The organism is Anaeromicrobium sp. (assembly GCF_025210435.1).
Taxonomy (GTDB): domain Bacteria; phylum Bacillota; class Clostridia; order Peptostreptococcales; family Thermotaleaceae; genus Anaeromicrobium.
In genome coordinates, this window is the sequence record NZ_JAOART010000045.1 from 57,672 (window position 1) to 101,869 (window position 44,198).

At 31.5% G+C, this 44,198-nt stretch carries 28 protein-coding genes (1 of these 28 only partly in view); 23 read left to right on the forward strand and 5 right to left on the reverse strand.

The genetic code is table 11. The features are described from left to right. Positions 1 to 636, reverse strand: partial view of a UDP-N-acetylmuramate dehydrogenase gene (murB, locus tag N4A57_RS05585; RefSeq protein ID WP_293656677.1) — the 5' portion only. The gene continues 282 nt to the left of window position 1, outside the view; 636 of the gene's 918 nt are visible here — the first part of the coding sequence; the start codon lies at positions 634 to 636; the stop codon falls past the left edge of the window. A 67-nt stretch (positions 637 to 703) separates the two neighbouring features. Beyond that, a complete protein-coding gene (locus tag N4A57_RS05590) occupies positions 704 to 2,053 on the reverse strand; it encodes an ABC transporter substrate-binding protein (RefSeq protein WP_293656678.1) in 1,350 nt (449 codons plus the stop codon). 491 nt (positions 2,054 to 2,544) lie between these two features. Between N4A57_RS05590 and spoIIR the strand changes: the two genes are divergently transcribed. The 13 genes from spoIIR (at position 2,545) to N4A57_RS05655 (ending at position 18,404) form a co-directional block, all read left to right on the forward strand. Beyond that, complete coding sequence (spoIIR, locus tag N4A57_RS05595) at positions 2,545 to 3,201, forward strand: stage II sporulation protein R (RefSeq protein ID WP_293656680.1); 657 nt, start codon at positions 2,545 to 2,547, stop codon at positions 3,199 to 3,201. A gap of 350 nt (positions 3,202 to 3,551) precedes the next feature. Then, on the forward strand, positions 3,552 to 4,265 hold the full coding sequence (gene sleB / locus N4A57_RS05600; RefSeq protein WP_330671458.1) for a spore cortex-lytic enzyme: 714 nt from the start codon (positions 3,552 to 3,554) through the stop codon (positions 4,263 to 4,265). A gap of 13 nt (positions 4,266 to 4,278) precedes the next feature. Then, a complete protein-coding gene (gene ypeB, locus N4A57_RS05605) occupies positions 4,279 to 5,607 on the forward strand; it encodes a germination protein YpeB (protein ID WP_293656681.1) in 1,329 nt (442 codons plus the stop codon). A 401-nt stretch (positions 5,608 to 6,008) separates the two neighbouring features. Next, the gene (locus N4A57_RS05610) at positions 6,009 to 7,094 is read left to right on the forward strand and encodes a D-alanine--D-alanine ligase family protein (RefSeq protein ID WP_293656683.1); all 1,086 of its coding nucleotides are present in this window, start codon (positions 6,009 to 6,011) and stop codon (positions 7,092 to 7,094) included. A 32-nt stretch (positions 7,095 to 7,126) separates the two neighbouring features. After that, positions 7,127 to 7,543, forward strand: coding sequence for a DUF1934 domain-containing protein (locus tag N4A57_RS05615; RefSeq protein ID WP_293656684.1), 417 nt, complete (start codon positions 7,127 to 7,129; stop codon positions 7,541 to 7,543). Positions 7,544 to 7,700: 157 nt separating this feature from the next. Then, entirely contained in the window at positions 7,701 to 9,116 is a 1,416-nt protein-coding gene (locus tag N4A57_RS05620) for a sigma-54 interaction domain-containing protein (RefSeq protein WP_293656686.1), read from the forward strand. 337 nt (positions 9,117 to 9,453) lie between these two features. Further along, positions 9,454 to 10,491 (forward strand): zinc-binding dehydrogenase, encoded by a 1,038-nt coding sequence (locus tag N4A57_RS05625; protein ID WP_293656688.1) that lies wholly within the window; start codon positions 9,454 to 9,456, stop codon positions 10,489 to 10,491. Positions 10,492 to 10,533: 42 nt separating this feature from the next. Next, on the forward strand, positions 10,534 to 11,784 hold the full coding sequence (gene ablA / locus N4A57_RS05630) for a lysine 2,3-aminomutase (RefSeq protein ID WP_293656689.1): 1,251 nt from the start codon (positions 10,534 to 10,536) through the stop codon (positions 11,782 to 11,784). Positions 11,785 to 11,919: 135 nt separating this feature from the next. Next, complete coding sequence (locus N4A57_RS05635; protein WP_293656691.1) at positions 11,920 to 12,954, forward strand: hypothetical protein; 1,035 nt, start codon at positions 11,920 to 11,922, stop codon at positions 12,952 to 12,954. Between the two features lies 1 nt (position 12,955). Then, complete coding sequence (locus N4A57_RS05640; RefSeq protein ID WP_293656693.1) at positions 12,956 to 14,581, forward strand: MutS-related protein; 1,626 nt, start codon at positions 12,956 to 12,958, stop codon at positions 14,579 to 14,581. Positions 14,582 to 14,756: 175 nt separating this feature from the next. Then, positions 14,757 to 16,313: a lysine 5,6-aminomutase subunit alpha gene (locus tag N4A57_RS05645; RefSeq protein WP_293656694.1), complete on the forward strand. Its 1,557-nt coding sequence runs from the start codon at positions 14,757 to 14,759 to the stop codon at positions 16,311 to 16,313. Then, positions 16,313 to 17,071 (forward strand): OAM dimerization domain-containing protein, encoded by a 759-nt coding sequence (locus N4A57_RS05650; protein ID WP_293656696.1) that lies wholly within the window; start codon positions 16,313 to 16,315, stop codon positions 17,069 to 17,071. Before N4A57_RS05645 ends, N4A57_RS05650 begins: the two co-directional genes overlap by 1 nt. A gap of 253 nt (positions 17,072 to 17,324) precedes the next feature. Next, entirely contained in the window at positions 17,325 to 18,404 is a 1,080-nt protein-coding gene (locus tag N4A57_RS05655) for an S-layer homology domain-containing protein (protein WP_293656698.1), read from the forward strand. A gap of 51 nt (positions 18,405 to 18,455) precedes the next feature. On the opposite strand, the gene N4A57_RS05660 is transcribed toward N4A57_RS05655, so the two are convergent. Then, complete coding sequence (locus N4A57_RS05660; RefSeq protein ID WP_293656700.1) at positions 18,456 to 19,529, reverse strand: stalk domain-containing protein; 1,074 nt, start codon at positions 19,527 to 19,529, stop codon at positions 18,456 to 18,458. 226 nt (positions 19,530 to 19,755) lie between these two features. On the opposite strand from N4A57_RS05660, the gene N4A57_RS05665 reads away from it, so the two are divergent. The 8 genes from N4A57_RS05665 (at position 19,756) to hcp (ending at position 38,297) form a co-directional block, all read left to right on the forward strand. Next, a complete protein-coding gene (locus N4A57_RS05665; protein WP_293656702.1) occupies positions 19,756 to 22,692 on the forward strand; it encodes an Ig-like domain-containing protein in 2,937 nt (978 codons plus the stop codon). Positions 22,693 to 22,707: 15 nt separating this feature from the next. Further along, positions 22,708 to 28,947 (forward strand): IPT/TIG domain-containing protein, encoded by a 6,240-nt coding sequence (locus N4A57_RS05670; protein ID WP_293656703.1) that lies wholly within the window; start codon positions 22,708 to 22,710, stop codon positions 28,945 to 28,947. A gap of 2 nt (positions 28,948 to 28,949) precedes the next feature. Beyond that, complete coding sequence (locus N4A57_RS05675) at positions 28,950 to 30,617, forward strand: hypothetical protein (RefSeq protein WP_293656704.1); 1,668 nt, start codon at positions 28,950 to 28,952, stop codon at positions 30,615 to 30,617. An 18-nt stretch (positions 30,618 to 30,635) separates the two neighbouring features. Further along, the gene (locus N4A57_RS05680; RefSeq protein WP_293656705.1) at positions 30,636 to 32,135 is read left to right on the forward strand and encodes an S-layer homology domain-containing protein; all 1,500 of its coding nucleotides are present in this window, start codon (positions 30,636 to 30,638) and stop codon (positions 32,133 to 32,135) included. A 183-nt stretch (positions 32,136 to 32,318) separates the two neighbouring features. Beyond that, positions 32,319 to 33,917 (forward strand): CTP synthase, encoded by a 1,599-nt coding sequence (locus N4A57_RS05685; protein WP_330671459.1) that lies wholly within the window; start codon positions 32,319 to 32,321, stop codon positions 33,915 to 33,917. A gap of 200 nt (positions 33,918 to 34,117) precedes the next feature. Next, positions 34,118 to 35,443, forward strand: a complete 1,326-nt coding sequence (locus tag N4A57_RS05690; protein WP_293656707.1) for a glycosyltransferase family 39 protein — start codon at positions 34,118 to 34,120, stop codon at positions 35,441 to 35,443. 358 nt (positions 35,444 to 35,801) lie between these two features. Beyond that, on the forward strand, positions 35,802 to 36,563 hold the full coding sequence (locus tag N4A57_RS05695; RefSeq protein ID WP_293656709.1) for an NRDE family protein: 762 nt from the start codon (positions 35,802 to 35,804) through the stop codon (positions 36,561 to 36,563). Between the two features lie 84 nt (positions 36,564 to 36,647). Next, the gene (hcp, locus tag N4A57_RS05700) at positions 36,648 to 38,297 is read left to right on the forward strand and encodes a hydroxylamine reductase (protein ID WP_293656711.1); all 1,650 of its coding nucleotides are present in this window, start codon (positions 36,648 to 36,650) and stop codon (positions 38,295 to 38,297) included. A 62-nt stretch (positions 38,298 to 38,359) separates the two neighbouring features. Here hcp and N4A57_RS05705 read toward each other — a convergent pair whose 3' ends face one another. Further along, positions 38,360 to 40,432 (reverse strand): methyl-accepting chemotaxis protein, encoded by a 2,073-nt coding sequence (locus tag N4A57_RS05705; protein WP_293656713.1) that lies wholly within the window; start codon positions 40,430 to 40,432, stop codon positions 38,360 to 38,362. 218 nt (positions 40,433 to 40,650) lie between these two features. Beyond that, on the reverse strand, positions 40,651 to 42,339 hold the full coding sequence (locus N4A57_RS05710; protein ID WP_293656715.1) for an ABC1 kinase family protein: 1,689 nt from the start codon (positions 42,337 to 42,339) through the stop codon (positions 40,651 to 40,653). Positions 42,340 to 42,584: 245 nt separating this feature from the next. On the opposite strand from N4A57_RS05710, the gene tnpA reads away from it, so the two are divergent. Continuing rightward, positions 42,585 to 42,983 (forward strand): IS200/IS605 family transposase, encoded by a 399-nt coding sequence (gene tnpA / locus N4A57_RS05715; RefSeq protein ID WP_442863856.1) that lies wholly within the window; start codon positions 42,585 to 42,587, stop codon positions 42,981 to 42,983. 10 nt (positions 42,984 to 42,993) lie between these two features. Beyond that, on the forward strand, positions 42,994 to 44,082 hold the full coding sequence (gene tnpB, locus N4A57_RS05720; RefSeq protein WP_293656737.1) for an IS200/IS605 family element RNA-guided endonuclease TnpB: 1,089 nt from the start codon (positions 42,994 to 42,996) through the stop codon (positions 44,080 to 44,082). Positions 44,083 to 44,198: the final 116 nt, after the last annotated feature.

The following is a 44,198-nucleotide window of genomic DNA, read 5'->3' on the forward strand; positions in this document are numbered from 1 at the left end:
TTTAGTCAATTCTTTTATTATATTTTTTATTTCTTCATAATTACCCTTTTCTAACTTTATATCCACCTCTAAGACTATATAACCTTCCCTTTGTACATTACTGTTTCTATATTCAAATCCTAGTTCCTCATTATTTAAATAAACCACATTGCCAAACTTATCTATAACAGAAGCCCCTGTTACCACGTCCTTCATTTCACCACCATAGGCCCCTGCATTCATAGTAACTGCACCACCTAATGTTCCTGGTATGCCGCTGGCAAATTCAAAGGTTTTAAGGGAATTTTTAAGGGCCAAATTGGCAAGGTTAGATAAAAGTACTCCCGCCTGGGCAGTTATCTTTTCATCTTCCACATCTACCTTATTAAAATTACCTCCAATTTTTATGATAGCACCTCTTATGCCCTTATCTGCTACTAATAAATTACTACCATTTCCTATAATATAGTATTTCACTTCCTCTTCATTAAAAACTTTTAGAGCATGTTTTACTTCTCCTACAGATTTGGGTAAAATCATAAGATCTACAGGCCCACCTATTTTAAATGAAGTATGTTTTGACATAATTTCATTTTCTCTTATATTGTCCTTATCTATTCCTTCTATTAATCTATCATATATTCCTTTTATATGCACTAAATCTCAACTCCTAAACCTTCACTATTCTAAATAAAGTATAACATTAAAAGGTATTAAATGAAAATCATTCTTTCTTAATGGTTTTATAAGTATTTATTTTATTTTTAGCATGATCTAATCCTTTTTTTATGTTCTTATTCTTAATAAGCATCTGCCTTAATTGACTATAAAAATACTCTTGAGTCATATTCCAATTTGGATTAGATATATTTTTAGTATATTTCAAATTTTTTTCTACAAAATCCATTTTATCATTTCCCATATATATTTCCTCTATATTTTTCTTCACTGGAAATACTCCCACTTCATTTAAGGCCCTTTGGTATTCATCCCTAGATAAAAATTTTAAAAATTTCACACACATCTTCAATTTTTCCTCATCCTCTTGCTTAAAAATCCCATAGGCTGAAGTTACCTTAGCTGCTGATATGGGATTTTGCCTCTTACCTATAGGATAATTTCCAACTTGAAATTCAAATCCTTCTCCCGATTCATAGGCTTTATTTAAAGTATTTATGGCCCAGGTTCCAGCAGGATATACTCCAATTTTTTTGTCCTTATAAAAACTTTTCCAAGCTTGTATTTCTGAACTTTCCCCAAAATCACCTGGTACTACCTTGTGTTTATTTTTTAGATCTACTATTTTTTTTACCCCACTTATGGCTTTACTATCATTAAATACATATTCTCCCTTACTATTAAAAACTTCTCCTCCATCTGATAAAAGTATTCCCCAAAGACTATAATCATTTACACCCATATAAGCATTAAACCCATAATAATCCATTTTCCCATCACCATCTTCATCCACTGTGAGTTTTTTAAGAGTTTCTATAAATTCATCATAGGTCCAATTTCCTTCCTTAGGAATTTCAATTCCCCGTTCATTAAACATTTCCACATTCAACAAAAGATTATAAGTACTCATAGTATAAGGAAATCCCCAAATTTTCCCCTTATATTTTACTGCCCTTAGGGCATCTGTTTTATACATTCCGATCTCATCTTTGGTCATAAATTCATCTATATTTTGGAGTAACCCCTTAGATATGATTCTCACATCTGTAGCCACAGGCCCTATATCTGGATAAGTTTTCGTATCAACAGCCGTATCTAACAACATATGGCCCGTCTTTCTTGATAAGGGTTTAAATTCTATATATACGCCAGGATTTTCTTTCTCAAATCTCTTTATCTTATTCAATATCCAACCATAGTTACTTCCCGTTTGAATATTAGTTTTAGGATAATCCCAAAAGCTTATTACTCCTTTAAATAAATACTCTTCCTTCTTTATAGTATTATTTTTTATTTCTTCTTTCACATATATAAAATAAAAGGGGCCAATTATTATGAATAATATAAGTATGAAAATTAAAAGGGATACAAAATTGCTCCTACCTTTACTACTCACGCCTACCACCTCCTACTTATATCTATTAAAAAGTTCTTATGCATATTCTCTTAATTTCTAAGTTAGTATATTTATAAAAAAACTATTGCAAACATATGCCTGTATAGATTTCTGGTGTATAAACTTGCTTTATGCGGGCCTATTTCAGGAAAATATATTGAAAATCTTTTCCACCCAAGTCCTTGTCACAAGCGAAAGTTTGAATCTTCGTATATAGGTTCATGTGTCATGTTGGAGTAGCATAGGATGTTGTGACGTTCCAGGGTTCCAAAGATTTTCAATATATTTTCCCTTATAGGCAAGTTATTGTATAGAGAAAGCTTAGTGTTACGAAATCTATAGAGATAGGTCTGAGTTGAGGAAGCTATATACCTGGGAATTGAGAATGGACAAAAATAACAAGGAAAAAAATATATAATATAGTTTAAAAATCCCCCAACTTGCTAATACTGAAAATAAGAAAAAATATTAGTAATGGGGGAATTATTATTATGAATAAAAAATTTATGGGTATCATTTTATTTTGTGGAATAATATTATTTACTACGTTCATGTCTCTAGGTAAAGTTTACGAAAATCAAAGGGCTTATAAAAATGAATTAATAAGATTTCATGTTATAGCCAATAGTGATTCACCAAAGGATCAAGCTTTAAAATTAAAAGTAAGGGATGAAGTTATAAAAAAATTAAATCCTAAATTTGAAAAATCAAAGAGTCTAGATGAAAGCAGAGATATAATAAAGAAAAATATAGATATTATAGAAGAAGTAGCAGGAGAGGTAATCGCATCAAATGGATATAATTATGAGGTTAAGGCTAGTTTAGGAGAAGTTAATTTTCCAACTAAAAACTATGGAAGCATTACCCTACCAGCTGGAGAGTATGAAGCCCTAAGAGTAGTTATAGGAGATGGAGATGGGGCCAATTGGTGGTGTGTATTGTTCCCGCCCCTATGTTTCATAGATATGGAAAATGGACTTACAGATGAAAGAACTAAAGAAGAAATGAAAAGTGTTTTAACTAAGGAAGAGTTTAATATGATATACACTAAGAAAAATCAGGAACTTCCCCTTAAATTAAAATTTAAGATAGTGGAAGTAATAGAGAGTGCTAAGGAAAAAATAAATAATAAATTAGTAATGAAGTAAAGTCAATCATATGGATTGGCTTTTTTCTTTTAATAAAAAAATCATATATAGATTTCTTGATTTTAAACTTGCTTTATGTGGGCCTATTTCAGAAAAATATATTGAAAATTTTTTCCACCCAAGTTCTTGTCACAAGCGAAAGTATGAATCTTCGTAGATAGGTTCACGTCTCATGTTGGAGCAGCATAGGATGCTGTGACGTTCCTCAATTCCAAAAATTTTCAATATATTTTCCTTTATAGGCAAGTTACTATATAAAGAAATTTTAGTGTTACGAAATCTATAGTGAATAATTAAATACAACCTGTTTAAAACTAATAATGTGAATATGTAGAAAGGGAGAGTTTTGTATGAATAAAAAATATGGCAGAATTCTATTATTAATTATAGTTATGGGAATTATAATAGGCATACTGAATATGACCATGGCAGAGACCTTATATTGGGGGGCCAGGGGGGAAACGGTAAGGAGTTTGCAGGATAAATTAAAAAGATGGGGTTATTTAGAGGGAAATGTGGATGGTGTATATGGAGCTCAAACCTATCGTGCTGTTGTAAAATTTCAAAAGAAACATGGACTAGTGGCCGATGGAGTGGTGGGAAGTAAGACTGCACAAAAGTTAGGATTAACTTTAAAAAGTAGCAAAACCACACCTAAGGGGGGAGCTAAAACCACAAGTAGTCAGAAAAATAGTAAGAGTATGGGATATAGGGATAATGAAGTACAACTTTTAGCTAAAGCAATAAATGGAGAAGCCAGGGGAGAACCTTATACGGGGCAGGTTGCCGTGGGGGCAGTTATTTTAAATAGGGTAAAGCATGCTTCTTTCCCAAATACCATAGCAGGGGTAATATATCAACCAGGAGCTTTTGAAGCCGTTGCTAATGGACAAGTAAATGCCAAATTAGTAGAAAGTTCTGTGAAGGCAGCAAGGGATGCATTAAATGGTTGGGACCCTACAGGTGGTTGCAGATATTATTGGAACCCAGCTACGGCAACTAGCAAATGGATATGGAGTAGGAAGGTGGAAAAGAAAATAGGAAAGCACTGGTTTGGAAATTAAGGAGAGGATAAGGATGAATAAAAAAAACATATTACCCATAGTTTTAGGACTAGCATTAATAATAACTGCCTATTGGGGGTATGATCAGTATAGGGAAAAAAGGAGGTATCATACCCATCTAGTAAATGACTTTCAAAGAAGGTATTATGACTTATTAGGTAGTGTTCAAACTATAAATACAGATTTATCAAAGCTGTTGGTTTCAACTGGATCTAAGGAAAATATGATCCTTTATTCTAACATATGGAGAAATGCTTATAATGCACAGGAGGAAATTTCACAATTTCCAATAAAGCATGGAGAATTACAAAAGACAGAAAAGTTTTTAAGTCAATTAGGGGATTATACCTTTGCCATGGCACAAAAGAGTATAGACGATGAGGATTTAAGTAAAAAGGATAGGGAAAATCTAGAAAAACTTCGTGGGTATGCATCCACTTTGTCAGTTAGTTTAAATGAATTAAGGGATCAAACATTTTCTGGAAAAGTAATTAAGTTACGATTAAAGGATAAACCTATAGAAAAAAAGGAAAACCCCATGCAAAATAAGTTTATCCAATTTGAAGAAAGAATGGTAGAATATCCAGAATTAATTTATGATGGACCCTTCTCAGATCACGTGGCTGCTGGAATTAGTCCTAGATTAGAAGGAAAAAAAATATCCTTTGAAGATGCTAAGGAAGTGGCAAAAAAATATTTTGGAAATGTGAATATAAAAGGAGACTCAAAGGAACCTGGTGGAAAATTAAATACCTATAGTATCACAGCGTATAAAAATGAAAAAAATCCTATTTACATAGATATTACACAAACTAAAGGATACTTTTCCACCATACTAAATAATAGAACCGTAGGAAAACCCACCTTATCGAAAAAACAGGGTATAAAAAAGGCAAATGAGTTCTTAGAAAAAATAGGATTTAAAAATATGATTTCCACATATACTTTAACTTATAATAATGCCCTTTTAATAAACTATGTTTATAAAGAGGGGGATGTGGTCATGTACCCTGATTTAGTAAAGGTAAAGGTGGCCTTAGATAATGGAGAAGTGGTTGGGTTAGATGCTACAAAACATTTGACATCTAATTATAAAAGGCAATTAAAAGCACCAATTATAAGCCTTCAAGAGGCAAAGGAAAGGATGGGAAATAGGGGAGAATTAGAAGGGGAAGGAAGGCTATGTGTAATTCCTACTAAAAGTTTAAAGGAAATCTTTTGTTATGAATTTAAGGTTACATATAAGGATGAAACATTTTTAATATATATAAATGCCCATACGGGAAGAGAAGAGAGAATATTAAAATTGATTAAACAAGAGAATGGAACTTTAACAATGTAGTATATTTAATGACATGGAAATTTCCATGTCATTATTTTTCATTTATAGATTTATCAACACTAAGCTTTATTTATACAGTAACTTGCCTACGAAGGTAAATATATTTGAATTTTTAGGAATCCGGAGCGTCACTATATCTTAAGCATAGTAAACATGATACGTGAACCTAGTTTTAAAATTTACATTTTAGCATGTGACAGGCGACTTGGATGGATAAAAATTCAAATATATTTTCCTGAAGTAGGCTCATATAAAGCAAGTTTATAAATAAGAAATCTATAATATATGATAAAATTAGAAGAAGACTTATTAGATTATTGATTAATAAAATACTTAAGTATAGAATATTATTAAATTAAATACAGGTTTGTAGATATACAAACTATTTTGGGAGGCAAATCATGAGTAAAATTAAATTAGGTGTAATATTTGGGGGAGAGTCTGGAGAGCATGAGGTATCCTTAATGTCAGCCACTTCAGTTATAAATGCTATAGATAAAGAAAAGTATGAAGTAATTTCTATTGGAATAACTAAAAAGGGAAAATGGATGATATATGATGGTCCTGTGGACAAAATAGAAACGGGAGAATGGGAAAATATAGCTATAGATAGGATAAAATCAGATGGGGAGAAATATGCTTTTAGCATAATTCCAGTGGGAGGAAATAATACTAAAAAATTAAAAGACCTAGTAGATGTGATTTTTCCAGTACTACATGGACCCTTTGGAGAAGATGGAACTATACAAGGTCTATTTGAAATGGCAAACATTCCTTATGTGGGGGCAGGGGTATTAGCCTCTTGTGTAGGTATGGACAAAATATATACAAAAAAGGTACTAGAAAGGGATGGATTACCTGTAGGACCATACATGGTAGTAATGAGACGAGAGTTAGAGAACATGGATAATACTGTATTATCTATAGAAAAAGGATTAGACTATCCCATATTTATAAAGCCAGCTAACTTAGGATCTAGTGTGGGAATTACAAAGGCCCATAATAAGGAAGAATTAATTGCTGGATTGAAAGAAGCGGCAAAATATGATAGAAAATTATTATTAGAAAAGCATATAGATGGAAAGGAAATAGAATGTGCCGTATACGGAAATCATAATCCAAAGGCATCTATAGTTGGCCATATAGTTCCATCCCACGAATTTTACGATTATGAAGCTAAATATTTTGACCATGGAAAATCTAAAATGATAATACCAGCACCAATAGAAGAGAAATATAGTGAAAAAATTAGGGAACTGGCAATAGAAGCTTACAAGGCAATTGATGCTAGTGGCATATCAAGGGTAGATTGTTTCTTAAATGAAGAAACGGGAGAAATATATATAAATGAATTAAATACTATGCCTGGATTTACAAAATATAGTATGTATCCACTTTTATGGGAAAATACAGGGGTGAAATATTCTGATTTAATAGATAAACTAATAGACTTTGCATTTAATAGATATAAGGAAAAAAATAGATAATAGATATAGATATATAGAGGAGAGGAAAACAAATGAAGAATGTTATGGTAAGGATAGAAGCAAGTCAACGAGGTGTAGATGGAGAAGAGAATACAATGGAGTTTATAACAGAAGGAAAACAATATATGAGAAATGGAGCCATGTATCTTGTATATAAGGAAAGTGAAATATCAGGCATGGAAGGATCTACTACTACTTTAAAACTAGAAGAAGATCAGGTGAAGATGAAGAGATTTGGAAGTACTTCATCGGATATGATTTTTAAATTAAAAGAAAGATATACTACTAAGTATAATACTCCCTACGGAAATTTTAAAATGGAGATATATACTAAAAAAATAGAGCAAGAAATAGGTGAAGATCAAAAGGCAAAAATATATGTGGAATATATGATGAGTATACAGGGACTTGTGGAAAGCACTAACAAATTAAATATTTCCATAATGTAGTTTATTTTGGTTAGACGTTGTTCGTTAATCGTTAGTGGTTATTTGCAAAAACATTGACCTTAACCATCAACGACAAACGACAAACCTCTAACCTATCTAATATAGGTGACGAAAATTAGGCATTGCTGACAAAAAATCGGCATTAGAAGGTGGATGTATGAACAACATTTTTTCAAAAGAAAATATTGAAATAATATTAGATTATGTGGATGAAGGAATACAAATAATTGATTCTAAGGGATATATAAAATATTATAATAAGGCTGCTTCAGAGCTAGATCATATTAATAAGTATGATATGATAGGGAAACATGTTTTAGAAGTGTATCCCTCCTTATCTCCTCAGACTAGTACATTACTAAGGTCTATAGAAAGGGGAGTAGCCATATTTGATACTCAACAATCCTTTAAGAATTATAAGGGAAAGGAAATAACTACTATAAACTCATCCTTTCCCATAAAATCAAAGCAAAAGGTTATTGGAGCTATTGAAATTTCTCGGGATATTACGGCTGTAAAGGCCCTGTCAGAGAAGGTGATAGACTTACAAGAGCAGCTATATGATAAGAAACAGAAAGTTAAAAAGAATATAAATGAAGCAAAGTATAACTTATATGACATAATAGGTGAGAGTGAAGAGATGCTAAAGGCAAAGACATTAGCTGTAAAGGCATCTAAATCATCATCTCCCATACTCATATATGGGGAAACGGGAACGGGAAAGGAATTATTTGTTCAATCTATTCATAATAAAAGTTGTAGACGTAACAAGCCATTTATAGTTCAAAATTGTGGTGCACTTCCCAGTGCCCTTTTAGAAAGCATACTATTTGGAACGGTAAAAGGTGGATTTACAGGGGCTAGTGATAGACCTGGATTGTTCGAACTTGCCAATGGGGGAACCCTATTTTTAGATGAAATAAATTCTATGCCCCTAGAGCTTCAGGTAAAGTTATTAAGAGTAATACAAGATGGTAATATAAGGCGGGTTGGAGATGTTAAAACTAGACATGTGGATGTGAGGATAATAGCTGCTAGTAACGAAGACCCCCTAACTGTAGTTGAAAGTAAAAGAATGAGACAAGATTTATACTATAGATTAAATGTGATTGGATTAAAGCTACCTCCTTTAAAGGAAAGAAAGGGAGATATGGGCCTCTTAGTAAATTTTTTCATAAAAAAATATAATGATAAATTAAAAAAGACTTTTACGGGAGTAGAGCCTAAGATCTTTGATCTATTTGAAAAGCACAATTGGCCAGGAAATGTAAGGGAACTTGAAAATGTTATAGAGGGCATAATGAACTTAGAAGATGGCCCCCTTATAAAGATAGATTCACTACCCTATATATTTGAAAAATATAAGGATATTAAAGGGGAAGTGGATAAGATAAAAGTAGAACCTATCCTTGTGGGAAATCTAAAAGAGTCCTTACAAAACTTTGAAAAGACCCTAATTAAGCAGGCTTTAAAGAAGTATGATAATAACATAAGTCATGCAGCTAAGGAGTTAAAAATACCAAGGCAAACCCTTCAATATAAAATAAAAAAATGTCTGGGAGATGATTATTAAGTGGTGCCTAAAATTAGGCATCATTTTCTTTGGCAATGGATGGTTCATAATACCAAAAATAAAATTTTAGGAAAGGGATTTCCCTGTTTATAGATAAATCCAACTATGAAAAAATATTTTAAAATGTTGAAAAATGGGGAAAAACCAAGAAAAAAATAAAAAAATAGGGGGAAGAATTTCTGAGTTGGCACGTATGTTGCATTAAAAATCCCCGAAGAATGACATGTCAAAAAATAAATTTACTTATGAAACAATAGCATAGAGCATTGTTAAAGTATAAACAAAATTCTACTTTAAAAAAATATTAAAGTGTATATAGTCAAGGAGGAATTATAAAATGAAAAAAGGATGTCCATACGGAACGCACAGAGTTATTGAGCCAAAGGGAGCGTTACCACAACCAGCAAAGAAAATTGACAACACTATGGAAATTTATGACAATGAAATCTTAATTGATGTTCAAACATTAAACATCGATTCTGCAAGTTTCACTCAAATAAAAGAAGAAGCAGGTGGAGATGTAGAAAAGATTAAAGAAATAATGAAGGGTATAGTAGCTGAAAGAGGAAAGCATCAAAACCCAGTAACTGGTTCTGGTGGAATGTTAATCGGAACAGTTGCAAAAATAGGACCTGCATTAGAAGGAAAGACAGACTTAAAAGTTGGAGATAAGTTAGCTACATTAGTATCATTATCATTAACTCCACTTGTTATAGAAGAAATAACAGAAGTAAGAAAGAACATAGACCAAGTAGACATTAAAGGTCAAGCTATATTATTTGAAACTGGAATCTACGCTGTACTTCCAAGTGATATTCCAGAAAACCTTGCTTTATCTGCACTTGACGTGGCAGGAGCACCAGCTCAAACTGCTAAGTTAGTTAAGCCTGGAGATACTGTATTAGTAATCGGTGGAGCAGGAAAATCAGGAATGTTATGCTGCTACGAAGCTAAGAGAAGAGCGGGAGTTACAGGAAAAGTAATTTGCTTAGGACACAGCGAAAAGAGCTTAGAAGTTGCTAAGAGAGGAAACATTGCAGACTACTATGTTGCAGCAGATGCTACTAAGCCAGTTGAAATGATGGAAAAAATAAGAGAAATAACTAACGGACAAATGGCAGACGTAACAATTAATAACGTAAACGTGCCAAACACAGAAATGTCAAGTATATTAGCTACTAAGACTGATGGAACTATTTACTTCTTCAGTATGGCAACAAGCTTCACTAAAGCAGCATTAGGAGCTGAAGGTGTAGGATCAGATGTTAACATGATCATGGGTAATGGATATACTAAGGGACATGCAGAAGTTACTCTTCAAATATTAAGAGACAGCAAGGTAATAAGAGATATTTACGAAGAATTATACGCATAATTTAAATAGACAGAATAGATATTTTTAGGAGGTTTTTACAGGATGAGAAGTTACAAAGAGATCGAAATGTGGAAAGATGTTACAGATGAGCAGTGGAATGACTGGAGATGGCAAATTAAAAATAGAATTACTACTTTAGAAGACTTAAAGAAAGTAATTAACTTAACAGAAGAAGAAGAAGCTGGAATCAAAAAGTCATTAGAAATCTTAAGAATGGGTATTACACCTTACTATGCATCTTTAATGGATAAGGATGATCCAAGCTGCCCAGTAAGACTACAAGCAGTTCCAAACATGGTAGAAACTCATAAGACTGATGCTGATATGGACGATCCACTTCACGAAGATGGAGATTCTCCAGTACCAGGACTTACTCACAGATATCCAGATAGAGTATTATTACTTATCACAGACATGTGTTCAATGTACTGCCGTCACTGTACAAGAAGAAGATTTGCAGGACAAAATGACGATGCTATGCCATTAGCAAAAATCGACAAGGCGATCGAATACATTAGAAATACTCCACAAGTTAGAGACGTATTATTATCAGGTGGAGACGCTCTATGTGTAAGTGATGAAACATTAGAGTACATCATCAAGAAGTTAAGAGATATTGAGCATGTACAAATCGTAAGAATCGGATCTAGAACTCCTGTTGTATTACCTCAAAGAATTACACCAGAGTTAGTAAACATGCTTAAGAAGTATCACCCAGTATGGTTAAACACTCACTTTAACCACTCAAAAGAAATTACTCCAGAAGCTAAGAAAGCAGCTACATTAATGGCTGATGCTGGAATTCCTTTAGGAAACCAATCAGTATTATTAAGAGGAGTAAATGACTGTGTACATATTATGAGAGAATTAGTACACAACTTAGTAGCTATGAGAATTAGACCATACTACATTTACCAATGTGACTTATCTACTGGTATTGAGCACTTCAGAACACCAGTATCTAAGGGTATTGAAATCATTGAAGGATTAAGAGGACATACTTCTGGATATGCAGTTCCGACATTTGTTGTTGACGCACCAGGTGGTGGTGGTAAGACTCCAGTAATGCCACAATATGTAGTTTCTCAATCTCCAAAGAGAGTAGTTCTTAGAAACTTTGAAGGTGTTATAACTACTTATACAGAGCCAGTAACATACAAAGATGACTGTCAATGTCCAGTATGTAAGGGAGAAAAAGAAAAGAAAATAACAGGTGTAGGTGGATTATTACAAGGAAACCAAGTAGCACTTGAGCCAGTTGACTTAGATAGAAAGAAAAGAAACCAAAAGTAAAAAGTTTTTATAGTTAAAGGTTAAGGGAAAGGTGTTTAGAGTTAAAGGGGTTTTTCTTTAAACCCTAAACCTTACCTAAGACTATAATCTACACACTTATGATTTATTCATATTTTAAGGAGGCAATTAATTATAATGAACTTACTTGAGCTTATTCATGGTAAATACAAAGTCATATCCGTAGTGGGCATGTCAAAAAATTCAGGAAAAACTGTAACTTTAAATCAACTCATCGACGAATGCATGGAAAAAAGAGTTAGAGTTGGTATTACCTCTACAGGCCGAGATGGAGAGAGAGAAGATTTAGTTACTTCCACTGAAAAACCCATGATATATGTGGATACAGATACCATATTAGCCACTTCAGAAGCCACTTTGAAATTGTGTGAAGCTAAGCTTGAGATATTAGAAGTTACTAATATAAACACATCCATGGGAAAGATAGTAATGGTTAAAACTAAAAGCCCTGGATATGTGCAGGTTGCCGGACCTAGTACGAATTTTCATATTAAAGAAGTGTGTAATAAGCTTTTAGCCAATGGAGCAGAACTTGTTATAGTGGATGGGGCTATTGATAGAAAATCATCTGCCTCTCCTTCTATTACAGAAGCTACCATATTGGCTACTGGTGCAGTATTGAGTAGAGACATGAATAAGGTTATTGAAAAGACCATGCACCAGGTACAATTGTTTTCTTTAGAAAAAGTACAGGATAACATTATTTATGATATAGCAAAAAATGCCATTGATGAGAAAAAGTACATTATTATTGATGAAAATTATGATGAGTATATATTAGATATAAAAACTGCATTAAATAGTGGAAATGTAATAGGGGACCATTTAGATGATAGATCTAGATATGTAATAATGGCAGGATCCCTAGTAACAAACACTTTAAAGCAGATAATGAGAACTTCAACTAATTACAAAAATGTCACCTTTGTAGTTAGTGATCCAACAAAAATATTTATAGATTCAAAAGATTATATGTATTTTAAAAAGATGGGAATTGAAATTAAGACATTAGATTCAATAGTACCATTAGCAGTAACAATAAATCCATATGCACCACAGGGATATTATTTTGACCCTAAAGACTTTCTTGAGAACATGAAACGGTTTTTAAATCCTGTTCCTGTTGTTGATGTAGTATTAGGCGGTGAGTAACATGTTTATGACAAGTAAGATTTATGACAATTTAGAAATGTCCTATATATTTGACAGGCTAAATGTATATACACCCTATGGGACTGAATGTAAAAAAAATATGAAATCTTTTTTAAGGGAAGAAGCCCAAAAACTCCTTAATGAGTACGAATTAATAGAAAAGGCAGTAAATCTTATTAAAAAAAATAGATATGCCTTTGTAGACATGAGAAACATGTTTAAACACATAAAAGATTTAAGAGGTTCCTTTAAAAGAATCAGTGATAATCAGGTCTTAAGCACGGTAGAACTTTATGAGATTAAATCCTTTGTATTTTTTTTAAAAGATATATCAACACTACTTGAAAAAATAAAATGGAATATGCCCAAAGAATTAGTCATAACATCAATGCCCCAAATTGAAAAACTATTAGATCCACAAAATAGTGGAGTTAATACGTTTTATGTATATGATTCTTATTCCAAGAGTCTAGCCAAAGTACGTGATGAAATAAAGTCTATAGAATCGGAAATATATAGACAAAATAAAATCATAAGAGAAGAAGTTCAAAAGGATTTAGGTATAAAGATAAGACCAAATGGTGAGGTATCCATAAATAAAAATGATATGGACCTATTAGGAAAGGTAGATAGATGCCCCAATCTAACCTACAGTTCTGAAACCTATATGAATATTACTTATAAGGTAAAAATAGATTCTGATAAAGAACAGGACCTGAAAAAAATCAATGACCTTAAACTCCTAGAAGAAGAAGAAGAATTTAACGTACGAAAAAGATTGAGTATGGAAATTAAAAAATATCTAGATATTTTTTATGATAACATATCAGCCATAGGAAAAATTGATTTGCTAATTGCTAAAGGATATTTAGCCATAGGTACAAATTCTGTAAAGCCGGAAATTGCCCCAGATGAAAGGCTTTATATAAAAAATGGTAGACATATTAAAGTTGCCGATACACTTAGAAAACAGGAAAAGGAGTTTACACCCATAAGTGTAGATTTAAAAAGAGGAGTAACCTGCATAACTGGAGCGAACATGGGAGGAAAGACTATCTCACTAAAATTAGTGGGGGTACTTTGTGCCATGGCCCAGTACGGACTATTTGTTCCTGCAGATACAATGATTTTTTCCATGAAGGACTACATATTCTTTTCATTAGGTGATTTACAATCTACTGATAAGGGACTTAGTACCTTTGGAGCAGAAATACTAGAAGTAAAGAATATAATTGATAGGTCTAATGAAAATGGTCTCCTTTTAATAGACGAATTGGCTAGAGGAACTAATCCTCAAGAGGGTTTTGCCATATCAAAGGCCCTTATAGATTATATGAAGGATAAGGAAAGTATAACTATTATAACCTCTCACTTTGACGGACTAACAAAGGATTCGGATGTATACCATCTACAAGTTAAAGGTCTTGTAGGGGTAGATATGAAGAAGTTAAAAACAGAGATAGAAAATTCCACTAATGTGGGAATAGAAATAGTTCATAAATACATGGACTATAGGCTAATAGAAGTGAATAATGAAGAAAAGGTACCAAGGGATGCTATTAATATAGCTCGTCTTATGGGTCTTCAAGAGCACTTAATAAAGGAAGCCGAAAAGTATTTAACATAAGGAATAATTGGTGATAAGTTACTGATACAGGTGACAGGTAACCGGGGTTAGGAATTAAAATCTCTTTAGATTTTAATTTTTTTCCTGTAACCCGTAACCTGCAATCTGTAACCAAGAACTTGTCACCAATTTTCAAGTTTAAAATAATTCATTTATATATAGAGGAGGAACAAGGATGCAGAGCAAATTAAATCTAGACCAAAACTTAATTGCTAAAGCAAGAAATTCTGCAAAGAACATTGCAGCAGATACTCAAAAATTTATAGATAAGCATACCACTGTGGCTGTTGAAAGAACAGTAGCTAGATTATTAGGAATAGATGGTATTGATGAAATAGAAACTCCCCTACCAAATATAGTAGTTGACAATATTAAAGATGGTGGTGGACTAGGTTTAGGAGCTGCTTACTGGGTAGGAAATGCAATGATCCACACAGGTAAAGAGCCACAAGAAATCGCTGAAATGGTATCAAAGGGAGAATTAGATTTAACTAAGGTACCAGTGGCTGATGATAGTAAAATACAAGAAGTTATAAAAGTACTAGCAGAAAAAATGGTACAAAGAATTGCTAGTAATAAAAATGATAGAGATGAGTTTATTAAAAACTTAGGAGAAGGTCCAAAGCCTTACTTATACGTAATCGTTGCAACTGGTAATATTTACGAAGACGTACTTCAAGCACAAGCAGCAGCAAGACAAGGTGCAGATATTATTGCTGTTATCAGAACTACAGGACAAAGTTTACTTGACTATGTACCATATGGAGCTACTACAGAAGGTTTTGGTGGAACATATGCTACACAAGAAAACTTCAGAATTATGAGAAAGGCACTAGACGAAGTTGGAGAAGAAGTAGGAAAATACATTAGATTATGTAACTACTGTTCTGGACTTTGTATGCCTGAAATAGCTGCTATGGGAGCTATGGAAAGATTAGACGTAATGCTTAACGATGCATTATATGGAATCTTATTTAGAGATATAAATATTCAAAGAACTTTAGTTGACCAATATTTCTCAAGAATCATTAACGGATTCGCGGGAGTTATCATAAATACTGGAGAAGATAACTACTTAACTACTGCAGATGCAGTTGAAGAAGCACATACGGTACTTGCTTCTCAATTTATCAATGAGCAGTTTGCGTTAGTAGCTGGTCTTCCAGAAGAACAAATGGGACTAGGTCATGCCTTTGAAATTACTCCAGACCTAGAAAATGGATTCTTATTTGAACTTTCACAAGCTCAAATGGCAAGGGAAATATTCCCTAATGCTCCACTTAAATACATGCCGCCTACAAAGTTCATGACAGGAGATATATACAAAGGTCATGTTCAAGATGCATTATTTAATATGGTAGCTATAATGACTAATCAAAGTTTACAATTATTAGGTATGCTTACAGAAGCTATCCATACACCACTTCTACAAGATAGAGCATTATCTATAGCTAATGCTAAATATGTCTTTAACAATGCTAGAGATATTTCTTCAGAAATTGAGTTCAAAAACGGTGGAATTATCCAAAGTAGAGCTCAAGAAGTTCTTCAAAATGCAGCTGACATGTTAAATGAGATAGAAACAGAAGGAATATTCTCTACTATAGAAGAAGGAAAATTTGCAGGAGTTAAGAGAAAAATGGATGGAGGAAAAGGACTAGAAGGCGTTACTAAGAAGCATGACAAGTACTTTAATCCATTTGTGGAGTTAATGCTAGGAGGTGCAAGATAATGAGTGCTAATACAGGATTAGATTTAACTAAAATCAAACCATATGGAGATACTATGAACGATGGAATGGTTCAATTATGTTTCACATTACCAGTTCCATGTGGAGAAGAAGCTAAGGAAGCCGCAAGACGTCTTGCATCAAAGATGGGTATGGAAGAACCAGCTGTAACACATGCAGAAGACTTAGGTGTAGGTTATACTATGTTTGTAATGTATGGAAAGTGTACTCATACAGTAGATTACACATCTATAGAAGTTCCTAAGGTAGATGTGGATATAATGGATAAATATGGAGTAGAAGCTTTTATTAAAGAAAATATTAAAAGAGATATAACTATATTAGGAGCTTGTACAGGAACTGATGCCCATACAGTAGGTATAGACGCTATTATGAATATGAAGGGTTATGCAGGACACTATGGTCTTGAAAGATACAAGGGTGTTGAAGCTATCAACTTAGGAAGTCAGGTTCCTAACGAAGAATTCGTAGCTAAGGCTATAGAATTAAAGGCTGACGTATTATTAGTATCTCAAGTAGTTACTCAAAAGGATGTTCACATAGCTAACTTAACTAATTTAGTTGAAATATTAGAAGCAGAGGGAATAAGAGACAAGGTAGTATTAATTTGTGGTGGACCTAGAATAAGCCATGAACTAGCTAAAGAGCTAGGATACGACGCTGGATTTGGTTCTGGTTCTTTTGCTGAAGATGTGGCGTCATTTGCAGTAAATGAAATAGTAGATAGAAATTTAATATAGATAAAATAAAAACAAAAGGACAATAGATATCTATTGTCCTTTTGTTTTTATTCTATGAATCCAATGAAATAGGTCTTCATCCTAAATATTTAGTAAGCCTTTAGATGCCCAGAATTTTGAAGAACTTCTTAAGAGTAAGTAGTTTTATGACGATATAATTGGTGACAGGTGACGGACATTAAAATTTTTTAATGCTGTTCCTGTAACCTGTGATCTGTCACCAAGTTCACGCATAATACATGGAGGGATGAAATTGAAAAAAATAGGAATATTAGTGATTTTAATAAGTTTGATCTTAACAAATACTACTTTTGCCATGGATAAATACACGGGAATTAAGGAATACGAAGGACTTTATAATAATTTGAACTTTTCTGACATAAAAAATAGCCCTTATAAAAAATCTATCTATAAGCTAGCTAGCTTATCTGTAATTAGGAAAAAGAGTTCAAATAAGTTTTATCCAAGTAAGAACATAAGCAAAGAAGAAGTCATAACTATGCTAGTGAGAATTGCAGGAAAAGAAGAAGAAGTTCAAGGAATAATAGGAAAGAAAAAATTAAATGGTAATGATGAGTTAGAAGCTTATTTAGATGTGGCAAAGAAAATAAATTTAATAACTAAAGATGAGGCTAAAGATATATTATATGTATCTGATGAAGAAAAATATAAAATAGAGGATAAAATTAATGAAGAAGTAAAGAAAAACCCTAATTATACAGAAGATGAAATAGTGGATTTAGAAGAAAAGATAAGACGTGACATGGAACACAAATATACATGGGGCAAACTGACCAATAGGGAAGAAGTGGCCATATGGATAGGTAGAATCATGGGCCTTAATAAAATAAATGGTTCTAATAGACAATATGTATACAATTTAAAGGACCATTCTAAAATAAAGGCAGAAAATATATCCCTAATTGAGAGAGTTTTACAGCTAAAAATAATAGAACCAATAGATGGATATTTTAAGCCTAGCAGTCCCATTAGAAGGGATGAAATGGCAGTAATATTAGACAAAATAAGCAAAAAAATATTTGAATTAAGGGGTTACGTTGTAAAAGAAGGAGTAATAGATAGTAAGGAAGAATTTGTAGTACCTGTAGAAAACCTTATAACAGGAGAGATAAGGGGAGAGAACAATTATGTATATACTACAAGGGATGAAAAGGGAGAGTATAATAAAATATCTACAGTAGGAGATAGTGGGTATATTGTATATGACAAATACAATGGTATTATAGGACTGGCACCTAATTTAGAAGAATATGATTATATAGAGTATTGGATAAATGATAAAAAAAATGTAGTATATGTGGAAGTAAAATAAATAAGGGACGGTTATGTAGTTCATAGCCGTCCCTTATTTTTATGTGTTTTTTTAGTATTCATAAATTTTATCTAAATCATTATCATCTTCGTCATATTCGTATTCGGCCATTTTATCATTGTCTTCATCATATACTAATACGTCCACATCTTCATCAACTTCATCAGTAATATCATCACAAACTTTATCAACGAAATCTCTGAAATCTTCCTCATCTCTATTCTTCCAATAATCAGATGTTCTATCGAACTTGGCATAAATCTTACATTCTATATGATCATCAGACTTTTGTTTTAAAGAGAATTTGGTAAACTCTAAGGTCTCACTTCCCACTTTATAATCATCATAATCATCTTCTAAGTCATTTTCCACAGAATTTAATTTATCATCAATGTCATCATCATCATCTTCTTCGTATAATCTTTCATCATTATAATCATAAGTATATTTGTCTATTTGATCATTGTCATCATCGTAAACCTTAACAACTACATCTTTCTTTATGTGTTTTATAACCTCTTCACATAGATCTTCGATGAAATCGTCAAAGTCATCGTCATCCCTATCTTCCCATTTAGTATAACTTTTGTCAAAGTCTCCATACATTTTTACTAGTATTTCATTAGAATACTTACTTACTTTAAAATCCTTAAATCTTAAAGTATTTCCATCATTTTCATGGGAATCAAAATCCTCTTCTAACATTCTTCTTACATCGTCAAGTGATCCATTAGAAGTGCTACTAGGATTATTTGAAATGGATTTGTATAGATTTTGTTGACTTAGCTGAAATTTAAGATTAGTTATTTCCATATTTTTTCTATCAAGCTCTGCCTGGAGGGCTGTTATATCAGTAGAACTTGTGGGTGCATATATGTTCATAGTCTTAGAATCATTATGCCACCTATAGGAATAGCCCATTCCATTAGCTAAGTCGTTTACGGGTACGTAAACATAACCGTTATATATGAATGGAGCAGAATTAAATGCTATATTTTTCCCATTATAATTTACTTTAATATTATAAAACCAAGCATTTATCTTTTTAGTATATGTGGCAGATACTCCTACTACTGTGCTCAGTATAAGACAGATTATAAGAGTTATTGTTAATTTTTTCTTCATATGTTACCTCCTTAGAATAGATGTTTCCTACATTTTACCATAAATATAAAGTAGGTAATAGTTCTCTATTATAAATTATTGATATATGATACTTTTTACCTGTATATTTTTTAAAAACTATTTCATATTGGTTATATATGGTACAATTGAAAATGGGGAAAAAGGTAAAAAAAACTTGAATTTTAGTCGATATAAAAGTAAGTAGACTTTAGAAGGGGAGGTAATTATGAATAAAAAAATAATGAGTATGGTCTTGAGTATGGTGATTTTATTTTCTATTCCAATTTACTCATACGGAGAAACAATAGACCCTAACAATATAGTATTAAGCACAAGCCCACAAAATAGTGAGATTAATGTAAGTTTAGATCCATTATTAAAAGTAGCATTTACCCATAAAATAGAATTTTTAGATAGTGATAAAATTGATTATATAAAATTAGAATCCAATGAAGGGGTCTATGTACTAGATAATAGTGGTATACAAATAGGTGGAAATGGAAATAAGGAACTACTTATAGACATAATGGATGAAAGGGATAATGCATATGCTCTTAAGAAAGATACTCAATATACATTAACTATTAGTCCTAATCTAGTTAAATTAGTGGGAGTAACGGATTCTCATGGACAGGAGGTTAAGAATAAGGAAATAAAATTAACCTTCGCAACTACGGGAGAGGGAAGTATTCCTAATGTTGTAAAACATTCATCTAATGAAAGTTTTACAGATAATATAATAAATGTGAATGAAACGGGTCTTGTGAAGGATGGATATATATATATTAAATTCGATAGGAATATAAACAAAGATATGGATGTTTTAGGAACCCCATTAAATAATATGGTAAAAATGAATAAAAAATTAAAGTCTTTCAATGAAAGTAATGTTACAAAGGGTGCTTCAAATACTGACTTTAATTTTATAAATAGTAATGATAACTATGGATACACAAGTAAAGTTGAGTATTTGAATATTGAAAGTATGGAATCTATAAATAATTATTTAAAAATAAAACCAAAAGAAGTATTAAAAGAAAATAGTGCCTATAGGCTTTTCATAGATAAGAAATACATAGAAGATACTCATGGAATAAACATAAGTAATCATATAGATTCAGTTTTTTATGTAAAGGCATCTAGTGATAATTCTAGTATTAAGTATTCGTTAAGTAATGGAGAGACAAACTTTGACAAAATATATTATACACAACCTATTTACAAGGCTACAAAGCCTATAGAAATATGCTTAGATAGGGAAGTGGTACCCCTTTTATCCAGTGAAAGATACAATACGGTAACTGATTCCGTTTATGAAGATAGCTTAAAAAATATAAGCATATTTGAAAATTACAATAAAGATATTAAAATACCCATAAAGGAAATAAAGTTAGACTATTATTTAGATGGTTCAAATAGAAAGAGTAAATTATACATATACCCAAATGAAACTTTAAAAAGTGGAGCTCACTATAAACTTTCCATACCAGAGGGAACTTTTGAAACAATAGGAGCCATTAAAAGTAATAATTTAATATATTCCTTCGTTACTGCATCTAGTGAAAGTAATAAGAAGGGCATATACCAGTTAGAGGATAAGGAAATAAAAGTTACTGATCTTAAAAATGGTGAAAAGACCTTTAGTATAATAGGATATAACTTTAATGAAAAAATCAGTAAAGTGGTGCTAAATCCATTTAGTGGAAATGCTCCTACTTCTATAGATATAGATAGTTCTTATGTGGAATTTTATAATAGTAATAAATTAAAAGTACACATAAAAGATTCCATTAGGGATCAATTATCAAAGGATACGAGTACGGGTAAGTATAGGGTGAAGATAGTATTTCAAAATGGACATGAAATAAGTTCTACTGATAATGAATTACTATATATTGTTCCTAAGGATAAACCCACAGTAACAAAAGTATATCCTACTAAGGAGGGAATATACGATGAAAATCAATTGAAACACGATATAATAGATGACATTACGAGGGATAAATTCTTTGTTAAAGTTACCTTTAATGATGTGGATAATACCTTGAAATTAAATAAGGATAATTTGAATGGAATAAATGTACATTCCTTAAATGGTTCAGAGAATTTACTAGATAAAGTTTTAATGAACTCTATAATATCAGATAAAGAAAAAACTAATAAATATATATATGTGAAAAATCAATCTAATAAGGAAGTGACCATATACATACCTATTTTAAAACTTAATTCAAATAATAGTTATGTGTTAGATATACCATCTAATCTAGTGTACTATGGTGCAGCAGATAATATTATAGGAAATGAAGCCGTATCCTTTAACTTTAAAACAAAGGACATTCCTAACGTAGATAAAATATCTATAGGAAGTATACCAGAAGATTATGATGATTATGATATATATATTTATGGGAAATATTTTAGTAGTGATGTGGAAGTTTATTTTAATGAAGAAGAGGCTAAAGATGTAAATAGAGTAGACGATAAGACCTTGAGGGTAGAGCTTCCCTCTAATTTAGATGTGGGCACATATGATGTGATTATAAAAAATGGAGAAAATCACAAGGCAACCATGTATGGATCCATATCCATAATACAAGAAGGGGATTATGTTCCAAACGAAAAATATAAGATAAAAGATAAAACTTCCTATGGAGATATTAAAAGTGATATAAGGATAAATAAGGATACCCTAGAAGTGATAGGAACCTATGATGAGTTAGAGATAAATTTAGACAAACTAATGGGTTATAATACTTATTTAAAGGAAATTGAGTATTATGGAGACTATTTAGGTCTATTAGAAACCCATTCAATTAGTGGAGATATAAATATATTTAATCTAAGAAGAATAAATGCAGACAAAAGGATAAGTTTATATGTGGGTAAAGTAAATCCTCATAAGCTTACTAATATTAAAAGGAAATTAAGAGGAAAAACTATTTTATCAGACTTTATGGGGGTTTATGGAGAAAACTTTAATCTAGGTAGTGTTGTAGTTAAGATGCCATATAAGAAGTGTGATCTGAAGAAAGTGAAAGTCCTAAGATATGATGAAGACCTTAGAAATTTTTATGAAGAAAAGTTTAGTATAAATTTAATAGATAAAAGGATAGAGATAATAGGTAAGGACAAAGGTATATTTGTAATAGTTAATAAATAGGATGGTGAATAGAAGGTGAATGAAATTATAAAAAGAGTTATAGGATTGAGTATGGCCCTAGTAGTATTTTGCCTAAGTGGACCCTTTAGTATCTATAAGGTATGGGCAGCAGATCCATATTTTGTAGATGAAATAACCATAAGTAAAATATATGAGGATGGATCCTACTCTGTAAGTAAAACTAAGCTTACAATCCATGGTTCTAATTTAACGGGAATAGCTGTAGGTACTATGACATCTACTGGTTACAAGTTACTTACTAACCCTACTGTAAATGCTCCTACCGTATTAGAATTTTTAGTAGATGGAGATAAGATAGGGTCTAGTGTAGATGTGGGAGGAACTTCTATAGAAATAGAGAAAAATGCCCTACCAACACTGCTCAGTTTAAATAAAAGAATAATAAAACTTAATAAAAATGAAGAAAAACTAATATTAAATGGTTCTAATTTAAGTAAGATAAAAGATGATCCAAACGATTCAGGTGGTGAGAGTAGTGAATATAGGGCTTACTATGAAAACACATCTGGAGCTGGTGGAGAAATAGAACTTGATGAAAATAATTTTACAAATGACTCTCAAATCCAGATACCTAATAGTGAAATTAAAGGTGTATCAGGTATGCAAGACATAATTTTTACAAAGAAAAAGACTAAGAAATTTAATTTCCCTAGTGTGGGAGATAAAAACGTGAAAATATTAATACAAAATACCTACTTGAAACAATTTACACTAGTAGAAGAGATAAATGTGAGTAATTTAGTAATGAATCCTAATAGGGGATTGCCTGGTGATCAGATAGAGTTCATAGCCACTGATGGACTTAACAAGTATGATGTGTTTTTCCTAAAAAAACTTACGGATAAATATGAGAATAAATATAAAGGTACAGATACTAAATATTCTCCTAATATAGATGGAAGACAAGTTCTTACTACAAAGGTTCCAAAGGGTATTGAGGCAGGACAATACTATGTAATATTTACAAATCCAATACCAGATGGAAAAGATCCTGATGAATCCATAACAAAACAGTTAATAATAGGAACATCACCTAGTTATGAAAAATTCACAGTGATAGATGCCCAACAAAAAATAAGAATATTATCCGTAAACCCTAATAAGGGAGCTGATATAGGTGCTGAAACGGAAATATCGGGAATCTATTTTGGTTCGTTAAATATTCCTAGTTTAAATTTAGATGATGACATGATTACAGTTACAGGGGATATATATGGGACTAATAGTAATATAACTATAGAATATGGAGATAAGAATAAGGACATAAAAGGAAATTACGAAGGTACTCCTGTGGAAAAGGTCACAAGAACAGTTGAAGTAATAATAGGATCTGTGGCCAAATTCCCAAAAAAATCCAGTGGTGATTATGAATATTCTTTTTCTAAAGCCTTGGATAAAATAAAGGTTAATACTCAACCTATTACGGATGCAGACTCAGACCCTATAAAGGATGTGGTGGTAGAAACGGAAACCATAATTAAGCTAAAAGGATATCCTAATAATATTGTTTTAAAGGACAAGGCCATAATGGAAAATGGTTTCACATTCATTCCTAGTAAGATTGAGCCAGATATTCAACAGGTGGTTCCACAAAAAATACAAGTGGTAAAGGATGGAGATAAGTATAAAATTTCTAATGATGAGGATAGATTTATAGCCATATACGGGAAAAACTTTTTTATACATAGGTATACGAAAGACAGTAAAGAAAAGATTAGATATCCTATTATAGAATTGGGAAATTCCATAAGATTGGATAAGAATACTCACCCTAATATTGATATTAAAATTTTTGATAAGCAGGGAAATGAGCTAGATGGAAGTGAAGGAAATGAATTAGGAAGTAAAATATTAATAAAAGTACCTAAGGATTCTACTATTACTAATATTGGAAAAACCTGGACCAAAATTATAAATCCTGTAAGAAATTCTGACGAAGAAGGCTTATATGAGCAGGAAGTTGATAGTATAGAATTTGTTCTAGTGTCAGATAATGATACCCCCATAATAGAAGAAGTAAATCCTAATATAGTGTCCATAGAAGGTGGAATGGACATAGAAGTTATAGGTAATCAATTTAAGGATGGTGCTAAAGTAATAATCGGTGGAAATGTGGTTGAGAGCATAAAAGTTCAAGGTGATGGAAAGAAAATAACATTTAAAGCCCCAAAGGGTGAATTTGAAGGAGAGACTCAACTTCAAGTAGTAAACCCAAAGGGTGGAATAGATACATATCCTTTTATTTATGTTAAAACATATACGGTGCCTAAAATAACAGATTTTTCTCCTAAGATGGGGAGTTCTAAGACCTTAGTAGTTTTAAATGGAGAAAACCTATTAAAGCCAGATCCAACAGGGTCTGCAGACAATATGTATAAGTTTATAGGAACTAGAGTTTTACTAGAGGGAGTAGATATTAATGAATATAATATGGACTCTAGTAACAATAGGGTACAACTTGAACCTTACAAGGCGAAAAATGGAAATAAACTATTAGACACAAAGGACCAAAATTTGATAAAAGAGTACTACAACAGTGTTATATTAAAAAATAATAATACTAACAAATATTATGTTATAGATCAAACGGAAGATAAAAAGATAATTTTATCTAATGGTAGTAATGAAAAATATGAAATTAAAAGAAATGGAAATAATATAGAGGCCCATAGTAGAGATGGGCATGTTTTTCAAGTTACAATGGAAGAAGAAGGAAACCAGGATGTAATAAAGTTAAAAGATTCTTCAAATACAATAAAACTATATATGTATACACCATATAAAGTAATAGATCAGGTCATAGTAGGAAATAGGGTTAAAGTTTTATCCATAGGGAAATTATATTTTACAATTCCTACTAATTTAACTAGGCCAGGATATTATGATGTTACTATTAAAAATCCAGATACGAAGACAGATAGTAAAATAAATGAACAAGGATTTAATTATTATCCTCAACCTTATAATAATCCCAATATATCATCTATAGAACCAAATGAAGGTTCCGTTGACGGAGGATACTATATAACTATTAATGGTAGTTCAAATTCAGATGGAAAGAAGTGTTTTGAAGATAGTGCCATAGTAAGTATAAATGGAGTACAAGTGCCAAGAGTAGATACAATAGTATCTAGTGATAGCCTTAGTATAAGGGTTAAAGTACCCAAATTAGTACAAAGTATAGAGGGCAATAGAATAACAGTTCCTGTAGTTGTGGTAAATCCATCAGATGGGTCTAGTGCCAGTTTGGAAGATGGATTCACCTATATATTACCCTATTCTAATCCAGTAATTAAATCCATATTTAGAGATAAGGGAAAGGCTTCAGGTGGATATTATGTGGAGATCACAGGTCAAGATTTTAGATATGAAGAACCCTATACGGATAAGAATAAAAATGGCCATTGGGATAGTGGAGAACCATATATAGATTTAAATGGTTGGCATGTAAATACTAATAGTCCTGATGATGGAAGTAAAGGTCCTGATTCCTTTGCAGGAGATAAGGTTAATGATCTTAAAAATAAATATGGTGAAGATTATAAAAAAATTTATAAAAAAGATTATTATGATATAGTAATACCCGTATTACCTGAAATATACTTTGGAGATAAACAAGCAGAGATTACAGACTTTGAACATGGATATATTAAGGTAATGGTTCCAGAAGGTAAAGATGGCCAAGTAGACGTATATTTAGTCAATGGTGATAAGGGTACTTCTAATAAAGTAAAGTTTACTTACGAATCTTCAAACCCTACTATTACTAGCATCATACCTAATAGTGGTAATAAAAAGGGTGGAGAAAAGATTGAAATAAAAGGAACAGAACTATTTCTAAGTAAAGATAGAAATATAATGTATAAGGAAGGAAATACAATAAAAACTAAAAAAATAAATATGTGCCTAGTTAGATTTGGAGATATGACAAATAGGAATATTTCTAAGGGAGAAGAGAACTCAGGAGCTATAGACAATGGTAAGACAACTGTTTCATTAGATGGAAATCTCAAGGTTGATTATGATGGTGTTAAGCATAAAGTTATATTACAAATAACGTCAGGGGATAAGACCTATAAGGCAGAAGTGGATTATAATGATGAAAAAGTATTTGTTCCTATAAGTTTTCTATCACATACGGATAAAGATGGGAATGTGGAAAAGTATGCCAGTGATGATCCTAATAGTGACAAAAGATATGATGAACTAATTTTGCTAAATGTGGAAAATAAAAGGCTTATGGTTGAAAGGGGATATTCTTCTAAATTTGAATATATAAATGATAAACAGGTGGTAGTATATACGCCATCCTATCATACGGTGGGACAAGTAAGTTTGAACTACATAAATTCAGATGGCGGAATTGCCACAGGTACATTTGACTATAAGAACCCTACTAGTAAACCTGAAATAATAAACATAACAAAGGATGGTCAGGATCCAATAGAAAAGGTTTCTGATGGAAAACTCATAAAATTAATAAGGGTTAACTATAAGGGTGGCAATACCATATCCATAATAGGACAAGGATTTGTAGAAAATGCAACTATACAAATAGGCGATATGGCAACTATAGACTCAAAGGATATTAAGTACCAAATACCAGATAGATTAACTTTCACCATGCCTAAAACTGATGAAAGTAATGTGGGAAAGAATTTTAGAGTGGTAATTAGTAACCCAGATGGAGGAAATACATCATCAGATGAACTATCTCCACCTATATATATACAAATTATCAAAGGAGAAACGGCACCACAAATAGAATCTATAGATCCTAAGTTTGGACCATCAAAGGGTGGTACAGAAGTAACTATAAAGGGGAAGGATTTTAGAGATAATTTAAAAGTAATAATAGGAGAGAAGGTACTAGAAAATAAATATATAAAATCCATATCTTCTACTAAAATAGTAATAACAATGCCACCCCATTCTCCTGGACAAGTGGATATTAAAGTTGAGAACGAAGATGGAGAATTGGCCATATCACCAGAAAAGTTCACTTACGTAAGTGAACCTAAGATAGCAGAGGTTACTGATCAGAAGGATAACTATATAAACAAAATATCTATTGAAGGTGGTAATACGATAAGAATTAAAGGAGCAGGTTTTATAGATGGTGCTAAGGTTATATTTGCTCCAGCAATAAAAGAAGCTGATAGTGAAAGTGGAGATACAATATATATATCAGGAAAAAAATATATAGTAGAATCAGGAAATGAAACCACTAGCCAATTCGTATCAGAAAGTGAATTACTAGTTACTGTTCCTGCAGGAAAGCTAGGTGAAAAGGGAGTCATGGTTGTTAATCCTGATAAGGGTGCCACTGAAATCTATGAAAACCTAAAATATGGATTACCAGAAACACCAGCACCTACTAATGTATGGGCTCAGCTTTACTATGATCAACATATTAAAGTTAATTGGGACAAGGTAAAGGATGCTAGCCAATACGAAATATATGTCCTAGAGGATAACAACAAGAGATATATAGGAAATACAGAATTAAATTCCTTTGTATACGATGACCTAAAGAGAAGAACTAAATACAAATTTGTAATAACTGCCCTAGGAAAGTATGGTTCATCCATATATTCCATGGAAAGTAATGAGGTTAAAACAGGAAGTAAAGTTGGAAAAGATGAAGATGGAGAACTAGGTGAAGATACGGTTGTGGAAAAAAGTGGGCCAAATGCAACAATAACTATAGGGATAGATGATTACAATAAATATACCACATTAGATTTAACAGAAGGACAATTGGCAGGAAGTAAAAACATAACAATAAATATACCAGCAAAGGTAATTGGAAAATTAGATGTACAAAATATGACTGTTATAGGTAATGATTATGTGGTGAAATTTAATCCAAATACTTTCTACAACTATAAAACTAAAGATAATATGGAAAATGCAGGTGTTAAATTTAATATTACAAATAAACCTAGTGAGTATATACCTAAAAGGGGAGAAACCATAATATCAAATCAATTATCCTTAAGGGCCTATGATTATGTAAAAGATAATGTGGATGAATTAGACTATACAGGATCCCTCATATTTGTAAGTTTAGATTTAGATGCTCAGAAAGCTAAATTAAGAAGAATTAAAAAACTTAAATTAGTAAGACTTGATGATGAAAATGTAGTTTTAGGAAAGGGTAATAATGAAGGGTATAACATATCAGGAGTTACAGATAGGCTAGGACACTTCGTTATTCTAGGAGGTAGATAAACTTGAAAAAAACTATAAGTATAATAATGATTCTATTGATTTTAGGAGTAACTATCTCCTATGGAGGAGTAAATGATCCCTATAGAAATGGTTATATTGAAGGTTATTTAAAAAAAATATATGACAATAAGGTAAAAATAGAAGAATATGACGGAACTATTCACGAAATAGAGTTAGCTAGAAATGTAGTATTAAAGATAGATGATATATTAGTTAAACCAAAGGCCTTAAGGGAAGGCATGGAAGTTTATGGAGATATAAAGGGTAAAAGGCTAATATCTCTTGAAGCTTATTCTACGGAAAAGTTAGGATATATTTCTCCCCAGTCTAAGACTCTAAGGGGGGTAGTTAAAAAGGTTGATAGGGATACACTTAGTATAAAATTAATAACGGGAGAAGAGAAGATTTTCTTCACTTCTCCAATTATCATAGTAAATAAAAATGGAGAAAATGTTAGTTTAGATACTTTGTATATTGGGGATGAGGTGAAACTATACTTTGATGAGTATGATACTAACATAATAAGCAGAATGGAAATCAGGAACAATTCCGTAAAAGTAAAGGATATATATAAGGCAAAATTAGTTAGAGTAGATGAGATAGAAAATAAAATCACACTTGAAAACATATATAACTTTACAGATGGAAAATGGAATGAACTAAAGGCTATGGCCACCATAGAATATGATTATGATACACCAATTTATTTAAAGGCACAGAGTATAGGTAAGGATAAATTAAAATATTTTGTGGGCAAAACTGCATATTTGGCAGTAGAGGATTTCTTTGGCCAAGATAAGGTGAAAAAATTAGTATTACAAGAGAAATACGGTAGAGTATATTCGGATAAGATTAGGAAGATAAATTATTTCTCAGATTCATTAGAACTTAGAAATAACAAAAATTTATTTTTAAGTGAAGGAACCATAATATTAAAGGATGGTAGATTAGTGGAAAAATCCATTATAGATGATGAAAATGATGCCCTAATAATTGCAGATGGATATAAAAATAGTCTACATGCTAGTATTATAAACATATATAACACATCAATAAATAATTCTAATATAGGTCAAAAGCACATCTATGCAGGTAGGATGAATAGAATATTTGATGATAGTGTTTATTTAAATGATTTTTATATATTAAAAAATAATGAATGGTATTCCTTTAGAACTAAGGATGAAGATGATGAAAAAAGATTATATTATGATGAGGACACTAAAATATATAATCTAGAGAAAAAAGAAATAATATCTCCTAAAGAGTTTTTCCAAGGAAACTTCTCTGTAGATGAAGATGATGATGAGATAGATAAAAAGAAATTAAAAGATTGGTATTCTTATTTTTACACGGATGGAGATAGGATTTCTGTAGCCTATATTATGAAGGACCTAGATTCATTAGGAAAAGAAAGGATAACTACAGGACAGGTTGGGAAGGTAGAGGATAGTTCTTCCACAGGATGGACTTTAACCCTTATGAATAGTAAGGATTGGAGTGATCATAAGGAAAAATGGATAATGAAAAATTCCACTATAAACATGAATTTAGAAAAGGCCATGATAGTTAAAAATGATGAAATAATAACTCCAGATGAATTAATAGTAAATGATAGTTTATATATAATAAGAGACGATTATGATGGGAAAATAGTAATAGTTAAGTAGAAAAAGAGGGGGCAAACGATGAGAAAAATAATTTCTATTATCCTAGGACTGGTTATAATCCTTATGCCTATTTCGTCCTGGGCTACACCACCTATTTTTTCCGGTGGAGTTAACAATGAATATAAATATGAAGAGATTGTATTCATATCAGGTAAGCCAATAAAATTTGTGGGAGAGATAAAGGAAAAGGAAAAAATCAAGGATAATGAAAAAACCATAACATATACACTAAGGCTTACTCCAGAAGATAAGAATATAGATGCCAAATTGGATAGAACCATAACTTTACTTACCACATATGATAAAAACAAGGAAAAGGGTCAGACTATAGGTAAAACCATAGTAGATAAGTATAGGGAGTCTATAAATGTTGACAAGGACAAATATGATTTAGAGGATTATCAACTTTCTAAATCGGATGTGACAGATAATAGACCTGCTTCTGATTTTTATTCAGGTAATTTAACAGGAAGAAAATATTATACTATAAATAGGGATGAAGGAGAAGTAATAGTAACCATAAGTGGATCTAATACGGGATATAATAATTTTTGGGGAAGTACAGAGACTGTTCTTATAAACAAGGATATAGAATCCATAAAGTATACTAAAGATAAGGATGGAGATTTGGATAAGGAATCTTGGAATGGGAACATAGAAATACAAGTAAGTGATAGTACAACTAAAACCTTGAGATATAATGATAACAAGGCAGAATTATCTAGTATAGATGGGGGCCATATGAGAGTTACTGAAAGTGGAATGGTTTCTAGGATTAAATACAATATGCCCTATGAAGATGATGATGAAATAAATAACAGAAAAAGAGTAAGAAGGGTCATACAACTTAGTAATAAAAAGGTACCTAAAATAGAAAGATTAATAGTGCCTAAATTTAGGGATATAGAAGGCCATTGGGCTGTAAATCATATTAAGAAGCTATATTCACTAGATGTATTTAATGAAACATCGGAATTTTTTGTACCAGATGTACCTATAAAGAGGGAAGAATTCACTAAAGCCATAATAAGGGCTTGTGATATAAGACCTAATAATGAAGAAGAAGAAAATAAAAGAAGTCGTAGTAGAAATAAGGAACCTGAAGTGTCACCCTTTAAAGATGTTCCTGTGGAAAGTCCCAATTATAAATATATAAAAAATGCTTTAGAGAAAAATATCATATCAGGTATATCAAAAGACTTATTTGCTCCAGAAAAATCCTTAACGAGAGCAGAGGCCATAACCATATTGATAAGGGCATTAGGTTTTCAAATGAAAGCTCCCACACCAGGATTTTATACTTCCTTTAATGATGATAGTGAAATTCCTGGATGGTCTAAGGATAGCATATATGTGGCAAAGGAAATTGGAATAATAAATGGAGATTTGAAGGGCAATATTTATCCTAATAAAATACTAACTAGGGCAGAAGCTTCAGCCATGTTAGTTTCCCTTTTAGGTTTCCTAGAAAGGGATCTACAAAGGGACTATAGAGAAAATATTATAAATTACAATTAAAAAATCATAAATAAATTGACTATTAATAGTTAATAATATATAATAAAACAGTTATTTTAAATACTAGCGAGCACCCTTTATGGGTGCCCTGCCATAAATAGATGGATGAATAGGTAGGTCACCCTTAGGGGTGGCCTCACTTTTTTTAGGAAAATAATTATTGTGGAAAGGGGAAGTTTTATAATGACAAAGTACATATTTGTAACTGGAGGGGTAGTGTCCTCACTAGGAAAAGGAATCACAGCTGCATCACTAGGTCAGTTACTTAAGGCAAGAGGCCTTAAGGTGACTATACAAAAATTTGACCCATATATAAACATTGACCCAGGTACAATGAGCCCATATCAACATGGTGAAGTATTTGTAACAGAAGACGGAGCAGAAACGGATTTAGATTTAGGACATTATGAAAGATTTATAGATATAAATTTAGGAAGTTATAGTAGTGTAACTACGGGAAAAATCTATTGGTCTGTACTTAATAAAGAGAGAAAAGGTGAATATTTAGGAGCTACAGTTCAAGTAATTCCTCATATTACTAATGAAATTAAAGAGAGGGTACTTCGTGCAGGAAATCAGAGTAATGCGGACGTGGTTATAACAGAGATTGGTGGAACTGTGGGAGATATTGAAAGTCAACCTTTCTTAGAAGCCATAAGACAGATTAGATATGATGTGGGTAAGGAAAATGTCATGTATATTCATTTAACATTACTTCCATACCTAGGAAAAGCAGGAGAAATGAAAACTAAACCTACTCAACACTCTGTTAGGGAGCTTAGGGAAATAGGTATCCAAACGGATGTTATAGTATGTAGAACTGAAAAACCAATGAGTCAAGAGTTAAAGGACAAGATAAGTCTTTTCTGTAATGTGGATTCTAAGAATGTAATTCAAAATACAGATGCAGAAACCTTGTATGAAGTTCCCCTTATGTTAGAGGCAGAGGGATTACCACAAATAGTTTGCAATAGATTAGGATTAAAGTGTAGTGAACCTGATTTGACAGAGTGGACAGCCGTAGTAGAGAGGGAGAAGAACTTAAAAGATGAAATTAATATAGGACTAGTGGGTAAGTATGTGGAACTACATGATGCATACCTTTCTGTGGCAGAAGCCTTAAAACATGCAGGTATAGGAAATGATACTAGGGTAAATATAGACTGGATACACTCAGAAGAACTTACCAAGGAAAATGTGGAATTCTACCTAAAGGATGTCCATGGTATATTAGTTCCTGGTGGTTTTGGAGACAGGGGTGTGGAAGGCAAAATAGAAGCCATAAGATACGCTAGGGAAAATAAGGTTCCTTTCTTAGGCATATGCCTGGGAATGCAACTGGCAGTAGTGGAATTTGCCAGAAATGTGGTGGGATTAAAGGATGCTCACAGTTTTGAATTAAATCCAGATACACCATATCCAGTTATAGATTTAATGCCAGACCAAATAGATATAGAGGATATGGGTGGAACCTTAAGACTGGGAGTATATCCATGTAAGGTATTCCCTGACACATTGGCAGAAAAGGCCTACGGAAAGAATTTAATCTATGAAAGACATAGACATAGATTTGAATTCAATAATAAATATAGGGATAGATTAACTAAGGCTGGTTTAGTTATAAGTGGATTATCTCCAGATGAAAGATTAGTTGAAATAGTGGAAGTGAAAGACCATCCTTGGTTTGTGGCTGGACAATTTCATCCAGAATTTAAATCAAGACCTACAAAGGCCCATCCATTATTCAAGGATTTTGTAGGAGCAGCTATTAAAAATAAATAAGGTTAAGTGTTAAGGGTTAAGAGCTATGGATTAAATTTATACTCTTAACCCTTAGTGTCCTGCATGGGGTTAGCAGTGGGCAGTTAGCAGTCAATGGAAAAAAAGTTGACAACTCATAATTAAAAGACCACAATCCTAACAGCTAACAGCTAACAGCTAACAGCTAACAGCTAACCAACAACGAACAACGGGGGATAAATATGAAGAAACATATAGAAAGATTGTACTTTCTCTTTATTTTAATTATAAGTTCCATAATGAAATTTAAATACATAAATAATATTAAAACAAAACAACTTTATGATTTTGAAACTTATCATGAAATAGCTTCTAATATATATAACCATTTAGGACATACATTAGATGGATGGCCAATTGCCTTTCAGGGAATGGGGTATCCTACTACTTTAGGATTTGTATATAAAGTAGTTGGAAATGACAGTATGGAAGTGGCTAAAAATTTTAATGTGATATTATCCATATTAACTTTAATAATAATATACTTTATAACGGTTAAACTTTCAGATGATAAATTCATAATATATGGAACTTATACTATGGTGGCATTCCTGCCAAATTATATAGCCTATAATAATGTGGTAGGAACAGAGGTGTATTTTACCTTTTTATTTAGTCTATTAATACTTTCTTATGTATTAGAGTATAGTTTCAAATTTAAATTAGTAATAGTTGGTTTTTTAGTAGGTATATTAACTTTAACTAAACCATTTTTCATGGTATATCCTATAGTCTTAGGTTTTATAGATTATTTAAAGGATAAGGATATGAAAAAATCAATAATATATGTAACGAGCGGATTAATTATTATGGCCATGATTGTATGTCCTTGGACCTATAGAAATTACAAAAAGTTTGGTAGAATTATTCCCGTGTCCTACAATTCTGGATATGTAATGTATATAAATAATAATGACTATAATACTAAAGGTGCTTGGATGCCCCTACTAGATGTGCCAAATACAAGGGAAAATAAAGAAAAGATAGAAGATATATTATCTAAGAAAAATGTAAAAATAGCACCAGAAATAGAACCTACAATTAAAAAAACTGCTAAAAATTGGATTGTAAATAACAAGATAGAGTTTTTAAAGCTAGGAACCCTAAGGTTAAACTCCATATTTTATACTGGTAGTTGGGATATAGATGCTTGGACTAAAAATGAAGAAAAGGTTAAGGATTTTGAAGAATTCACTAAGGAAGAACAATCTTATATGATAAGAAATAATAATTTTCATAGAAGTTTTAGGGATATAATAATATATATTCTAAGTAGTATGGGGATAATATATGCCTTATTTTCTATAAAATTAATACTACAGGGATTAATAAATAAGAAATATAGGGTAAGTAGTATAATATTAATACCATCTTTAAATACTTTATTTTTTATGAGTGTATACTTTGTATATGAAGGACAATGTAGATATAACTTTCCTTTACTTTTTCTATTTGTAATAGGTTTTATGAATATATTAAGTAGTTTGAATATGAAGGAAGGTCTGTAGAGTTATAGATTTCTGGTGTATAAACTTGCTTTATGTGGGCCTATTTCAGGAAAATATATTGAAAATTTTTTCCACCCAAGTCCTTGTCACAAGCGAAAGTGTGAATCTTCGTATATAGGTTCATGTGTCATGTTGGAGTAGCATAGGATGTTGTGACGTTCCAGGGCTCCAAAGATTTTCAATATATTTTCCCTTATAGGCAAGTTACTGTATAAAACAAATTTAAAACCAATAAAGCTATATTTGTAAAAAGTTGATTTAATTCTATTTTTAGTTACAATATTAAGAGGGAGTTATGAAAAAAATTTCAGTTGAGTTGTTATAGGAAAATAAATAGAGAAGGTAGGAATTAAATCATATGTGTACAATAGTCTTAGCGTATAAGAAGCATCCAGAGTACAAACTAATATTGGCAGCTAATAGAGATGAATTTTATAGTCGTCCAACCAGGGAAGTACACTTTTGGGAAGATCATGAGAATGTTTTAGCAGGAAGAGACTTAGAAAAAATGGGGACTTGGCTTGGCATAACTAAGGAAGGAAAGTTTTCTGGAGTTACTAATTATAGGGATAATTCATTGAATGTAGAAAATTCTAAGAGTAGGGGAAATTTAGTAAAGGATTATTTAATAGGTGAAGAATCACCAATTGAGTATATGAATAAAGTTAAGAGAGAAAATAAACTATATGATTCATATAACTTATTAGTAGGAAATCTAAATTCCATATACTATTACTCAAATGTATCAGATGAGATGAAAGAGTTAGAACCAGGTGTTTATGGACTTAGCAATCATCTTTTAGATACGGATTGGTTTAAGGTAAGAAAGGCTAAGGAGAAGCTTATAGGTTTAATAGAAAATAAGGAAAAAATATATGAAGAAGATTTACTAAGTATTTTATATAATAAGACTGTTCCACATGATGATAATCTTCCAGACACGGGAGTTGGTATTGAGTGGGAGAGGATTTTGGCTCCTGTATTTGTAGAAAGCTCAGAATACGGGACCAGAGCGTGCACTATTATTTTAGTAGATAAAAAGGACAGGGTCACTGTAGTAGAAAAGAGTTTTAACAATTACACTTGGAGATTGAAAAAATTAGAATTTAACATAAAGTAAAAGAAAAAATCTAGTAATTATTACTAGATTTTTTTTTTTAGGGAAAACTATTCTAGAGAAAAAATTAAATTAGGAGGATGTCATATGGATAATGCCATGTTTTGTTATCAGTGTGAGCAAACGGCAGGAAGCAAGGGTTGTACTAAGGTAGGCGTATGTAGTAAATCCCCTGACGTAGCTAATCTGCAAGATGTGCTCATATTCTTAATGAAAGGTATAGGTTTTTATGCCACTAAGAATATAGAAAAAGGCAGTAAAATACCTAGGGAAATTGGAGAATTTTTTACAGAATGTGTATTTGCCACTTTAACTAATGTGAATTTTGATGAAGGTAGATTTGTGAAATATATAATTAAGGCTAATGAAGTTAAAAAGCAGTTCAAAGAAAGTGCAGGAGATGTGGGACCAGTGCCAGAAGGTGCTGATTTTATAGCTCCAGAAACTAAGGGAGAAATGCTAAATATTCCTAAAATGCCTAACTTAGGAGTTATGGATGATGAAAATCTAGATATGGATATTCGTGCCTTAAGGGAATTTTTAATTTATGGAATAAAGGGAATGGGTGCTTATCATCATCACGCCTATATATTAGGTAAATATGATGAAGAAGTGGCACATTTCATGTTTAAAGCCATGGGTGCAACTCTAGATAAAAATTTGACCCTACAAGATTACTTTGATTTGAACATGGAATTGGGAAAGGTAAATTTAAAGTGTATGGGTCTATTAGATGGAGCTAACACAGATGCATTTGGTCATCCAGAGATAACAGAAGTATTGATAACTAAGAAAAAGGGACCTTTTATAGTTGTATCAGGCCACGACCTACGAGATTTAGGGGACCTACTAGAGCAATCAGAAGGAAAGGGCGTAAATATATATACCCATGGAGAAATGTTGCCATGTAATGCTTATCCAGGACTTAAAAAATATAAGCATTTAATTGGAAACTTTGGTGGAGCATGGCAAGATCAACAGAAGGAATTTGATAGTTTACCAGGAGCAGTTTTAATGACTAGTAACTGTATTATGAAACCAAGGGAAAGTTATAAGGATAGAATATTCACATCTAGTATAGTTGGCTTTGAAGGTGTAGAACATATTGAAACGGTTGATGGGAAAAAGGATTTTACACCAGTAATAGAGAAGGCATTAGAATTAGGAGGGTTCTCTCAAGATGAAGAAGAAAAGAGAATTCCTATTGGATTTGCAAGAAATACAGTACTTAGCCATGCAGGAACTATAGTGGATGCAGTTAAATCTGGACAAATAAGACACTTTTTCTTAATTGGCGGTTGTGATGGAGCTAGACCAGGTAGAAATTACTTTACTGAATTTGCTGAAAAAACTCCACCAGATACAATCATACTAACATTGGCCTGTGGAAAGTATAGATTTAACAAGTTAGATTTAGGAAGTATAGGACCATTCCCTAGGATTCTTGATTGTGGACAATGTAATGATGCCTATTCAGCCATAGAAATAGCCCTTGCTTTAGCTAAGGCCTTTGATTGTGATGTGAATGAACTACCCATTTCATATATAATTTCTTGGTATGAGCAAAAGGCAGTGGCAGTACTCCTAACCATGTTATACTTGGGTCTTAAAAATATTTACTTAGGACCTACATTGCCAGCATTTGTTACACCAAATGTATTACAAGTTCTAGTAGATAAATTTAACATTCAAAGTATAAGTACACCAGATGAAGATTTAAAAACCATATTAGGATAAAAAATAGGATGTGATTAAAGATATTATGGTCTTTTATCACATCCTATAAAAATGTACTTATGTTACATTTTAAATTTAGTTAGAACATCTTCTAATTCTTGGGCTAATTGAGATAATCCTGCAGATGAATATGCCATTTCTTCAATGGATGCATTTTGTTCTTCCGTTGATGCAGATGCTTCCTCAGTTGCAGCAGCATTATCTTCTGCTATTTCTACTAATTTTTCCATTATATTTAATATCTTATTTTTACCATCTTCTAAGGTCTTTCCAGATTTATTTAATTTTTCAATTATATCCTTTGAAATTTCTATATCAGAGGCAATTTTATTATATTTCTCTTCTATATTAGAAACGCTTAAGGATTGATCTTTGATTATTTTGTATACAACTGAAACTGATTCTAGAGATTTTTCAGAATTAATCATTAACTCTTTTATAATAGCATCTATTTCCTTAGTAGATGAGGTAGATTCTTCTGCTAATTTTCTAATTTCTTCTGCTACCACTGCAAAGCCTTTACCATGTTCTCCAGCACGGGCAGCTTCTATGGCAGCATTTAATGCTAGTAAATTAGTTTGTTCTGCTATTTGGGCAATGACTGCACTGGCGGCACCTATTTTGTTTGAACTACTATTAGCCTCTGTACTTACCCTATAAATTTCTTCTGCCGATTCCCTTGTCATTTTAGTTTTTTCAACTAAATCATGTACGACCTGTAATCCTTCTTGCACATTTTTATCCATATTATCAGAACTATTGTTTAATTCATTTAAATATTCTTCATTTGTATTTATAATATCTCCCAATACAGATGCATTTTCTGTACCTACCTGAGTATCCTGAGCTTGATTAGTAGCCCCAGATGCAATTTCTTCTATGGTCTTTCCAATTTCATGGGATACAGATGTAACTTGTTGGGCTGTAGCAGATAATTGTTCAGATGATATGGCCACTTGAGATGAAGTTTCACCCACTTGCTTCAAGAATGCCCTTAGATTTTCAATTATAGACTGTATTCCATTAGAGATTGTCCCTATCTCATCCTTCCTATTTAATAATTTTTTATTTGTATCCTCCCTAATATCTAGGGTTGCTACCCTATTTGTTATTTTAGATAATTCTATTATAGGGTCTTGTATGTATTTAGAGATAAATAGGATTAGAATAAAACCTATTATTATGGATAGGGGAATTATTATAATCATAACCCTTTCCATTTCTTTTAAGGGTAAAAAGGATTCTGATTCATCAACTTCTATTATTAATCCCATAGGGAAATCTCCTAATTCAATAACACTAATATTTCCAAATACATGATTGCCTAAATAATCTTCATATCGATCCATATGAGAATACTCAAAGTTTTTATTTTTGATTTCCTGAGATAATAGGCTTGTAGCTTGGGTGGATATAGTTTCCTTTAAGGATGAGTCCTTTGTATATGACCCCAATATAGTTTCTGTATGTAGTAATCCATTTTCATCTACTAGATAGGAATCACCAGTTTTTCCTATCTTTTCTATACCCTTATGAACTATTTTATTTAATTTATCTTGATTTATTATTATATTTATTGTACCTAATATATTATATTTATCCTTATCATATATGGTTGTGGAAAGGGTCATAATATTTTCAGATGTTACATCAGAAAAAAACAATGGAGACCAATTTTGTTTTCCACTTAATGATTGTTTGATATAATCTCTACTAGATAATTGAGCTCCCTTTATATTCTTACTATTTACAGAAAATATTCCCTGGCCCTTGTTATCTGTAATAAATATATCCGTATAATTATATTCTTCCACTGCCACACCTAATAATTCCTTAAGCTGGTTTTCATGTATTGAAAAATTTTCCGATTCTATGCCATTTTCATAATAAGTTTGTAAAAAACTATCTACCTCTTTAGATTTTGCAAAAAATTTTCCATCGCCCTTTCTCTCTGAAAAATAACTATTTAATTGTTCTTTAATTAATTCTGAGAACAGGTTATTTTTAGAGTAGATTTCATCTGTTATGTTTTGTCTAACATTATAATAAAAAATTCCTGATAAGAGTAACAGTGGTATTAATCCCGTTACAATAAACATTACTATTAACTTGTACTTCATTTTTAGATTACTCATTGTATCACTCCTTATGAAAAAAAGTACATACATTTTGTCCTATTTTTCTATCATCTCACTAAAAGTTTTCCATCAGCACTACCTCCATAATACCATGATTCTCCAATCATATGCAAATAAATGTAAAAAATTACAAAATTTTCACATTGTTAGGTGGAAGACTTATGAATAAAGTGTTAGTTTTTGTGAAAAATTCCTATAGATTTATCACATCATATTTAAAAACGACCCGTTTTAAATATTGAGAATATTAACCATAAATACATGAGTAAGGCTGCAACCAATCCAAATTTTAAAAGGGATAAGCTAAAGAGGTACTCTTGTGTGCCAACACGGGCAGCCATTCCAAAGCCTACTATGAGGCCTGCTATAATTATGCTTAGGGATAATAGGGCAATACTAAAAGAAATTTTATTAGTTATCTTATCAAAATGTTTTAGTATACCCCCTGTTCCTATAAACTTTAAGTTAAGATTATAATCTTCATCTTCTAATTTCCTAAAAAAGTTAAGAATAAAATCTGGAAAATTATGTATAAGACTAGCGTAGTCGAATATATTCTCTGCCAGGTTATTTTTAATAGCCTTTGGTGAGAATATATTTAACATGAGCTTCTTGGCCATAGGTTCGGCCACTTCTAATATATTTAACTCAGGATCTAGCTTTTCAACAACTCCTTCCATAGTACCCAAAGTTTTTACTAACATAGTAAACTCATTTGGGATAGTAAGGTTGTATTTAAAGGCTAGATTGAAGATTTCATTGAAAAATTCTCCTAGTTTTATGTCATTTAAGGGTAACTCAATATATTTATCCCTTAAATTATCTATTTCATATTGAAGCTTTTTTATGTCTGAACGTTTATTTATTATGTTTAGACCTGTTATGGCTTCCACTATGAGCTTACTATTTCTAAAGGTGATTCCTAACAGTATTTTTAAAAATTGTTTTTTTCTTTCTTCTCTCAATTTTCCGATCATACCAAAGTCTAAAAATGCAATATTATTATTGGGTAGGATCATAATGTTTCCTGGATGTGGGTCCCCATGATAAATACCATCTCTTAATATTTGTTCAAATATGGATTTTGAAATTTTTCTAGCAATAAATTTAAAATCTACATTGGCTTCTTTTAAGGATTGAAAATCATTTAAACCAATACCATTTATATGCTCTAAGGTTAATATTCTTCTAGTTGTATAATCCCAATGAACTGTTGGTATAATAATTTTTTTGTCCTTTGACAAATTTTCTTTAAAGATTTCTGCATTTTCTCCTTCAACGATGAAATCCAATTCGTTTCTTAAAATATTTTGAAATTCACCAATCATAGTACTAAATTCATATAGTTTACCATATTTAGTATGATTATCAATAAACCAGGCTAAATCTTTTAAAATCATTATATCTTCTTCAATTTTCTTTTCTATTCTAGGTCTTTGTATTTTTACTACAACCTGTTCACCAGTTTTTAACTTTCCCAAATGTACTTGAGCTATGGAAGCTGCTCCTAAAGGGTTTTTATTGAAATGGGTGAAAATATCTTCTAATTTTTCACCTAGTTCATATTCTATAGAAGATTTGACCTCTTGAAAGGAAAAGGTTGGAGCATCATCATGAAGTTTTTCCAATTCATTTATAATATTTTCAGGAAGTAAATCTGGTCTTGTACTCATTATTTGACCAAGCTTTATAAAGGTTGGCCCAAGTTCTTCTAATGCCAACCGAAGTCTTTCCCCAATAGATAATTGTCTTTCATTTCCTTCTTTTTTTATTATTTTATTTTTTATATCCAAGTAATTTAAAATACCCAACTGATCTAAGGCTAGACCAAATCCATATTTCATAAATACCCTAATTATTTCTTTATATCGTTTTATATGCTTATATCTACTAATTGGTATCAATTAATATCACAACCTATTTAAAGTCTTATTTTTTTCAAAAACCTTTATAATATATTTTGATAAATAAGTTTATATTTTATCCTATTATATGATTTTTCTTAATATAAGGCATATTCAAAAAACCATCTTTAACCTTACGTGCGAAATTCTCCCACTTCTAAAGTGGGAGATGGATAGCACTTGCCGATAGGCACAAACTTTGATACACTATAATCAGTTGTAAAGTTTGAAAGGTAGTGTTATGAATGAAATTAGATAGTAATAATCATTCAGTGTTCCTGTTGAATTATCATCTAGTATTAGTTATAAAATATAGACGTAAAGTTATAAATAATAAAATATCAGATAGATTAAAAGAGATATTTGAGTATATTAGTCCTAAATATAACATCATTTTAGAAGAGTGGAATCACGATTTAGACCATGTACATATGCTTTTTAGAAGTGCTCCAAATACTAATATATCTAAATTTCTCAATGCTTATAAAAGTGCTAGTAGCAGATTAATAAAAAAAGAATATCCCATAATAAAAAAACAGCTATGGAAAGAATATTTTTGGAGTAGGAGTTATTGTCTTATAACAACTGGAGGTGCTCCCATAGATGTAGTCAAAAAATATATAGAAAATCAAGGCATTAAGTGAGGTGAGATGATTGAAAAAAGCTTACAAATATAGAATATATCCTAATGAAGAACAAAAATTATATTTTGCTAAAACTTTTGGATGTACTAGATTTGTATATAATCAAATGTTAGCTGATAGAATTAAGTCCTATGAAGAAAATAAAGATTTAGATATAAAAAATATAAAATATCCAACTCCTGCTCAATATAAAAAAGAATATGAATGGCTAAAAGAAGTTGATAGTTTAGCTTTAGCTAATGCTCAACTAAATTTAGACAAGGCATATAAAAATTTTTTCAGAGATAAATCTGTAGGATTTCCAAAATTCAAAAGTAAGAAAAGTAACTATCATAGCTACACTACTAATAACCAAAAAGGTACTGTATATATTGAAAATGGCTATATAAAGTTACCTAAACTTAAATCTATGGTTAAAATAAAGAAACATAGAGAATTTGTTGGAATTATAAAAAGTTGCGCCATATCTAAGACACCTAGTAACAAATATTATATTTCTATTTTGGTTGATAGTGAGAATATTCAGTTGCCTAAAGTAGAAAATAAAGTAGGTGTAGATGTTGGAATAAAAGAATTTGCAATTTGTTCTAATGGTGATAGGTTTGACAATCCTAAGTGGTTGAGAAAATCAGAGAAAAGACTTGCTAAACTCCAAAAGGATTTGTCAAGAAAGAAAAAAGGCAGTAGTAACAGATATAAAGCAAGGCTAAAGGTAGCTAAATTATATGAAAAAATAACTTATCAAAGAAATGATTTTCTAAACAAGTTATCTATAAAACTAATTAGAGAAAACCAATCAATAGTAATAGAAGACTTGAGAGTAAAGAATATGATGAAAAATCATAAGTTGGCAAAAGCAATAGGTGAAGTGTCATGGGCTGAATTCAGAAGAATGTTAGAATACAAGTCAAAATGGTATGGCAGAGAGATAGTCATAGCACCATCTAATTATGCAAGTAGTCAATTGTGTTCTGAATGTGGATATAAAAATACTGATGTAAAAAATCTAAAACTAAGAAAATGGATATGCCCAGAGTGCAATACTCACCATGATAGAGATATAAATGCTAGTAAAAATCTACTGAAATTAGCTATATAATTTTGGTACTTATGTGAGGTCGGTGCGACCTTGTTAGCTTGGGTAAACTTGGCACGTTGGTGCTATTGACCAAGAAGCTCCCACTTCAACCGTTAGGTAAGTGGAGAGTAGTTCAC

What these genes read in the sequence shown, in the direction of transcription:
- tnpA (WP_442863856.1), top strand. Translation starts at nt 42,585, where the DNA reads ATGAAATTAGATAGTAATAATCATTCAGTGTTCCTGTTGAATTATCAT.
- N4A57_RS05615 (WP_293656684.1), top strand. Translation starts at nt 7,127, where the DNA reads ATGAAGAATGTTATGGTAAGGATAGAAGCAAGTCAACGAGGTGTAGAT.
- N4A57_RS05695 (WP_293656709.1), top strand. Translation starts at nt 35,802, where the DNA reads ATGTGTACAATAGTCTTAGCGTATAAGAAGCATCCAGAGTACAAACTA.
- N4A57_RS05685 (WP_330671459.1), top strand. Translation starts at nt 32,319, where the DNA reads ATGACAAAGTACATATTTGTAACTGGAGGGGTAGTGTCCTCACTAGGA.
- ablA (WP_293656689.1), top strand. Translation starts at nt 10,534, where the DNA reads ATGAGAAGTTACAAAGAGATCGAAATGTGGAAAGATGTTACAGATGAG.
- N4A57_RS05625 (WP_293656688.1), top strand. Translation starts at nt 9,454, where the DNA reads ATGAAAAAAGGATGTCCATACGGAACGCACAGAGTTATTGAGCCAAAG.
- sleB (WP_330671458.1), top strand. Translation starts at nt 3,552, where the DNA reads ATGAATAAAAAATATGGCAGAATTCTATTATTAATTATAGTTATGGGA.
- N4A57_RS05690 (WP_293656707.1), top strand. Translation starts at nt 34,118, where the DNA reads ATGAAGAAACATATAGAAAGATTGTACTTTCTCTTTATTTTAATTATA.
- spoIIR (WP_293656680.1), top strand. Translation starts at nt 2,545, where the DNA reads ATGAATAAAAAATTTATGGGTATCATTTTATTTTGTGGAATAATATTA.
- N4A57_RS05705 (WP_293656713.1), bottom strand. Translation starts at nt 40,432, where the DNA reads ATGAGTAATCTAAAAATGAAGTACAAGTTAATAGTAATGTTTATTGTA.
- N4A57_RS05680 (WP_293656705.1), top strand. Translation starts at nt 30,636, where the DNA reads ATGAGAAAAATAATTTCTATTATCCTAGGACTGGTTATAATCCTTATG.
- N4A57_RS05640 (WP_293656693.1), top strand. Translation starts at nt 12,956, where the DNA reads ATGTTTATGACAAGTAAGATTTATGACAATTTAGAAATGTCCTATATA.
- N4A57_RS05660 (WP_293656700.1), bottom strand. Translation starts at nt 19,529, where the DNA reads ATGAAGAAAAAATTAACAATAACTCTTATAATCTGTCTTATACTGAGC.
- N4A57_RS05610 (WP_293656683.1), top strand. Translation starts at nt 6,009, where the DNA reads ATGAGTAAAATTAAATTAGGTGTAATATTTGGGGGAGAGTCTGGAGAG.
- N4A57_RS05645 (WP_293656694.1), top strand. Translation starts at nt 14,757, where the DNA reads ATGCAGAGCAAATTAAATCTAGACCAAAACTTAATTGCTAAAGCAAGA.
- hcp (WP_293656711.1), top strand. Translation starts at nt 36,648, where the DNA reads ATGGATAATGCCATGTTTTGTTATCAGTGTGAGCAAACGGCAGGAAGC.
- N4A57_RS05635 (WP_293656691.1), top strand. Translation starts at nt 11,920, where the DNA reads ATGAACTTACTTGAGCTTATTCATGGTAAATACAAAGTCATATCCGTA.
- N4A57_RS05650 (WP_293656696.1), top strand. Translation starts at nt 16,313, where the DNA reads ATGAGTGCTAATACAGGATTAGATTTAACTAAAATCAAACCATATGGA.
- N4A57_RS05620 (WP_293656686.1), top strand. Translation starts at nt 7,701, where the DNA reads ATGAACAACATTTTTTCAAAAGAAAATATTGAAATAATATTAGATTAT.
- ypeB (WP_293656681.1), top strand. Translation starts at nt 4,279, where the DNA reads ATGAATAAAAAAAACATATTACCCATAGTTTTAGGACTAGCATTAATA.
- N4A57_RS05665 (WP_293656702.1), top strand. Translation starts at nt 19,756, where the DNA reads ATGAATAAAAAAATAATGAGTATGGTCTTGAGTATGGTGATTTTATTT.